Consider the following 57,671-nt stretch of genomic DNA (forward strand, 5'->3'; position numbering starts at 1 on the left):
CCCCAAAAGCAGCCCCCAACTTACCTGATACACCGAGTGATATGGTTTCAGGGCCGCTTCGCAGCCCAGCGGGAGCAAGCTCCCTCGCCACAAAAAAGCTCAGCGCACCCTTCAATATTGTGTACGGGCTCACTTGTTGATTCATTACCCCCCTTCCTATACTCAACCCGCTTACCCAGCCCCGCCCGAACCCCGTGCCTACCCCGCACTTGGCTGGTTCCGGCCAGACCATCGGCAAGATCCGCAGCAACCCTGGGACTGTTCCTACCCGAAACAGCGACGGGATACCCGCCCACATCCCTGGGGGTTCGACCATAATAATTCGCTCCAACGGAGCATATGACTGTCAGGGATAACCGCATGACGACCGCTACCTGCAACGAGGCAGTGACTGCCCAGCCGACCAACTCGGCCACCCGCGTGGCGACCGCGAGCTTCATCGGCACCGCCATCGAGTTCTACGATTTCTACGTCTACGCCACGGCTGCGGCCTTGGTGATCGGGCCAGTGTTCTTTCCGCAAACCTCAGGCACGGCACAGATGCTGTCGTCCTTCCTGACGTTCGGCATCGCCTTCCTCGCCCGTCCGCTGGGTTCGGCGCTGTTCGGCCATTTCGGCGACCGGATCGGGCGCAAGTCCACATTGGTGGCGTCCTTGCTGCTGATGGGCGTGTGCACCACGCTCATCGGCGTGTTGCCCGGCTATGCCAGTATTGGCGCCTGGGCACCGATCCTCCTGTGCGTGCTGCGTTTCGGCCAAGGCCTGGGGTTGGGCGGCGAATGGGGCGGCGCGGCGCTGCTTGCCACCGAGAACGCCCCTAAAGGCAAGCGTGCCTGGTTCGGCATGTTCCCCCAACTGGGGCCCTCCATCGGCTTCCTGGCGGCCAACGGCTTGTTCCTGACCCTGGCCATGAGCCTGGACGACGAGCAATTCCGCTCCTGGGGCTGGCGAATTCCGTTCCTGCTCAGCGCCGTGCTGGTGATCGTCGGCCTCTACGTGCGCCTCAAGCTCCACGAAACCCCGGTGTTCGCCAATGCCGTGGCCCGCCAGGAGCGAGTCAAGGTGCCGCTGGTCGAGCTGTTCAGCCAGTATTGGGCGCCAACGCTGCTGGGCGCGGCGGCGATGGTGGTGTGTTACGCGCTGTTCTACATCTCGACGGTATTCTCCCTGAGCTACGGCGTGTCCACCCTCGGCTACAGTCGCGAAACATTCCTGGGCCTGTTGTGCTTTGCCGTGCTGTTCATGGCCGCTGCGACCCCGTTGTCCGCCTGGGCCAGCGACCGCTACGGCCGCAAACCGATCCTGATCATTGGCGGCCTGCTGGCGATTGCCTCGGGATTCCTCATGGAACCCTTGCTGACCCACGGTTCCACGGGCGGCGTGGCGTTGTTCCTGTGCATCGAGCTGTTCCTGATGGGGGTGACCTTCGCCCCCATGGGTGCCTTGCTGCCGGAACTGTTTCCGACTCATGTGCGCTACACCGGCGCCTCGGCAGCCTACAACCTGGGCGGCATCGTCGGCGCCTCGGCCGCGCCATTCTTCGCCCAGAAACTGGTGGCGATGGGCGGCTTGAGCTATGTCGGAGGCTATGTTTCAGCGGCCGCGCTGCTCAGCGTCATCGCGGTGTTGTGCTTGAAGGAAACTCGTCATAACGACTTGAATCGGGTCGCCTGACGCGCCTCCCGTAGGAGCTGCCGCAGGCTCGGGCCGCGTTCGGACGATCTTTTGATCTTTCGCTTGGAATCCAAGCGTCAGGGGAAAGATCGCAGCCTCGCTTCGCTCGACAGCTCCTACGGACCGACGCCCGCCATGAAATAACCGTTAACAATCCCCCACCATTGAAACCACCCCCCACCTGCCCCATCTAAGACCCATACCCCATTGCGCAGGTGCCCCATGAGCGACCAGCACTCTACTGAAGCCACTCACGAATACGCTGACTCCGAACACGTCGAACACACCTCCTCCGGTACCGGCCTGGCCCTGCCCGGCCAGAACCTGCCGGACAAGGTCTACATCATCCCCATCCACAATCGCCCCTTCTTCCCGGCCCAGGTGCTGCCGGTCATCGTCAACGAAGAACCGTGGGCCGAGACCCTGGAGCTGGTGGCCAAGTCCGAACATCATTCCCTGGCGTTGTTTTTCATGGACACGCCCCAGGAAGACCCGCGTCATTTCGACACCTCGAAGCTGCCGCTGTACGGCACGCTGGTGAAGGTGCACCACGCCAGCCGGGAAGCCGGCAAATTGCAGTTTGTCGCCCAGGGCCTGACCCGCGTGCGCATCCGCACCTGGCTCAAGCACCATCGCCCACCGTATCTGGTGGAGGTCGAATACCCGCACCAGCCGAGCGAGCCGACCGACGAGGTCAAGGCCTACGGCATGGCGCTGATCAATGCGATCAAGGAACTGCTGCCGCTCAATCCGCTGTACAGCGAAGAGCTGAAGAACTACCTCAACCGCTTCAGCCCCAACGATCCTTCGCCACTCACCGACTTTGCCGCCGCGCTCACCTCCGCCACCGGCAATGAGCTGCAGGAAGTGCTCGACTGCGTGCCCATGCTCAAGCGCATGGAAAAAGTGCTGCCAATGCTGCGCAAGGAAGTCGAAGTGGCGCGGTTGCAGAAAGAGATTTCCGCCGAGGTCAATAACAAGATCGGCGAACATCAGCGCCAGTTCTTCCTCAAGGAGCAGCTCAAGGTCATCCAGCAGGAACTGGGGCTGACCAAGGACGACCGCAGCGCCGACCTCGAGCAGTTCGAGCAGCGGCTGGAAGGCAAAGTGTTGTCGGCCCAGGCGCAAAAGCGTATCGAAGAGGAGATGAACAAACTCTCGATCCTGGAAACCGGCTCGCCGGAATACGCCGTCACCCGCAATTACCTGGATTGGGCGACGTCGGTGCCGTGGGGCGTGTATGGCCAGGACAAACTCGACCTCAAGCATGCGCGCAAGGTGCTCGACCAGCACCACGCCGGCCTGGACGACATCAAGGACCGCATCCTCGAATTCCTCGCCGTCGGTGCCTATAAAGGCGAGATCAGCGGTTCCATCGTGCTGCTGGTGGGCCCACCGGGCGTGGGCAAGACCAGTGTCGGCAAGTCCATCGCCGAATCCCTGGGCCGGCCGTTCTACCGCTTCAGTGTCGGCGGCATGCGCGATGAAGCCGAGATCAAGGGCCATCGGCGCACCTACATCGGTGCCCAGCCGGGCAAGCTGGTGCAGGCCCTCAAGGATGTCGAAGTGATGAACCCGGTGATCATGCTCGACGAAATCGACAAGATGGGCCAGAGCTACCAGGGCGACCCGGCTTCGGCCTTGCTCGAGACCCTCGACCCGGAACAGAACGTCGAATTCCTCGACCACTATCTGGACCTGCGCCTGGACCTGTCGAAAGTGCTCTTCGTGTGCACCGCCAACACCCTGGACTCGATCCCCGGGCCGCTGCTGGACCGGATGGAAGTGATCCGCCTGTCGGGCTACATCACCGAAGAAAAAGTCGCCATCGCCAAGCGCCACCTGTGGCCCAAGCAACTGGCCAAGGCCGGCGTGTCCAAGGGCAGCCTGAGCATCAACGACAGCGCCCTCAAGGCCTTGATCGACGGTTACGCCCGCGAGGCCGGGGTGCGACAGTTGGAGAAACAGCTGGGCAAACTGGTGCGCAAGGCGGTGATGAAGCTGATCGAAGAGCCAAAAGCGGTGATCAAGCTCGGGCCGAAGGATCTTGAGACGTCCCTGGGCAAGCCGGTGTTCCGCAACGAACAGGTACTGTCTGGCGTCGGGGTGATCACCGGCCTGGCCTGGACCAGCATGGGCGGCGCGACCTTGCCGATCGAAGCGACGCGCATCCACACCCTCAATCGCGGCTTCAAGCTGACCGGGCAACTGGGCGAGGTGATGAAGGAGTCGGCGGAAATCGCCCACAGCTACGTCAGTTCGCACCTGAAGCAATTTGGCGGCGATCCGAAGTTCTTCGACGAGGCCTTCGTTCACCTGCATGTGCCGGAAGGCGCCACGCCCAAGGACGGCCCGAGCGCCGGCGTCACCATGGCCAGCGCCTTGCTGTCCCTGGCTCGCAACCAGCCGCCGAAAAAAGGCGTGGCCATGACCGGCGAACTGACCCTCACCGGGCATGTCCTGCCCATTGGTGGCGTGCGTGAGAAAGTCATCGCGGCGCGCCGGCAAAAGATCAACGAACTGATCCTGCCGGAAGCCAACCGGGGCAACTTCGAAGAACTGCCGGACTACCTCAAGGAAGGTGTGACGGTGCACTTTGCCAAGCGGTTTGCGGATGTGGCGAAGGTGTTGTTCTGATAGTTATGTAGCGCCTGCGTTACCGCCTTCGCGAGCAAGCCCGCTCCCACAGTGGAATTTGTGTCGTTCACAAAACTTGTGATCCACACCAATACCTAATGTGGGAGCGGGCTTGCTCGCGAAGGCGGCATCAGCAACGACACATGCCCATCTGACACACCCAGTAGCATCTTCGGTTATGCTCGCCGTTCGTCGTAAACGCCGGAGCCGTTACCCTTATGTCCCTCACTCGCCTGCTCGTCCCCCTCAGCCTCGCGCTGCTGAGCGCCTGCGCCACGCAAACCAGCCACAACGTGACCGTGGAAAAACTGAGCCAGTGCCCGGTCAGGCTCAACAACGGACAGAACCTGATCCTGAGCCTGCCCAGCAACCCCAGCACCGGTTATCGCTGGGCGATCCAGGATTCAGCGGGAGGCGTGTTGAAAGGTTTGGGGCCGGAGGTCTATCGCAACCCGGAAGACGCCGGCATCGTTGGCGCCGCCGGTGTCTCGACCTGGCGCTTCCAGGCGTTCAACGCCGGTACCGGGCGCTTGCGCCTGACTTATCAACAGCCTTGGGCGCCGGAAGTGCCGCCGGTGGAAACCTTTGACTGCGCCATTGCGGTGAACTGACCGTGGGTTGGCTGATCCTCGCACTGATGGGTGCGGCCACCTACCTGTACGGCCTGGCCATGCATGCCACGCTGCTGTGCCTGCTGGTCAAGCCCATGCCGGTGCTGGCCCTGCTCGGCTGGCTGCACGATGCGCAGCCGGGCGACTATCGACGCTGGATCAGCCTCGGGCTGATTTTTTCCCTGGTGGGCGATGTGCTGCTGGCCTGGCCGGGGGATCTGTTCGTGTTCGGCCTCGGCGCGTTTCTGCTGGCGCACCTGGCCTACCTGAAAGCCTACCTCAGCGACTGTCGCCGTCCGGCACTGCGGCCGTTGGCCCTGGCCTTGGGCATCGGCGCGGTGCTGTTGGGGATCCTGGTGTCGAGCGGTCTCGGGCCGTTACTGGTGCCGGTGGTGGTTTATGGTTTGGCCATCAGCGCCATGCTCTGGCGAGCGTTGGCAAGATTGGGCACCGATGTACCCAAGCGTTCGGCCTGGCTAGCCGCCGCCGGGGCCCTGGCCTTTGTGTTTTCCGACAGCCTGATCGGCATCAACCGGTTCGTGCAGCCCTTCCATGCCGCGCCTTACCTGATCATCATCAGTTACTGGCTGGGCCAATGGGGCATTACCGCGTCGGCGTTCCCGCAAAAGCAGCACTGAACAAAGATTAATGTGGTAGCAGAGCTCTGTGGGAGCAAGGCTTGCCCGCGATAAAGGCACCGCGGTCTATAGCAAGACCGCATTATCGTTCATCGCGGGCAAGCCTTGCTCCCACAGGCCTTGCTCCCACACAGCCTTGCTCCCCCAGGCCTTGCCCCCACAAAGCTCGCTCCCACAGGTTTTTTGGTTAAAATGCCGGCCTTTTCACCACCCATGCCGCTGGAACCGCCGTGAGCAAAGACCCCGACCGTCTATTCGCCCAACCCCTGGCCCAAGTGCCGGACTTCGCCTTCAACGAGGACGTGGTGCGGGTGTTCCCGGACATGATCAAGCGTTCCGTGCCGGGTTACCCGACCATCGTCGAAAACCTCGGCGTGCTCGCCGCGCAATTCGCCCAGCCCAATAGCGTGCTCTACGACCTTGGCTCGTCCCTGGGCGCCGTGACCCAGGCCCTGCGCCGTCATGTGCGCACCGACGGTTGCCGGGTGATCGCGGTGGATAACTCGGCGGCGATGGTCGAACGCTGCCGTGAATACCTCAACGGCCAGGACTCGATGTTCCAAGAGCTGCTGCCGGTGGAAGTGATCGAAGGCGACATCCTCGCCCTGGCGTTCCAGCCGGCCTCGGTGGTGGCGCTGAATTTCACCCTGCAATTCATCGCGCCGGACCAACGCACAGCACTGTTGAGCCGCATTCGCCAGTCCCTGCTGCCAGGCGGCGCCCTGATCCTCTCGGAAAAGCTACGCTTCAACGACGCCGAGGAACACGCCCTGCTCACCGACCTGCACGTGGCGTTCAAGCGCGCCAACGGCTACAGCGAGCTGGAAATTGCCCAGAAACGCAGCGCCATCGAAAACGTCATGAAGCCCGACAGCCTCGAAGAACACCGCGAGCGCCTCTTGGCGGCCGGGTTCTCGAAAGTCGTGCCGTGGTTCCAGTGTCTTAACTTCGCCTCGTTGATTGCCCTGCCATGATCGATCTGTCCCCCCTCGCCCGCCATCTGGCCGGCACACCCCTGGCCGATTGGGCCGCGACGCTGCAGACGCAACTCGACAGCAAGATGGAAAAGGGCCACGGCGACCTGGAGCGCTGGCAAAGCGCCCTCGATGCGCTGCCGGTCTTGCAACCCACCACCGTCGACCTGCTGAACGGCCTGACGCTCGACGCTGATTGCTCCGACGAAACCCGTGGGCAAATGCGTACCGCGCTGATGGGCCTGTCACCCTGGCGCAAAGGGCCGTTCGACCTGTTCGGCGTGCACGTGGACACCGAATGGCGCTCGGACTGGAAGTGGTCGCGGGTGGCGCCGCACTTGGATCTCAAGGGCAAGCGCATCCTCGATGTGGGCTGCGGCAATGGCTACTACATGTGGCGCATGCTCGGCGCCGGGGCCGACACGGTGATCGGCGTCGACCCCAACTGGCTGTTCTTCTGCCAGTTCCAGGCGGTGCAGCGCTACCTGTCGCAGCCCAACGCCTGGCATCTGCCGTTCCCCTTCGAGGCCCTGCCAGCGGAACTGGAAGGCTTCGACACCGTGTTCTCCATGGGCGTGTTCTACCACCGCCGCTCGCCGATTGAACACTTGCTGGCCTTGAAGGATTGCCTGGTCAAGGGCGGTGAACTGGTGCTGGAAACCTTGGTGATCGAAGGCGACGAACATCAGGTGCTGGTGCCCGAAGACCGCTATGCGCAGATGCGCAACGTGTGGTTCCTGCCGTCGGTCCCGGCCCTGGAACGCTGGCTGCGCCGCGCCGGGTTCAGCGATGTGCGTTGCGTGGACGTGAGCCTGACGACCGTGGAAGAACAGCGCAGCACCGAGTGGATGAAATATCAGTCCCTGAGCGACTTCCTCGACCCCGCCGACCACAGCAAGACCATCGAAGGGCTGCCAGCGCCGATGCGGGCGGTGATTGTGGCGCGTAAATAAATCGCCCGAGCCCCTGTGGGAGAACAGCCTGCTCACTTAAGGGCTGCCAATCATTGTGGCGAGGGAGCTTGCTCCCGCTCGGCTGCGCAGCAGTCGTAAAAGCTGCCAACCGATTTTTCCTGATGCACTGTGTTGAATGGTTTGGGGCTGCTGCGCAGCCCAGCGGGAGCAAGCTCCCTCGCCACAAGGGTATGTGTTCAACCTTGCGATTTGGCTCTTCGGGCCTTGAAGAACTCGCTAAGCACCGTACTGCACTCCTCAGCCAACACCCCGCCCTCGAACAGCACCCGATGGTTCAGGAAGCCCTGGCTGAAGAACTGCCCCTGGCTCTGCACGATGCCGGCCTTGGGCTCCAAGGCGCCATAGACGACCCGGGCGATGCGTGAATGGACGATCAAGCCGGCGCACATGCTGCACGGTTCCAGCGTCACGTACAGCGTGCTGCCGGGCAGACGATAGTTGCTCACGGCCTGGGCGGCGGCGCGGATCGCGACCATTTCGGCGTGGGCGCTGGGGTCGTGACCACTGATCGGGCAGTTGAAGCCGCGCCCAATGATTTCACCGTCCTGCACCAGCACTGCGCCCACCGGCACTTCGCCCAGGGCGGCGCCTTGTGCGGCAAGGGCCAGCGCTTCGCGCATGAAGTCCTGGTCACGGCTGCGGTCGATGATCTTGGCGGGGCGAATCTGGCGCATCACGCCACCTCGATGGCGGCCATCAGGCCGGTTTCCATGTGATCGATCACATGGCAGTGGAACATCCACACGCCCGGATTATCCGCCACCAGCGCCACCTGCGCCCGCTCGTTCTTGCCCAGCAAGTAGGTGTCAGTGAAATACGGCACGACCTTGTGCCGGTTCGACGCAATCACCTTGAAGCTCATGCCGTGCAAATGGATCGGGTGCTGGTACTGGGTCATATTCTTCAATTCGAAAATGTAGCTCTGGCCTTTCTTCAGCGTGGCGATCGGCCGGTCGGCGCAGGTCTTGTCGGTGATGTCCCAAGCCTTGCCGTTGATTTGCCACAGGCTTGGCGGTTTGCCGTTGTCGACATTCACCGACACCGAGCCGACCCATTCGAAATTGAAGTTGAGTTTCTCGGCATTGGCCAGGTCCGGCTCGGCCACCGGGTTGGGCGGCAATGCTGGCGGCCATGGCGCCGGCGCGTCATTGTTGGACACCGAACGCAGCGTCCCCAGGCGCACCGGGCCGTTGCGCAGCGATAACGCCTCGCCAGCCGGCGGTGCCTTGATCGCCAGGCAAATGCGCATGCCTGGCCCCAGCCAGTATTCCTTGCCCAACGGGCGCGGTTCGATGGGGTTGCCATCCAGCGCATAGATCTGCGCTTCAACACCGGGAATGTTGATGCGGTAAGTCAGGGTGTTATCAAGGTTGAGCAAACGCACCCGGGTGATCTGCCCGGCCGGCAGGTCAATCACCGCTTGCGGCACGCCGTTGATAGTCGACAGCCGCCCGGCCGTGCCGCCACGGGCCGCCTCGCGGGGAATGCTGAACGCGACGAACTCGCCCTGCTCATCCACATGCCAGCTCTTGAGGCTCAGGGTCTGCTCGTATTTGAAACCGGTGGGCTCGCGCTCTTCGATGATCAACGGCCCCACCAGCCCACGCCCGAGTTCTTCGCTGCTGTTGACGTGGGGGTGATACCAATAGCTGCCGGCGTCCGGCACACGGAATTTGTAATCGAAGTACTCGCCCGGCAGCACCGGCAGTTGCGAGACATAGGGCACGCCGTCCATCTCCAGCGGCAAACGAATCCCGTGCCAATGGATGGTGGTGGCGACCGGCAGATGGTTGATGAAACGAACCCGCAACCATTCGCCCTGGCGCACCCGCAGCTCGGTACCCGGCGCCGAAGGGCCAAACGCCCAGGCCTGGGTCTTGTGCCCGGCCACCAGTTCCACATCCAAGGGCGCGGCGATCAATTCATAGTCGTGACCGGCCTCGGCATCCGTCCTTTTGCCCAACCAGTACCGTGACGCGCCGCCTGCACCCACACCAACGACAACAAGACCGGCCAGGCCACCGAGTATTTGGCGACGGGTAAAGGACATGAACGCAACCACCTATTGAATCCGCGCGAACCGTTGGGCCCGCAAAAGGCGAATACGATACACCCGCAGATGAGAAACGGTAAGGAAACCAAGATGAAAAAAACGTGTAGTGGTCATTTCCCGACAGATGAATGAATCGAGCGCTCAGCGCTTCGCCCCCAGCGGGAGCAAGCTCCCTCGCCACGGTTTTGCGGTGGCGGGAGCGGTGAGGCGAACCTTCAGAATTCCATTACCGCAAAACTACGAACGCCCCCCACGCCGAAACACGCTCTTGTGGCGAGGGAGCTTGCTCCCGCTGGACTGCGCAGCAGCCCCTCTACAGTCAGCCTTGCAAGCCGGTGATCAGGTGCACTACGCCGTTGTTCAGCGTCATTACCGCCGCCACACCCGCGCCGCTCAACCCGGCCCGATCGATCCGTGCCACATCCCACAGTTCCACCCGCAGTCGCGTCAACGCCACAGGTTGATGGGACTTGAGGTTTTCCGCGCCGCCCAACGCAGCAATGAGGGCCGGCGCCAGCCCGTCAACCGTTGCCGGCCGCTTGGGTTCTTCCGGGACCAGGTCCGGGGTCAAGGCTTTCCAGAAGGTCTGTTGTAGTTTGTCGAACATGTTCAATGCTCCATGGCCAGGGTGGCCGGGGTGGCCGTGGATGAGTGAATACGCAGGAGGTCACGCACCTGCTCGGCGCTTTCCTGGCCCAAGGCCTCTTGGGCCAGCGTTCGGCACTCGCTCAGGTTCCATTCACGCACGCAGGCCTTGATCGCCGGAATCAGCGGCACACTGACTGACAACTCGTCCACGCCCAACCCCAACAACAGCGGCACCGCCAGGGGTTCCGAGGCCAGCGCGCCACACACCCCGACCCATTTGCCATGGGCGCGAGCGGCCTCGGCGGTACGGGCGATCAGGCGCAACACCGAGGGATGCAGGCTGTCGGCCTGGCTGGCCAAACGTGGATGGTCACGGTCCATGGCCAGGGTGTATTGGGTCAGGTCGTTGGTGCCGATGGAAAAGAAATCCACTTCAGGGGCAAACAGATCGGCCATCAGCGCCGCCGCCGGCACTTCGATCATGATGCCCAGCTTCGGCGCCTGCGTGAGTCCCAACTGACGGACCTCTTCATCCAGCATTTGCCGCGCCAGGCGCAGCTCCGCCAGGTGCGTGACCATGGGCAGCATGATGTGCAGCCGTGCCAGCCCCGAACAGGCGAGGATTGCCCGGAATTGTTCGCGCAATAACTGGGGTCGCTCCAGGCACAAGCGAATGCCGCGCATGCCCAGGAATGGATTGGCCTCATGCGCCATCGGCACGTAAGCAAGCGGCTTGTCCCCACCCACGTCGAGGGTGCGAACCACCAGGTTGCGCTCAGGTCCGAGAACCCGGGCGACGGCGCTGTACAGGGTCGCTTGCTCGTCGTGGCCAGGTGGGTGGGCGCGATCCAGGTAGAGCAGTTCGGAGCGCAACAGTCCCACACCTTCGCCTCCAAGGGCCATGGCCTGCTCCACGTCTCGCAGCGACCCGACATTGGCACTGACCTCGACTCGATGGCCGTCCAGGGTACGAGCCGCCAGGGCCGACTGCTCCAGGTCTCGCTGATGTCGCTGGCGCTGCTGCTCAGCCGCGACCTGGCGTTGCTCGATCAAGGCCTGATCCGGGTTCACGTGCAGTTCACCGCTATCAGCGTCCAGCAGTACCCGAGTGCCGTTCTCCAGGGCCAATACGTCTTGCGCCACGCCACACAACGAGGGCAGGCCCAGCGCACGAGCCAGGATCGCGACATGGCTGGTGGCGCCGCCACCCACGGTGACAAACCCGGCGATGCGTGAGGTGTCGAGGCTGGCGGTCTGGGAGGGCGTCAGTTGCTCGGCCACCAGAATCGCCTGTTCGGGCAGGTTCCAGGCGTTGTCCTGCACGCCCAGGATCAATTTGAGTACCCGCTGCCCGACATCGGCCAGGTCCGTTGCGCGCTCGGCCAGCAAAGCGCTGCCCAATTGCAGGAACAGCGCGGCGCTTGCCTCGGTGGCGGTTTTCCAGGCGAATGCCGCGCTCTTGCCCTCGGCGATCAAGGCTTGGGCCTGCTCCAGCAAGGTGGGGTCTTCGAGCAATTCTTGATGGGCACGAAAAATCTGCGCCTGGACGCTGCCTGCCGCCTCGCCCTGTAACGCTTTCAAGGCTTGCGTCGCCTGCTCCAGTGCTTGATCCAGGGCCGCCTGCTCGGCCTCGATGCCGACGCCCGCCGCCTCGATGTCCAACACCTGGGAAGCGATCTGGACCACTTCACCAAACGCCGAGCCGGGCGATGCGCAGACACCCCGCAGCCGGCTGGGCATCGACGGTTCGACGGCAGTGATCGGCTCCAGTGTTAGCGGCGCTTGCACTGTTTCGCCGCACCCTGACAGCAGCAATTGTTCCAGCGCTTCGACGGCCTGCCCAGCCTGGGCACCGGCGGCGCTGATCTGCACACTGTCGCCCTTGGCCGTCTGCAACGCCATGATCGCCACCAGGGATTTGGCGTTGGCGCTGGCTTGCTGCTTATGCAGTTGGATATGGGCGTCGAAGCCCTTGGCCGCCTGGGCGAACACCGCGGCGGGACGGGCGTGCAGGCCACTTTCATTGGGCACGACCAGCCGCCGGGAAAACAGCACCGTGCCCGGCTGCGCCTCATCGAGCGCCCCTTGCTCACCTTGGCGCACCTGCAACAGCGGCGCGCCGCTCTCGATGCCAGTGGCCTCGTCCACGAGCAGGCTGAAGGGTTCGCCACTGACCACCAGCATCAGCGTCAACAGACTGCGCGCGTGCAAGGCGATGTAGTCGGCATCGAAATCGATCAGCGGCTGACCGGCCTCGACCCGTTGCCCCATGGTCACCCGCGAGGTGAACCCCTTGCCCGCCAGGTTGACCGTGTCCAGGCCGATATGCATCAACACCTGGACACCGTTGTCAGCGGTGATACTCACCGCATGGGCGCTGTCCTGGAGCGTGCCGACGACACCGGACAGCGGCGCGCAAAGGGTTTGCGAGGTCGGATCGATACAAATGCCATCCCCCACCACACGGCTGGAGAAAACCGGATCCGGCACGCTGTCCAAAGGCATCAAGACCCCGGACAGCGGTGCGAGCAATTGCAAGGATTGCGTTGTGTTCATGACTTCACCTGCTGCTGTCTGTTCTTTTTCGCATTGCGGGCACGCCGATCAGCGACCCGCGCCTGCACGGGTCATTTCCACCAATATTCGACCTGCAGGCCCACGTTGGAACCATGCCGCGCCCCACCAAACGCACCGGTGTCGGACAGCGCCGAGCCGGCCGCCAACTCATTGGCTGCACGCTGGGCCGCCGCGTTCCAACTGGCGTAGGTGTAATAGAGCCGTATTTCCGGGCGCGCCCAGAATTCCGGGCCCTTGGGCGACCAGGTGGGGGCAAAGGTGAATTTGCTCAGCTTGCGTGTTCCATCGTTGGCCTGCACCTGGTCGTGGCCCAGTTCGGCCACCAGCTTGAACTGATCGGTGATGGCGTACGCCGGGCGAACTCCCAACGACAGCCAGTCCTGGTCGGCACCATCGGGGCGGATGTCCTTCTGGTACACCGCCTGCACCTGCCCGCCGAAACGCGGCGTGACCTGCCAATCGAAAAACTCCACCAGACGATAGCTCTTGTTGCTGTCGTCCAGCCCGGTATCGCCGGTATAACCCAGCCCGGTGCCGGGGCCCTCGCCGTATTGCAAGGCCAGTTTATTCTTGCCACCCAGGAAGTCCTGTTGCACATGCTGGGCGGTCAGGGCCCAACCGCGGTGGGCGTCACGACGGTTCGCCCGGTCGATGAAGCTCAGGCCAAATTCCAGCTCGCCGCCGGGGTTGGTCCTGAAACCGGCGACGTTGAAGTCATGCCGGTTGACCGGGTCTTTCTGGTAGAGGTTGTCCTTGCGCGAGAAGGCGTAGCTGTATTTCAACCCGCCGATCAGCACGTCCTCGATCCCGCCACCGGTGGCGCTCTGGTTCCAGTAGTAGAAATCCGAAATATGGATGTCGTTGCGTTTGTAATACCGCCGGCCGGCCCACAACGACCCGCCGTTCAGGCTGGGCATATTCGACCATTGGGCATACATCTGCGGCATGCGCGCCGCGCCGTTTTCACCCTGGAAGGTCGGCGTGCGGTCGTAGCGGTTGTACAGCGACGCCATGCCGTCCACGCTCAACACCGAGCCATCGTCGAGGGTGAACAGATCCTGGCGCAGCTCCAATTCCCCGTACTGCTCGCACTCGTTGCCCAACCGATATTTGGTCTGCGCCCCAGGCAATTGGAAACAGGATTGGGAACGGCCATTGGTCGCGCTGCCGACGCCACTGCGCAAATAACCGGAAAACTCCAGCGCCTGAACCGGTAACGGCAGCGCCAGGCAGATACAGGACGCGGCCAGGCCACGGTTTATTATTGTTTTCATACGCCTCTCCATTGTTTCTTATTGTTGTTTGCTCCATGACTTCCCCCCTTGTTTGCCGTTTGGCCGGCGACAAGGGGCCCACGATGCGTCTGGCGCAACGTGTTCGCTGTCAGGCATTGCCTGGGTCAAGGGAAGTTTTTTATTCAGTCGCTCAGGTGCAGCACGAACGACTCGTAGGGCCGCAGGCGCAGCCGTCGGTATCGGTGTTCAGCCGCTTCGTAGTTGCCAATCACCCAGCGTTGTTTCGTCTCTTGGGTGAGGATCCCTTCGGGCAGCTCCACCTCGCAGTCGCCGCCATAAAAATGGCTGACCACCAGCAGGCGCTCACCCTGCCCTTCGCGCAGGTACGCCCACACGCGTGGATGCTCAGGCAACAGCAGGCGATAGACGCCGTCCTGGATCAAGGCTTCGCTGCGACGCAGGGCGATCAGCTCGCGGTAGTAATGCAGCACCGAGGTCGCGTCTTTTTGTTGTTGCTCGACGTTGATGAACGCGGCGTTGGCAGGCACGCCAATCCAGGGTTCGACCCGACTGAACCCCGCGTTCGGCCCAGCGCTCCATTGCATTGGCGTGCGCCCGTTGTCACGGGACTTCTGCATGATTGGCGCCATGGCCTCGGCTTCGGGGACTCCGGCGTTGCGCTTGAGGCGATAGATATTCAGGGTTTCCACATCGCGGTATTGCTCGATGTGATCGAAACCCGGATTGGTCATGCCCAGCTCCTCGCCCTGGTACACGAATGGCGTGCCCTGGAGAAACTGCAACGCCGTGGCGAGCATCTTCGCCGAAGGCACGCGGTACTCACCGTCGTCACCGAACCGCGACACCACTCGCGGCTGGTCATGGTTACACCAGAACAGCGCATTCCAGCCGTCACCGGCCTGCATGCCGACCTGCCAGTCGGACAGGATGCGTTTGAGCTCGAGAAAATCGAAGTCGGCCCGCACCCACTTTTGCAGGTTCGGATAGTCCACCTTCAGGTGATGGAAATTGAAGGTCATCGACAGTTCACAGGAGGCCGGGCACGAATAACGAACACAGTGCTCGAGGCTAGTGGACGACATCTCGCCAACGTTGATCAGGTCGAAACCCTCGAAGACTTCCCGGTGCATTTCCTGCAAGTAGCGATGCACATTGGGACCGTCGGTATAGAAACGCCGGCCGTCGGTGTGGTCGTCAGGAAAGTCGGCCGGCTTGGAAATCAGGTTGATCACATCGAGACGGAAGCCCCCCACGCCCTTGTCCCGCCAGAAACGCATCATCTTGAACACTTCGGCGCGGACCTGGGGGTTGTCCCAATTCAAGTCGGCCTGGGTATGGTCGAACAGGTGCAGGTAATACTGTCCGGTCTGCGCTTCGTATTCCCAGGCCGAGCCACCGAACTTGGACTCCCAGGTGTTCGGCTGGTCCCGCCAGATATAAAAATCGCGGTACGGGTTGTCGAGGCTGCTGCGGGCGGCCTGGAACCAGGGGTGCTCGATGGAGGTGTGATTGACCACGATGTCGAGCATCAGCTTGATACCGCGCTTGCGCGCCTCGGTGATCAACAATTCGCAATCGGCCATGGTGCCGTAGCTGGGGTCGATGGCGTAGTAGTCGCTGATGTCGTAGCCGTTGTCCCGTTGCGGCGAACGCAGGAACGGCGTCAGCCACAGGTAATCCACACCCAGCCACTGCAAGTAGTCGAGCTTGTCCACCACCCCCAGCAAATCACCAGTGGCCTGGCCGCCATGGCTGTAGAAACTCTTGGGATATATCTGGTAGATCACCGAGCGTTGCCAGTCTTGCATGTGCAATTCCTTCAGTCTGTTTGGTACTGGCCTTGCGGGCCTCATCGCGGGCAAGCCCGCCCACAGGGTCAGGCCACCCGATACCCCGGCCGGACGATCTTCATGCTCAACGCACAGGTCAGGGCAAAGGGCACGCTCATGGCGATGACCATGCCGACCACGAACATCGGTATGTAGTCAGGCACGATGGAAATGAATCCCGGCAGGCCTCCGACGCCAATCGCCGAGGCCTTGATCTTGTTCAGTGACAGGAAAATGCAACCCAGGGCCGAGCCGGTCAGGGCGCAATAGAAGGGGAATTTGTAGCGCAGGTTGACCCCGAACATTGCCGGTTCGGTGATGCCGAAATAAGCGGAAATCGCCGAGGTGGACGCCATGCTCTTGTCCCGCGCATTGCGGGTCATGTAGAACACCGCCAGCGCCGCGCTGCCCTGGGCCAGGTTGGACATGACGATCATCGGCCAGATGAAGGTGCCGCCCTGGGTCGAGATCAATTGCAGGTCCACCGCCAGGAACATGTGGTGCATGCCGGTCACCACCAGCGGCGCATAGAGCAGGCCGAAGATCGCCCCGCCAATCATCGGTGCCAGGTCGAACAGCGCCACCATGCCTTCGGTGATCAGGATGCCCAGGTGGCGGGTGACCGGACCGATGATGGCGAGGGCCAGCACCCCGGTGATCACGATGGTGGTGATGGGGATTACCAGCAGTTGGATGGCGTTGGGCACCCTGGCCCGCAACCATCTCTCGATCACGCTCATGACATAGGCCGCCAGCAGGATCGGCAGGATCTGCCCCTGGTAGCCGACTTTCTCGATCCGGAACCAGCCGAAGATATCGAAATACGGCAGGCTCTGGCCGTCCAATCCCGCCACGGCCTTGCCGTAGTTCCAGGCGTTGAGCAGGTCCGGGTGAACGAGCATCAGGCCCAGCACGATGCCAAGGATCTCGCTGCCGCCGAAACGCTTGGCCGCCGACCAGCCCACCAAGGCCGGGAGAAAGACGAAGGAGGTGTTGGCCATGAGATTGATCAGGCTCCAGACGCCGTCCAGGTTCGGATAGGCATCGAGCAACGTCTGCCCGGCAATGAACATGCCCTTGGCGCCCAGCAGGTTGTTGACGCCCATCAGCAGGCCAGCAATCACCAGGGCGGGCAGGATGGGCATGAACACATCGGAGAGCACCCGCACCAGGCGCTGCATACCGTTGCCTTTCTGCGCGCCCTGGCGCTTGACGTCGGCGATGGTCGCGGCGGCCAGGCCCGTCAGCTCGCGCAGGGCCGCGTAGACCTTTTCCACCTCGCCGGGGCCAATGACCACCTGGAACAGGCCACCGGTGAAAAAGGAGCCCTTGACCAGGTCGATCTGGTTCAGCGTGGCGCTGTCCACCCGGGTCGCGTCCTTGAGGGACAGGCGCAGGCGCGTCACGCAGTGGGCGGCCTGCTCGATATTGTCGACGCCACCCAAGCTGTGCAGCAGCTCGCTGGCGATTCTGGAGTAATCGTGGCTCATGCTTTTTTCTTCCGCGTCATTCTTGTTATTGAATAGTCGACAGCACGTGGAAGAGAAAGTACTCGTCTGTACGAGTTAAATCAACAACTCGTACAGACGAGTTATGTTTTTGTTTATGATGAGCCCCCGACTGTCCCGGAAACGTCCTACGCTCCTGTCGTCAAAGAATGACAGCCGAATGGACAAATCCCCCACTTGGCCCGTAAGGTTCCGCCCCGGTGAACAGCGCGGTACAGAGCCCTCCCCATGAGTAAATACAACCAGATCTACAACGATCTGCTGACCAGCATTACCACCGAACGCCTGGAGCGAGGCGCTCGCCTGCCCTCCGAAACCGAACTGATGGACAGTTATCAGGCCAGTCGTGGCACGGTGCGCAAGGCCATCGAACAACTTCAGGAGCGCGGCTTCGCCCAGAAAATCCATGGCAAGGGCACCTTCGTGCTGTCCACCCAGCCCATCGAATTCCAGCTCGGCGGCATCGTCAGTTTCCAGGAGACCTACCCGCGCCTGGGCAATGACGTCAGTACCGAAGTGGTCGAGTTCAGCCAGTTACCGTTGGAAGGCGCGCTGCTCGAGCACATCAAGGCCCCCGCCGGCAGCCAAGTCACCCGCATCAAGCGGGTCCGGCGAATCGACGGCAAGCGCGTGATCCTGGACATCAACCATTTCGTCAGCGACGTTATCCCCGGCCTGACCCGCGACATTGCCGTGCAGTCGATCTACGCCTTCATCGAACAGACCCTGCAACTGCAAATCGCCTACGCCCATCGCACCATCGAAGCGGTCCGCTGCGGCAAGGACGACCAGCAGCACCTGGACCTCGAAGGCCAGAGCCATGTCATCGTGGTGAGTAACCAGACCTTTCTCCAGGATGGCCGGCAGTTCGAGTACACCGAGTCGCGGCATACGCTGGATAAGTTTTATTTTTCGGATGTGGCGCGGCGGTGAACGCAAAAAAGGCGTGTGGATACGGGTTCACATGGATTTGATTCGTTCACAGTTCTCTAATACCTAAGCCTGAAGGACTTCAGCGGTCGACAGGTTTTCCCGGCCGATATCGATCGATCACAGCAGCACACGCTCCGCCGTCCTCCTCAAACACCCGCGAGACGGCAACAGCGATTTCGACTCATACCCTGAACTGTTGCAGCACGGGCATTCCAGAAATGATGTCGTGCACCTGATCTTGTAGGTAACGGTTATGGTTGTAAAAAAACGATTAGATAAAAAGAGCCGCGCACAAAAACGATTACTCCTGACAACCGGCTCGTCGAACAGAGGAGAGGCTGAGATGTCTGTCACCCAACCAAAGCGTCCAACTCTTCGCAAGCCATGCCAGGTAACCGTCGGCCTTCTTTCGCAACGTTGACCTGCAACGCCACCTGAGCCACATCCAACACATTCTGGGTAAGCGAATAGCTGCCCTTGGCCTGCAGCCAGGTCAGCACGTCCGCCAAATGCCAGATAGAAGCACTCCCCTCGTGCACCGGCGTCGGGAAGCTGCTCGGATGAGCCAACATCAGCTTGCGCATATTCTGCCGAGACACGCCTACGATCTCCGCGACATCGGTCAGTCCGACCAAATCAGGCGCGACCTCGATCAATTTGGCCGACGGCACTGCGCGATGGACGTCGGCCAGAGCGCTAAGCACCGCCTTGACCGCATCAGGCGCCTCGCGGGTGAACTCAAGCGCCAGCCGGCCCGGTTGCCCGATGCCGACCAGAGCATCGTCGCAGCCCGCTTCTCCCAGCCGCTCCACCAGTTCATCCATGGCACAGCCATCGTTAGCAAGCTGATATTTCAAGGTAAAAATATATTCCATTGTTCTATTCCTCAGCATCGCCATCAGCGTCGCGCCGATTGCGATGCGCAGTGCAATTGTCCACGACGCGTCGCAATGCTCGCGCGTGGTTGCCAGGACTCTTCGGCGTGCTCCATATCGATGTGATACAGAATTCGCCACAGCGGCATTCCGCGTCTTTGTACGGGCAATAAACCCGCCCCCAAGCGTGACTGCCACCAGCGTCTACGCGCCACCCCTGCCCTTCGGCATACCTAAGCGTTTCTTCGATTTCTTTCTTCGGGTGCGTTGGACGAATCATCCGTGATCTCCAGTATTCGCATGATCAGCCAGGTTGTCAAATGACAACCTAGCTCTTTCTTTCAAACGACGCTCTGCCCAGCGGGGTCACGTTTGCCCGGTCGCAGCATGGATACAGGGGGTACGACGCGCAATACTTGGCACGCGACAGCGTTTCGCAAGGCGTGCCGGCGAAATTCCCGCAGGGCTTCGCCGTCCGATGATAAGCACTTCTCGGTGCTCGATGAGGCGGGGAATCGTAGCGAAAGGTGACTGAGCCGTCAGGTGCCATTGATGGCTGAGAGCGACGGACAAGCGAGGAACAACGATGGGGAATTGGTGCGTAGCAGATGGGCACAGACCGCTTGGAATCGCCTCTATCCTATGGCGAGGGAGCTTGCTCCCGCTGGGCTGCGCAGCAGCCCCAAACCCTCATCGGCGGTGTGTCAGGTTGACCCTACCCGCTTGGATTGGGGGCGCTTCGCACCCCAGCGGGAGCAAGCTCCCTCGCCACGGTTTTGTGTTTGGCTGGCAATGACGCGGGCCTTTCAAGTCTCATCACGTCAGTGACAAAGTGCTGATCCAGAAATAGAAGGATCTGGAAGCCGACCGCGTGCTGGCGAGGACCGACTACAAGGAGGTGCCGAACCCTAAAACGCCAAAAGCCCGCAACTAAGCGGGCTTCAGGGTGTTACTTGCTAGAGGCTACCGGTCAGCGCCGGACGCCCCATCACTCCCACTCAATCGTCGCCGGCGGCTTGCTCGACACGTCATACGTCACGCGAGAAATGCCTTCGATTTCATTGATGATCCGCCCGGAGACAGTCTCCAGCAGCTCGTACGGCAGGTGAGCCCAGCGCGCGGTCATGAAGTCGATGGTTTCCACGGCGCGCAGGGCCACGACCCAGGCGTAACGACGGCCATCGCCGACCACGCCCACGGATTTCACCGGCTGGAACACCACGAACGCCTGGCTGACCTTGTGGTACCAGTCGGCCTTGCGCAGTTCTTCGATGAAGATGTGGTCGGCGCGACGCAGCAGGTCGGCGTATTCCTTCTTCACTTCACCGAGGATCCGCACGCCCAGGCCCGGGCCCGGGAATGGGTGGCGGTAGACCATGTCGTACGGTAGGCCCAGTTCCAGGCCGAGGCGACGCACTTCGTCCTTGAACAGTTCGCGCAGCGGCTCGACCAGCTTGAGGTTCATCTCTTCCGGCAGGCCACCGACGTTGTGGTGGGACTTGATCACGTGGGCCTTGCCGCTCTTGGCGCCGGCCGACTCGATCACGTCGGGGTAGATGGTGCCCTGGGCCAGGTACTTGATGTTGTCCAGCTTGCAGGATTCGGCATCGAACACGTCGATGAAGGTGCGGCCGATGATCTTGCGTTTCTTCTCCGGGTCGGACTCGCCGGCCAGGTTGTTCAGAAACTGCTCTTCGGCGTTGGCGCGGATCACCTTGACGCCCATGTTCTCGGCGAACATGGCCATCACTTGCTCGCCTTCGTGCAGGCGCAGCAGGCCGTTGTCGACGAAGACGCAGGTCAGCTGGTCACCGATGGCCTTGTGCAGCAGCGCGGCAACCACCGAGGAGTCCACACCGCCGGACAGGCCCAGCAGCACGTTGTCGGTGCCGACCTGGGCGCGGACCTGGGCGATGGCGTCTTCAGCGATCTTCGACGGGGTCCACAGGGCTTCGCACCCGCAGATGTCGAGGATAAAGCGCGACAGGATCCGGCCGCCCTGCTTGGTGTGGGTCACTTCAGGGTGGAACTGCACGCCGTAGTAGCGGCGGTCATCGTTGAACATGCCGGCAATCGGGCAGCTCGGGGTGCTGGCCAGGATGTGGAAGTCTTCCGGCATCTTGGTGACCTTGTCACCGTGGCTCATCCACACGTCCAGGCCGAACAGGCCATCGGCGTCGACGTGGTCCTCGATACCGTCCAACAGGCGGCTCTTGCCGACCACGTCGACGCGGGCGTAACCGAACTCACGCAGGTCCGAACCTTCGACCTTGCCGCCTAGCTGCTCAGCCATGGTCTGCATGCCGTAGCAGATACCGAAGACCGGCACGCCCAGGTCGAACACGGCTTGCGGGCAGCGCGGGCTGTCGGCTTCGTGCACGGACTCGGGGCCGCCGGCGAGGATGACGCCTTTCGGAGCGAATTCGCGAATCGCTTCGTCATCCATGTCGAACGGATGCAGTTCGCAGTACACGCCGATCTCACGCACGCGGCGGGCGATCAGTTGGGTGTACTGGGAACCGAAGTCGAGGATCAGGATGCGGTGAGCGTGAATGTCGAGGGCCATGACTCATTCTCATGTAGTGAATCAGAAACAACTCGGGGCTGAATGAACAGCCCCGGTGATTAACGTTTTGCTGGAAGCCTTAACCTACACGGTAGTTCGGCGCTTCCTTGGTGATCTGCACGTCGTGCACGTGGGACTCGGCCATGCCGGCGCCGGTGATGCGCACGAATTCCGGCTTGGTGCGCATCTCTTCGATGTCAGCGCTGCCGGTATAGCCCATGGAGGAACGCAGGCCGCCCATCAGTTGATGGATGATGGCGCTCAGGGTGCCCTTGTATGGCACGCGACCTTCGATACCTTCCGGCACCAGCTTCTCGGCACCCGCGGAGGAGTCCTGGAAGTAACGGTCGGAAGAGCCCTGGGCCTGGGACATGGCGCCCAGCGAACCCATGCCGCGATAAGCCTTGTAGCTACGGCCCTGGAACAGCTCGATCTCGCCCGGCGCTTCTTCGGTACCGGCGAACATCGAACCCATCATCACGCAGTAGGCACCGGCAACGATGGCCTTGGACAGGTCACCGGAGAAACGGATACCGCCGTCGGCGATCAACGGCACGCCGGTGCCTTCAAGGGCGGCGGCGACGTTGGCGATGGCGCTGATCTGCGGCACGCCGACACCAGCAACGATACGGGTGGTGCAGATCGAGCCAGGGCCGATACCGACCTTGACCGCGTCGGCACCGGCGTCGGCCAGGGCCTTGGCGGCTGCGCCGGTGGCGATGTTGCCGCCGATCACCTGCACGTCAGGGAAGTTCTGCTTGACCCAGCGAACGCGGTCGATCACGCCTTTGGAGTGACCGTGGGCGGTGTCGACCACCACCACGTCAACGCCGGCATTGACCAGGGCGGCGACGCGGTCACCGGTGTCCTTGCCGGTGCCGACGGCGGCGCCGACGCGCAGACGACCTTGGTCGTCCTTGCTCGCCAGCGGGTAGGCCTTGGCTTTTTCGATGTCGTTGACGGTCATCATGCCCTTGAGGGCAAATTTGTCATCGACGATCAGCACGCGCTCGATGCGGTGCTTGTGCAGCAATTCACGGACGTCGTCCTTGCTGGTGCCTTCCTTGACCGTGACCAGGCGCTCTTTAGGCGTCATCACTTGGCGGACGGAAGCATCCAGGCGGTTCTCGAAACGCACGTCGCGGGAGGTGACGATGCCGACCAGGTCGCCATCGTGCAGCACCGGAACGCCGGAGATGTTGTGCATGCGGGTCAGTTCGAACAGATCCCGGACCGTGGCGTCAGCCTCGATGGTGATCGGATCCTTGACCACGCCAGCCTCGAACCGCTTGACCTTGCGCACTTCGGCGGCCTGCTGTTCGATGGTCATGTTCTTGTGGATGATACCGATACCGCCTTCCTGGGCCATGGCAATGGCCAGACGGGCTTCGGTCACGGTGTCCATGGCAGCGGAAACCAGGGGGATATTCAGTTCGATGCCACGGGTGAGACGGGTTTTGAGACTGACTTCGTTAGGCAGTACCTCGGAATAACCGGGCACTAGGAGAATGTCATCGAAGGTCAGAGCTTCTTGGCTGATACGCAGCATCGCGGGGGCTCCCGAGCGGGAAAATGGAAGCGCGCCATTATACTCATGCACCCCGTCTGGCTCAATGTAAAACTCTGTCTATTATTGGCGGGGTGATTGACGGGCTAAAACCACCGCCTTCAACCAAACACAGAGAGTGGGGAAATGGTGGCCCCTGTGGCGAGGGAGCTTGCTCCCGCTCGGTTGCGCAGCAACCGCCAAAAGCCGGGGCCGCTTCGCAGCCCAGCGGGAGCAAGCTCCCTCGCCACAGGGTTTGTATTCCATTCCACAAGGGCTGTGTGTTCCTGGCCACAGCGTTTGGGTGTCCTCGCTACAACTCCACCTTCACCCAACTCACCGGCTGATCGAGCCAATCGGCGAATTCATCGATGAACTCCTGCTTGAATCCCGCCTCCAGCCAGTTATTGAAGATGAACCCCAGGTTGGAAAAGCCGCACGGCTGCAGGAACAGGAAGCCATTGATGTCATCTTCATGACCGCACTCGGGACAGGTGAAGTTGTCGGTGCGCCCTGGCATCCAATCTTCCAGGCTTTCGAACAGCGCTTCGCCAATCTCCCGGCGACACTCGGCGCAACCGGCTTCTTCAAGAAAGCCCTTGGCCGGCGTATAGATGCAGCGCTTGGTGATGACCTCCAGGCCATTGACCGGCTCGCCGAACGGCAGTGCGTCGGGATGCAGCACCACGTCTCGGGCACCGGGGGCGATGGCGTGGGCCATGCGATTGCCGGTACGCCCGCAGGTGGTCAGTTGTTCTTCGACGATATTCTTGCGCACCAGCCAACGCACGATTGCCCGGGCCCGAGGCTCGTGGACCGGCAGGGTGGAAATTTTCGGGACGATAATGCTTTGCGAATTCATGGCGAGGCCTGGCGGTTTCCCTGGCGGTTCTTATAAAGGGCCGGCAGCTTAATCCCTGGCTGGGCCAGGTCAAGCACTCAGGTAACGCCCGATCAACGCGAGGCCACTGGCGAGCACCAACCAAGTGACCAGGCGCACGAAGGCCTCTCGGGACATTTTCATGGTCAGACGACGCCCCACCCACAACCCCAGCGCCATGGCCGGCAACAAACACAGCGCCAGTACCAACAAGGGTAGCTCGGCATACACCCCGGCGATGATAAACAGGCTCAAGCGCACCACGGTGCTGCAACTGATCAAGGCACTTTGCGTGGCACGGGCCGGGTCCTTGGGCAGGCGACTGTTCAGGTAGATGGCATACAAAAAGCCGCCACTGCCAAACAACGCCCCGAACATCCCGCCCACCGTGCCCATCGGAAACGCCCACAGCGAAGACAGCTGCGTCGGCCGGGTCTTTATCAACAGGCTGTAGATGGCATAAGCGCAGATGAACAACCCCATCAACAACAGCAACACGTCGGACTTGAGGTTGAGCAGGAAAATTACCCCCAGGGTGCAGCCCAGCGCCATGCACGGCAGCAAGCGCAGCAGTTCCGGCCGGGAGACGTCACGGCGCGAGGGCAACAGGTTGCCGAAGGCCGCGACAAAATCGAGCAAGACCAGCAGCGGGACGATTTTCGACAGGGGCATGAACAACAGCAGGATCGGCGCCGCCACCAGCGCCGTGCCAAACCCGGCGATGCCGAACACGATGTAGGCCAGGACAATGGCCGAGGCGATCACCAGCCATTCCATCGGGGCAAATGCCCACTGGCCCAACCATGGGAGAAGATTCATCCGGCACTTCCTTGATGAGGAGAGCGGGGACTTTAGCCAGATGCTGGGGGTTACATCCAGCACTTATGGCGACAGACCTATCGCCTTCGCGAGCAAGCCCGCTCCCACAGGGGATACCAGTGATCTGAAGATTGATGTTGTACCTGTGGGAGCGGGCTTGCTCGCGAAGGGGGCGACTCAGTCTAATTGCCTTGCACACATGGAGATTCCCCTGCGAATGCCCTTATCATGCCGCCCATGATTAAAGATCCCTTTGCCCGACTGGGCCTGGACCGCGAAGTCCTGACTGTCAGCCAGCTCAACGGCCGCGCGCGGGTGTTGCTCGAAGACGTGTTCAGCAACATCTGGGTCGAGGGCGAGATCTCCAACCTCGCCCGCCCCGCCTCCGGACACGTGTACTTCACTCTCAAGGACAGCGGCGCCCAGGTGCGTTGCGCGCTGTTCCGACAGAACGCCGCACGGGTGCGCCAGGCTCTGAAAGACGGCTTGGCGGTGAAGGTGCGCGGCAAGGTTTCGCTGTTCGAGGGCCGTGGCGACTATCAACTGATCCTCGACACCGTGGAGCCGGCCGGCGATGGCGCCCTGCGCCTGGCTTTCGATGCACTGAAGGAAAAGCTCAGCGCCGAAGGCCTGTTCAGCGCCGAGCGCAAGGTGCCGCTGCCAGCCCATCCGCAACGCATCGGCATCATCAGCTCGCCCACCGGCGCGGTGATCCGCGACATCATCAGCGTGTTCCGCCGCCGCGCGCCGCAGATATCCCTGACCTTGATTCCTACCGCCGTGCAAGGCCGCGAAGCCACCGCGCAAATCGTCCGCGCCCTGAAACTGGCCGATGCCCGCGGTTTCGATGCGCTGATCCTGGCCCGGGGCGGCGGTTCGCTGGAAGACTTGTGGTGCTTCAACGAAGAAGCCGTGGCCCGGGCGGTGGACGCCTGCGTCACACCGATCGTCAGCGCTGTCGGCCATGAAACCGATGTGTCCATCAGTGACTTCGTCGCCGACGTCCGCGCCCCGACCCCTTCTGCCGCCGCCGAACTGCTGGCGCCGGATGCCGGCGACCTGGTACGCCGGGTCGAAAGCCTGCATCGCCGGCTGGTGATGCGCATGCGCGACCGGCTGATGCGCGATCAACTGCGCCTCGAAGGCCTTACCCGACGCCTGCGCCATCCCGGTGAACGCCTGCGCCAGCAGGCCCAACGCCTCGACGACCTGGACATGCGCATGCGCCGGGCCTTCGAACGCAGCCTCAATACTCGCCGCGAACGACTGATCCGCCTGGAAACCCGCCTGGCCGGGCAGCATCCGGGCCGCCAACTGGCAATGTTGCGCCAGCGCCTGGACAGCCTCGCCGAACGCCTGCCCCGGGCCATGCGCGAAGGGCTCAAGACGCGACGCGTGCAATTGCACAACCAGATGCAGACGCTGCACATCGTCAGCCCCCTGGCGACCCTCGGTCGCGGCTACAGCATTTTGCTCGACGAGCGCGGCCATGCGATCCGCAGCGCCGGGCAAACCCAGACTGGCCAGCGCCTGACCGCCAAGCTCGGCGAAGGCGAACTGCTGGTGCGGGTCGAGGACAATCACCTGACGCCGGTCACCCTTTCTTTACTGGATTGATTCATGCCGCGATATCTCGCCCCCTTGCTCTTGCTATGCCTGACCGTCAACGCCCACGCCGACAGTTACATCACCCGCTTGCTGAACAAGCCGGTGCCCGGCGGTGTGGCCGTGGTGGACCTGGGCAGCGCGGCCCAGGCACCCAAAGCCACTTACCAGGGCAAACCGGTGCTGGTGGTCAAGGAACAACAGAACTGGCTGGCGATTGTCGGCATTCCGCTGACGGTCCAGCCCGGCACCCAGCAGATCAGCAGCGCCGGCACTACCCAGCCCTTCGTGGTCGGCTACAAGAAGTACCCCGAGCAGCACATCACCCTGAAGAACAAGCGCCAGGTCAATCCGAACCCGGCGGATCTCAAGCGCATCGACGCCGAGCTGGCGGTGCAACTGAAGGCCTATCGCAGCTTCAGCCCGAACATCCCCAGCAACTTGTTGCTGGACAAACCGGTCAACGGCCCGCTGTCGAGCAAGTTCGGCGTACGCCGTTTCTTCAACGGCGAAGAGCGCAACCCCCACGCCGGGCTGGACTTCGCCGTGCCCGCCGGCACGCCGATCAAGACCCCGGCCGCCGGCAAGGTGATCCTCACCGGCAATTACTTCTTCAATGGCAACACCGTATTCGTCGACCATGGCCAAGGCTTCATCAGCATGTTCTGCCACATGTCGAAGATTGACGTGAAGGTCGGCCAGCAACTGGCCCGGGGCACCGTGGTGGGCAAGGTCGGCGCCACCGGCCGGGCGACGGGGCCGCATATGCACTGGAACATCAGCTTGAATGATGCGCGGGTGGATCCGGCGATTTTTATCGGGGCTTTCCAACCCTGAGTGTTTGCGGTGAGGCTACTGGCCTCTTCGCGAGCAAGCCCGCTCCCACAGGTACAGCGTTGATTCTGAAATCATCCACATTCCCCTGTGGGAGCGGGCTTGCTCGCGAAAGCGTCAGCCGCATCGCAGTCCATCATCATGGATTGCCAAGCGAGAAACATCGACGCAATAAAATTACAACTACCTCAGCGTCACGCGATTAAATCTCGCAAACCCACCTAAAAACAGAACTTCTCCCAATTTTCCCCGACTGCTTGCAACCCCCCGTCCACGCGGTTAGGGTTGAAGGCATGAAAACCTCTCACACCCTCATCCAGCTTCGCCAGCACCGCAGCCTGTGCCTCGTCAGCGCACGACTGCCGGGCTGAATCGCGGCACCTCGTCCCGGCTGTAGAGCCACCCCCATTCGAACCACCGGCAGGCCGCCTTTTTCCGGCCACGACAATAAGGATTCCGCCCATGAGCATGCTCAAAGACCCGTCTTCGAAATACCGCGCCTTCCCGACCATCAACCTGCCGGATCGCACCTGGCCGTCGAAGACCATCACCGCCGCGCCGATCTGGTGCAGCTCCGACCTGCGCGACGGCAACCAGTCGCTGATCGAGCCGATGGACGCGGTCAAGAAGCTACGCTTCTGGAAAACCCTGGTCGCGGTGGGCGTGAAGGAAATCGAAGCGTCGTTCCCGGCCGCCTCGCAGACCGACTTCGATTTCGTGCGCACCCTCATCGAGGAAGGCCACATCCCGGACGACACCACCATCCAGGTGCTGACCCAGGCCCGTGAAGACCTGATCGCCCGCACGTTCGAATCCCTGCGTGGCGCGAAAAAAGCCATCGTCCACCTGTACAACGCCACCTGCCCGTCGTTCCGCCGTATCGTGTTCAACCAGGACAAGGAAGGCGTGAAGGAAATCGCGGTGAACGCGGCCAAGCTGTTCGTCAAATACGCCGCCCAGCAGCCGGAAACCCAGTGGCAGTTCGAGTATTCGCCAGAGACCTTCAGCGCCACCGAGCTGGAATTCGCCAAGGAAGTCTGCGACGCCGTGATCGAAGTGTGGAACCCGACCCCGGCGCGCAAGGTGATCCTCAACCTGCCGGCCACCGTGGAAGTCGCCACCCCGAACATCTACGCCGACCAGATCGAGTGGTTCCACCGCAACATCACCCGTCGTGACAGCGTGCTCATCAGCCTGCACACCCACAACGACCGTGGCACCGGCGTGGCCGCTACCGAGCTGGGCCTGATGGCCGGCGCCGACCGTGTCGAAGGCTGCCTGTTCGGCAACGGCGAACGCACCGGCAACGTCGACCTGGTAACCGTGGCGCTGAACCTCTACACCCAGGGCATCAACCCTGAGCTGGACTTCTCCGACATCGACGGCGTGCGCAAAGTGGTCGAGGAATGCAACCAGATCCCGGTGCACCCGCGTCATCCGTACGTCGGCGACCTGGTTCACACCGCGTTCTCGGGCTCGCACCAGGATGCGATCCGCAAAGGTTTTGCCCAGCAGAAATCGGACACCCTGTGGGAAGTGCCGTACCTGCCAATCGACCCGGCCGACATCGGTCGCAGCTACGAGGCAGTGATTCGTGTGAACAGCCAGTCGGGCAAGGGCGGCATCGCCTACCTGCTGGAGCAGGAATACGGCATCAGCCTGCCCCGTCGCATGCAGATCGAGTTCAGCCAGGTGGTGCAGCGCGAAACCGATCGCCTGGGCCTGGAAATGACCGCCCAGCAGATCCACGCCCTGCTGCAGCGTGAATACCTGCAAGCCAACACCCCGTACGCGCTGGTCAGCCATCGCCTGCAGGAAGAAAACGGCAACAGCGCCGTGGAAGTGGAAGTGGCGAGCAAGGGCCAGGGCGAGACCAACCTGCACTGGCGCGGCCGAGGCAACGGCGCCCTGGAAGCACTGGTGGCTGGCCTGCCAATTCCGGTGGAGATCATGGACTACAACGAACACGCCATCGGCGCCGGCACCAACGCCAAGGCCGCGGCGTACATCGAACTGCGAGTCAACGGCGAGCGCGCGGTGCATGGTGTGGGTATCGATGAGAACATCACCACCGCGAGCTTCAAGGCGCTGTTCAGTGCGCTGAACCGTTCGCTGAGCCAGCCAGAGGCCAAGGCGGCTTGATCGGTCGCTGAAAATCAAAAAGGCCCCGGGGTGTGAACCCTGGGGCCTTTTTTGTTTGGCTTGGTGTTGGGTTGGCTGTTCCGGCCCCTTCGCGAGCAAGCCCGCTCCCACAGGAGGTTTCTGCCAAGCACAGAGTCTGCGTCCGCCGCAGTTCCACTGTGGGAGCGGGCTTGCTCGCGAAGGAGCCCTCTCAGACGGCCGAGATATCAGGCATGGGTATCGATCGAAATAGTCATCGCCTGCAACAGCGCGGCCTGCAAGGTTTGCAAAGTCGCCTGGGTCGCCATGATCTGGGTCTGGATCGCCATGGTTTCCTGGGCTTTCTGCTCCTCATCGGCCCGGCTTTTTTGCACCCGGGCTAGCTGGGCTTGCTGTTCGGCGAGCAACTTCTCGGTCTGTTCGATCTGCTTCTTCAGTTGCTCGATGACATCGCCGGTGCCGCTGCTGCCACCCGCACCAGCGATATTCGCGCCGCTGGTGTCGACTGCGAGTTTCTTGTCCTTGTCTTCGCTGCTGTCAGTCGGGGCCACTGGACTGACTGCTTTCTCTTCTTCAGCCTCGCGGATGGAGACCTTTGGGGCCGACAATGGATAAGGGTTAACGGTCGTTGCGCTGATACTGGTCATAGGGACTCCTCCTTGGCTGACCCGTTATCGGCACCCGACAGCGTTCCTTGAGGCTGAATCGTTTCAATAAATGAATTCGAAGCGGTCAGCATCCAGGTTCGCCGGAAACCGCGTGCGATACGCTGCCAGATCCGCCGCCTTCAAACACACCCTGAACACGCCATCAGCTTCGCCAGCGCTGAGCAAGCTCTCCCCCTGGAAATCCAGTACCTGGCTGTCCCCGGTGTAGGCGAAGCCCTTGCCATCGGTACCCACACGGTTGACCGCCGCCACGTAGCACAGGTTTTCGATCGCCCGGGCCGGCAGCAGCCGATTCCAGTGCTGACGCCGCGCCCCGGGCCAGTTGGCGGTGTACAACAGCAGGTCAGTGTCCTCGGCATCACGGCTCCACGCCGGGAAGCGCAGGTCGTAGCAGATCAACGGCCGGATCCGCCAACCCTGGAGTTCGAACAGCACCTGTTGGTCACCCGGTGTGTAGTGGTTATGCTCGCCGGCCATGCGGAACAGATGGCGCTTGTCGTAATGCAGCACTTCACCGTCCGGCCGCGCCCACAGCAAGCGATTGCGATGGCTGCCGTCGCCGGCCTGGATGATCACGCTACCGGTGATCACCGCGTCCAGTTTCGCCGCCTGGTCCTTGAGCCAACGGCTGGTGGGCCCGTGTTCAGGCTCCGCCAGGGTCTCGGATTCCATGGAGAAACCGGTGGTGAACATTTCCGGGAGGATGATCAGGTCAGCCCCGCGCGCCTGTTCGAGCAGCGCTTCGAAATGCTCCAGGTTGGCCTCGCGGTCATGCCAGGCCAAGGTGGTCTGGACCAGGGCAATGTCGAGGTCCGGCAACGCGCTCAAATCACGCATAGTTTTTCCGCCGCTTCGCGCAGCGTCTCCTCGCGTTTGGCAAAGCACAGGCGCACCAGGCGCTGGCCTTGCGGTGGGTCCTGGTAGAAGACCGAGATCGGAATGGTCGCCACGCCGTGTTCGCGGGTCATCCACAGCGCCATGTCGACGTCATTCAGGTCCGGGCGAATCCGAGAGTAGTCCACCAGTTGAAAATACGTGCCGGTCACGCGCTTGAAGCTGAACCGCGACGGGGCCAGCAGATCGCAGAACAGGTCACGCTTGGCCTGGTAGAAGTCCGGCAGTTCGTCGACGTGTTCCGGATGCTCGGCCATGAAGTCAGCCAGGGCGTACTGCAACGGCGTCACGCCGCAGAAGCTGACGTACTGGTGCACCTTGCGCAGCTCCGCGGTCAGCGCCGCTGGCGCCACCACGTAGCCGGTTTTCCAGCCGGTGACGTGGTAGGTCTTGCCGAACGAACTGACGACGAAGGCGCGGCGGTACAGCTCTTCATGGGCCAGGACACTGGCATGGGCGACGCCATCGAATACCAAGTGCTCATAAACCTCGTCGCTGACCAGATAGATGTCGCGGTCGCGAATCAGCGCCGCCAATTGATCCAGTTCGGCGCGGCTGATCAGGGCGCCGCTGGGGTTGTGCGGCGAGTTGAGGATGATCATGCGCGTGCGCGGGCTCAGGGCTTCGCCGAGCTTCTCGAAGTCGATGGAGAAGTCATCCAGGCCCAATGGCACATGCACGCAACGCCCACCGGCCAATTGCACGGAGGGCTCGTAACTGTCGTAGCTGGGGTCGAAGACGATCACTTCGTCACCGCTGTGGACCACCGCCGCGATGGCGCAGAAAATCGCCTGGGTCGCGCCAGGGGTCACGGTGACTTCCAGGTCGGCATCGACACTGGCGCCGTAGCTGCGGGCGATCTTCGCTGCGATCTGCTGGCGCAGCGCCGGCAGGCCGGTCATGGGTGAATATTGGTTGTGGCCTTGGGCGATGTGCCGACCGACCGCGTCGCGCAAGGCTTGCGGACCATCGAAATCGGGAAACCCCTGGGACAGGTTCAACGCGCCCGTCTGCGCGGCGAGCTGGGACATCTGGGTGAAAATCGTGATGCCGACGTTCGGCAACTTGCTGGTGATCATGGAGGGTCCCTGCTCTGCACCCGGCTCTGGCGCGGCGCGGGAGAGCTCGAGGATAGCCCAATCGCCGGGCATGAAAAAGGGTGCCGCCAAGGGCACCCTTTTCTTGTCACCGAATCGCAGGAAAACTCTGTGGCGAGGGAGCTTGCTCCCGCTGGGCTGCGAAGCAGCCCCTGTGTTTCATCTGATGCACTGCGGTGGCAGGTACATCTTTGGGGCTGCTGCGCAGCCCAGCGGGAGCAAGCTCCCTCGCCACAAAAGCGGTCCTGATTCAGCGCTTGTCGCGGCGCTTCTTGTCGGCCTTCTTGTGGTGCGACATCAAGCGGCGCTTCTTGTTGACCTGGCGGTCGGTGAGCGTGTTCTTGTTGCCTTCGTACGGGTTCTCGCCGCCCTTGAACTCGATGCGGATCGGCGTGCCGACCAGCTTCAGGACACGACGGTAGGTGTTCTCCAAGTAGCGAACGTAGGACTTGGGCACCTTCTCGATCTGGTTACCGTGGATCACGATAATCGGCGGGTTGGCACCGCCCAAGTGGGCGTAGCGCAGCTTGATCCGACGGTTGTTGACCATCGGTGGCGCGTGCTCGCCGACCGCATCTTCGAGGATCTGGGTCAGGCGGTTGGTCGGCCAGCGGGTGACCGCCGACTTGAACGAGTTCTGCACCGAAGCGTAGAGGTTGCCCACGCCCGTGCCGTGCAAGGCCGAGATGAAGTGGATGTCGGCGAAGTCGACGAAGAACAGCCGACGCTGGAGTTCGACTTTCACAAAGTCGCGCTCGCTCGGCGTCATGCCGTCCCACTTGTTGATCGCGATGACCAATGCACGACCGGCTTCCAGGGCGAAGCCCAGCAGGTTCAAGTCGTGGTCGACCACACCCTCGCGGGCGTCCATCACGAAGATCACCACGTTGGCGTCTTTGATCGCCTGCAGCGTCTTGACCACGGAGAACTTTTCAACTTCTTCGTGGATCTTGCCGCGCTTGCGCACACCGGCGGTGTCGATCAGCGTGTACTTCTCTTCGTTACGTTCGAAGGGAATATAGATGCTGTCACGGGTGGTGCCGGGCTGATCGTAGACGATGACCCGGTCTTCGCCGAGCATGCGGTTGACCAGCGTCGACTTGCCTACGTTCGGGCGACCAATGATGGCGATCTTGATCCCGTCTTTTTCGCTCGGGCCCGGAATGCGCTTGGCTTCCTCGCCTTCGGCAACGATCTCTTCTTCGCCGTCTTCCGGCTCTTCGGCGTCGTCCTTGGGGAAACTCTCCAGGGCGATTTCCAGCATCTGGGTGATGCCGCGACCGTGGGCGCCGGCGATCGGGATCGCCTGGCCCATGCCCAACGGGGCGAACTCGGCGCGAGCCATGTCCGGGTCGATGTTGTCGACCTTGTTGGCGACCACGTAGGAACGCTTGTTACGCTTGCGCAAATGCTCGGCGATCATCTGGTCGGCGGCGGTAAAACCAGCCTTGGCGTCTACCAGGAACAGCACCACATCGGCTTCTTCGATGGCGAGCAGCGACTGCTCGGCCATTTTTTCGTCCATGCCGTGTTCATCACCGGAGATGCCGCCGGTGTCGACCAGAATATAGGTACGCCCTTGCCACTTGGCCTCACCGTATTGGCGATCACGGGTCAGACCGGACAAGTCGCCGACAATGGCGTCGCGTGTCCTGGTCAGGCGGTTGAACAAGGTGGACTTGCCGACGTTCGGTCGGCCCACCAGGGCGATTACGGGAACCATGCGGCTCTCCACTTCGTTATTTCAGAAAATACAAAAGCCGCTGCGAGGCAGCGGCTGGTGCTCGGGGCCAACCTGTAGGAGCGGGCTTGCTCGCGAATGCGGTGGCCCAATGAGATGGATGTCAACTGATCCACCGCTTTCGCGAGCAAGCCCGCTCCCACATGAATGAAGCCGCTTGGGAATTAACCCAAGCATAGTCTTACTTGATGGTCAGGGCTTCCAGTTTGCCGCTGTTGCCATACACATAGATCATGTTGCCCACCACCAGCGGACGGGCACGCAGGCCGTCGCTGTCGATGCGCTCACGGCCGACGAAACGACCGTCCACCTGGCTGAGCAGGTGCAGGTAACCTTCCAGGTCACCCACTGCGACGTAGCTGGAGAACACTTCCGGGGCCGACAGTTGACGACGGGCCAGGGAGTCGTTGCTCCACAATGCGGTGGTGGAACGCTCGTCAACGCCTTCGACGGTACCCGAGGACAGGCTCACGTAGACGCTGCCAAAGCCCTGGGCGACACCGGCGTAGCTGGACGCATCGCGCTGCCACAGCGGACGACCGCTTTCCAGGTCCAGTGCCGCGACGCGACCCTGGTAGCTGGCGACATACAGCGTACCGCCGGACAGCAGCAAGCCGCCGTCGATGTCGACCACACGCTCCAGTTCCGAACGACCTTGCGGGATCGCTACGCGCTGTTCCCAGACCGGCACGCCGTTGGAAATATCCAGGGCAACCACTTTACCGGTCGACAAGCCAGCCACCGCCAGGCGGTTGGTAACGATCGGCGCACTGGTGCCACGCAAGGTCAGTACCGCCGGGGTGCTGTCGTACAACCAGCGCTGGTTGCCGGTGGCGGCATCCAGGCCGATCAGACGGTCATCCTGGGTCTGCACCACCACCACGTCACCGTTGGTGGCGGGCGGTGCGAGCACTTCGCTGGTCACGCGGGCGCGCCATTTCTCTTCACCGCTGCTCGCGTCCAGGGCGACGATCTCACCCTTGAGCGTGCCGATCATGACCAGGCCATAACCCACGCCAACGGCGCCGGAAACAGGCAGTTCAAGGTCCTTTTCCCATTTGACGTCGCCGTTGGTGCGGTCCATCGCCATTACCACGCCGGTGACGTCGCCTGCATAGATGGTGTCGCCGTCGATGGCCGGCACCAGCATGTTGTAGGTTTCACCCTGGCCATCGCCGATGGAACGGCTCCACTGCTTCTGCAGCACGACTTCTTCTTTGAAGTCGGTCAGTTCGGCCGGCGGCAGTTCTTTCTTGCTGTTGCTGCTGCAACCCGCGGCCAGAATGGCCAGGGCCAGCAATGCTGCATGTTTCCAACGAATCACGTCACGCATCCCCTTTGGCCAGGTCGTCCAGCTTGATTTGCAGGCCACCGACCGCGGCTTCATCCGACAGCGCAGCCTTGGCTTTTTGGTAGGCCGCATGGGCCTCATCGGCACGACCCAGCTGTACCAGCAGGTCGCCCTTGAGTTCTTCGCGGGTCGCCAGGAACGCCTGGTCGGCATCGCCGTCGAGCAGCTTCAAGGCGTCTTCGGCCTTGTTCTGCGCCGCCAGCACCTGCGCCAGGCGCTGACGCGCCACTTCGCCCAGGGTCGGGTTGACCGGCTTGTCGACGATGGATTTCAGCTCGGTGGCCGCGTCGTCCAGCTTGCCGCTGTCAACCGCCACCTTGGCCACGAACAGGCGACCGTATTGGGCGTAGGCAGTGCCGCCGAATTCCTTGTCCAGCTTGCCGGCCAGGTCCGCCACGCGGGCCGCGTCAGGCTTGCCGTCCGGGGTCAGGGTGGTTTCCAGCAATTGCTGGTAGAGCACCGAGGCGCCTTGCGACTGGTTGCTCTGGTATTTCTGGTAGGCCTGCCAGCCGAACACGATGACCAGCGCCAACAGGCCGCCAGTGACCAGCGGCTTGCCGTTGCGCGTCCACCAGTCCTTCAAATCCGCCAGCTGTTCATCTTCGGTACTCGACACCCCAATACTCCTTAATCGCTAAATCGGCTGTTTGACAGCTTCAACCCTGCACGACGCAGGTGGCCAGGTGTGCAGCAAGCGCATCCCAGGCAATGCTTTGTTGTTCGCCCTGGCCACGCAGGGGTTTGAAACCTACCACTTGTTGGGCCAGTTCGTCGTCACCGAGGATCAGTGCGTACAGCGCACCGCTCTTGTCGGCCTTCTTGAATTGGCTCTTGAAGCTGCCGGCGCCGGCGTTGATCTGCAGGCGCAGGTTGGGCAACTGGTCGCGGATCCGCTCGCTCAGGGCCAGGGCGGCCAGTTCGGCGGCCTCGCCAAAGGCGCACAGGTAGACGTCGACCTGACGGGACAGCTCTGCAGGCACTTTATCCAGCGCCTCAAGCATCAGCACCAGGCGCTCGATGCCCATGGCAAAGCCCACGCCCGGGGTCGGCTTGCCGCCCATCTGCTCCACCAGCCCGTCGTAGCGGCCACCGGCACAGACGGTGCCTTGGGCGCCGAGCTTGTCGGTGACCCACTCGAAGACGGTCTTGCTGTAGTAATCCAGGCCACGGACCAACTTGGGGTTGATCACGTAGGGAATGCCCACGGCGTCGAGGCGTGCCTTCAGCCCCTCGAAGTGCGCACGGGATTCGTCGTCGAGGTAGTCGGCCATTTTCGGCGCGTCCACCAGGATCGCTTGGGTCTCGGCGTTCTTGGTGTCGAGCACGCGCAGAGGATTGGTCTTCAGGCGGCGCTGGCTGTCTTCGTCCAGCTTGTCGAGGTGGGCGGACAGAAACTCCACCAACGCTTCACGGTAGCGGCCACGGGACTCGCTGGTACCCAGGCTGTTGAGCTCGAGCTTGACCGCGTCACGCAGCCCCAGCTCGCCCCACAGGCGCCAGGTCATGACGATCAGCTCGGCGTCGATGTCCGGACCGTCGAGGTTGAACACTTCGAGGCCGATCTGGTGGAACTGGCGGTAACGGCCTTTCTGCGGGCGCTCGTGACGGAACATCGGCCCGACGTACCAGAGTTTCTGCACCTGGCCGCCGCCGGTGATGCCGTGCTCGAGCACCGCCCGCACGCAGGCCGCCGTGCCTTCGGGGCGCAGGGTCAGGGAATCGCCGTTGCGGTCGTCGAAGGTGTACATCTCTTTTTCGACGATGTCGGTCACTTCACCGATGGAGCGCTTGAACAGCTCGGTGAACTCGACGATCGGCATGCGGATCTGCCGGTAACCGTAGTTATCCAGCAGGCGCGCCACGGTGCCCTCGAAATAACGCCACAGGGGCGTCTGCTCGGGCAGGATGTCGTTCATGCCACGAATGGCTTGCAGAGACTTGCTCACGTGTATTCCTTAATCTTTCGACTTAACCGCGCGCGATGACCGCTGCGTCGGCTTCGACCTTTTCGGCCGCTTTCTGGCGAATCAGCCGTTCCAGCTCATCCACCAGATTGTCATTCGTCAGTTTCTGCGACGGCTTGCCGTCGATGTAAATCAGGTTCGGCGTACCGCCCGTCAGGCCGATATGGGCCTCCTTGGCTTCACCCGGCCCGTTGACCACGCAACCAATCACCGCGACATCCAGCGGCACCAGCAGGTCTTCAAGGCGCCCTTCCAGTTCGTTCATGGTCTTGACCACATCGAAGTTCTGCCGCGAGCAACTCGGGCAGGCGATGAAGTTGATGCCACGGGAACGCAGGTGCAGGGACTTGAGAATGTCGTAGCCGACTTTCACTTCCTCGACCGGGTCAGCCGCCAACGAGATGCGGATGGTATCGCCAATCCCTTCGGCGAGCAGCATACCGAGGCCGACGGCGGATTTCACCGTGCCCGAGCGCAACCCACCGGCTTCGGTGATGCCCAGGTGCAGCGGCTGGACGATTTCCTTGGCCAGCAGACGGTAGGCTTCGACGGCCATGAACACGTCGGACGCCTTCACGCTGACCTTGAAGTCCTGGAAGTTCAGGCGTTCGAGGTGCTCCACATGGCGCAGCGCCGATTCCACCAGCGCCGCCGGGGTCGGTTCGCCGTATTTCTTTTGCAGGTCTTTTTCCAGGGAACCGGCGTTCACGCCGATGCGGATCGGGATGCCCCGGTCGCGCGCGGCATCCACCACGGCACGCACACGGTCTTCGCGACCGATGTTGCCCGGGTTGATGCGCAGGCAATCGACGCCCAACTCGGCCACGCGCAAGGCGATGCGGTAGTCGAAGTGGATGTCGGCGACCAAAGGGACCTTGACCAGTTGCTTGATCTTGCCGAACGCCTCGGCGGCGTCCATGTCCGGCACCGATACCCGCACGATGTCGACACCGGCGGCTTCCAGGCGGTTGATCTGGGCGACCGTGGCGGCCACGTCATTGGTGTCGCTGTTGGTCATGCTCTGCACAGCGATTGGCGCATCGCCGCCCACGGGCACGTTACCGACCCAGATTTTCCGGGATTCGCGACGCTTGATTGGAGATTCGCCGTGCATGACTTATTGACCCAACTTCAGGCGAGCGGTCTCGCCACTGGTGAACGGAGCGATGTCGACTGGCTGGCCGTTGTAGCTGACCTGCGCGCCACGGGCATAACCCAGGCGTACGGCAAACGGCGGCTTGCCGTTGACGGCCGTGTTGTCGCCCTTGCGTTTGAGGCCGCTGAACAGCACCTTGCCGTTGCCGTCGGTGATTTGCGTCCAGCAGTCGGCGGTGAACTGGATTTGTACCTGGCCATCACCGGGTGCAGGGGCCGGGGCCGCTGGGGTTGCAGGAGCAGCCGGTACGCTCGGCGCAGCAACGGTTGGTGCTGGCGTGGCGGGAACTGGCGCCGGAGCCGGAGCCGCCGGTGCGGCGGGAGCAGCCGGCGCAGTGCCCGCGTGGGCCGGCGCGGTCGGCGCAGGAGCTGGCGCCGGAGCGGATGGCACGGTCGGCTCGGCGCCAGCGGTAGCATCGGCTTCGCCGTTATCCTGGCCTTGAGGCAACGCCAGGGCGGTTTCGCCTTCGGCCTGGCCTTCGACAACCGCCTGGTCTTCCGGCTCGTCCAATGGATGGATCTGGGTGGTGCCGTCAGCGCCCTCGACTTCGACGTGCTCGGGGTTCATGGCGACCGGCTCCTTGTTGCGCAAGGAAGCCTGGTCCTGCCACCAGACAAAACCGCCACCGATCACCGCAATCAGCAGCAACAGGCTGACGATTCGCAAAATGGTGTGGGAAACGCGAACCGGCTCCTCGATGCGCCCCAGGCTGTGCACGTTGCTGCCCTGGGCATCGGAACCGGTGTATTGATCGAATTGCTGGACCAGTACGGTCTGGTCCATGCCGAGCAGCTTGGCATAGGCGCGGATATAGCCGCGGGCGAAGGTATGCCCAGGCAGCTTGTCGAACGCGCCCGCTTCCAGGTTGCCCAGGGAAGCCACGGTGAGATTGAGCTTGAGGGCCACTTCGGCCAGCGACCAACCATTGCTTTCGCGGGCTTGACGCAGGGTCTCACCGGGATTTACGCGAGTCGCTGCTACAACTTCGGGATGCGCCGCTTTCATCATTGCTCCGACAGGTATTGCTGATATTCCGGCGTACCGGGATAGAGTCTTTTGAGTTGCAAGCCGTAGCTTGCAGCTTTGTCGCGATCTTCAAACACATGTGCCAGCCGAACGCCGAGCAATAGACTACGTGCATTTTGCTCACTCAGCAGGCTAAAACGCTCGTAGTAGTCACGCGCGGGCACATAATGCCTGTCTTCGTAGGACAACTCAGCCATTTCCAGCAGCGCCCGCGGTTGCTGGCGATTGAGCCGTAGCGCCTTTTCCAACTGCTGGCGGGCCAGGTCACGCTGGCCGAGCTGCGCGGCGGTCATGCCGAGGTTTTCGAACACCCGCGAGCGCTCAGGGTAAAGGGTATCGGCGGCAGCCTGCTCGAAGCGCTCGTAGGCTTCCTTGTAGCGTTTCTGCTCGAAAAGAAAGCTGCCGTAGTTGTTCAGGATCCGTGCGTCTTGCGGCCGGCCAGACAGCGCCTTGCGAAAATGCTGGTCGGCCAGTTCCGGCTCCATCTCGGCCTGGAACACCAGGGCCAGGGCCGCGTTGGCATCCGGGTCGGAATCGTCCAGCTCCAGGGCTTTCTTGAGCGGTACCTTGGCCCGTTCGGTCATGCCCTGTTGCAGGTAGCCGATGCCCAGTTGCACATAGGCCACACGTGCTTCGTCGCGCCCTTTGCTGGTCTTCATCGGGTTGTAGTCACCCGACAGGACGCAACCGGAACAAAGGCCGGCCAACAGCAAAACGAGCGCGAAGCGCAGGGACATAGAGATCCTCTCTTAGTGACTGTTCGCAGCGTTTTGCACCGCATCGTCCGCGGCGTTCAACTCACGCACGGCAATGTAGCGTTCGCTGCGACGGGTGCGATCCAGCACCTGTCCTACCAATTGGCCACAAGCGGCGTCGATGTCTTCGCCGCGGGTGGTGCGCACGGTGACGTTGAAGCCAGCGTGGTGAAGCTGATCCTGGAAGCGACGAATCGCGTTGTTGCTCGGACGCTCGTACCCGGAATGCGGGAACGGGTTGAACGGGATCAGGTTGATCTTGCACGGGATGTTCTTGAGCAGCTCGATCATCTCGACCGCATGTTCGACCTTGTCGTTCACATCCTTGAGCAGCGTGTACTCGATGGTCAGCACGCGCTTTTCGCCCAGGGACGACATGTAGCGCTGGCACGACTCGAGCAGCATCTTAAGCGGATATTTCTTGTTGATCGGCACCAATTGGTTACGCAATGCGTCATTGGGTGCATGCAGCGACAACGCCAGGGAGACGTCGATGTGCTTGGCCAGCTCATCGATCATCGGCACCACGCCGGAGGTGGACAGGGTCACGCGGCGCTTGGAAATGCCGTAGCCCAGGTCATCCATCATCAAGTGCATGGCGGAGACGACGTTGTCGAAGTTCAGCAGCGGCTCACCCATGCCCATCATCACCACGTTGGTGATGGCACGGTCGACGGTCGCCGGGACGCTGCCAAAGGATTTGTTGGCAATCCACACCTGGCCGATCACTTCGGCGGCGGTGAGGTTGCTATTGAAGCCTTGCTTGCCGGTGGAGCAGAAACTGCAATCCAGGGCACAGCCTGCCTGGGACGAAACGCACAAGGTGCCGCGCTTGCCCTGGGGAATGTAGACGGTCTCGACGCAGCTGCCGGACGCCACGCGCACCACCCACTTACGGGTGCCGTCGCTGGAGATGTCTTCGCTGACCACTTCGGGGCCGCGAATCTCGGCTACAGCCTTGAGCTTCTCGCGCAGGGCCTTGCCGACATTCGTCATGGCGTCGAAGTCGTCGACGCCAAAGTGGTGAATCCATTTCATCACCTGACCGGCACGGAAACGCTTCTCCCCGATCGAGTCGAAGAATTTCTCCATTTCCGGCTGGGTCAGCCCCAGCAGATTGGTTTTAACAGTCGATGTAGTCATGGATTCACCTTCACTCTTAAGCCAATGCTTAGCGAGCGGTTACTTCAGTAGCAGCGAAAAAGTAAGCGATTTCGCGAGCAGCGGCGGCTTCGGAGTCCGAACCGTGGACGGCGTTGGCGTCGATGGATTCAGCGAAGTCAGCACGGATGGTGCCGGCAGCAGCTTCTTTAGGGTTGGTAGCGCCCATCAGCTCACGGTTGCGAGCGATAGCGTTTTCGCCTTCCAGCACCTGAACCACAACCGGACCGGAAGTCATGAAGGCAACCAGCTCACCGAAGAAACCGCGCTCGCTGTGCTCAGCGTAGAAGCCTTCGGCTTCGGCCTTGGACAGTTGCTTCATTTTCGAAGCTACAACGCGCAGGCCAGCGTCTTCGAAGCGGGTAACGATCTTGCCGATCACGTTTTTAGCAACGGCGTCAGGCTTGATGATGGAGAAAGTACGTTGAACAGCCATGGTGTAACTCCAGAAACGATAATTTACGAAAAATTAAACCCGCGAATTATACGCGGGTTCTTAGGTATTGCCTAACTGCGTTCGGCGGTAGGAGCTGCCGCAGGCTGCGATCTTTTGATCTTCCGCTCAATATTCAATTGCCTCGGGCAAGATCGCAGCCTCGCTGCGCTCGTCAGCTCCTACACCTCTTCGATCCAGGCCGCTTGGATGGCTTCAAGCACCTTCTCGCCACCACGGGTCGGATCATCGTTGAACTCCGGCAATGCCAGCACCCATTTGTGCAGATCGACGAAATTCACGTAACGGGGGTCTACATCTGGTTTGGATTCAACCAGCTGGATTGCGATTTCCAGTACATCAACCCATTTCAGACTCATTGTAGCTTCCTGAATCAGTGCGGCGCTTCGGCCGCATGGTTAAGCGAATATTTCGGAATTTCGACGGTCAGGTCTTCGGTGCCGACGACAGCTTGGCAGCTCAGGCGCGATTGCGCTTCCAGGCCCCAGGCCCGATCGAGGAAATCTTCCTCCAACTCGTCAGCTTCTTCCAGCGAATCGAAGCCCTCACGAATGATGCAATGGCACGTCGTGCAAGCACAGACGCCGCCACAGGCACTCTCTATCTCAATATGGTGCTCATGGGCCAGTTCGAGAATGGAAGTCCCGGGCTCAGCCTCCACGACCATGCCCTCCGGACAGAATTTCTCGTGGGGCAGAAAAATCACCTGCGGCATCAGTTATTCCTCGATTTCATTCAGGTTGCGCCCCGCCAGGGCGGCTTTCACCGTCGAGTCCAGGCGGCGGGCAGCAAAGGCATCGGTGACCTGCGACAGACGCTTGGTCTGCTGCTCGATGGCATAACCATCGGTGCCTTTCATCAATTCGGACAATTCCTGCAGCTGCAGCTCGATGACCATGCGCTCTTCAGCGTCGAGCAACCGGTCGCCGTCGGCCTCAAGGGCACCTTGCACGGCTTCGATCAGGCGCTGGGCATCGACCTGTTGCTCGCGCAGTACACGGGCGACCTTGTCGTCGCTGGCGTGCTGGAAGGAATCCTTGAGCATCTTGGCGATTTCGCCGTCGGTCAGGCCATAGGACGGCTTGACCTGGATGCTCGCCTCCACGCCCGAACCCAGTTCACGGGCAGAAACATTGAGCAAGCCGTCGGCGTCGACCTGGAAGGTCACGCGGATTTTCGCCGCACCGGCAACCATGGCCGGGATGCCGCGCAATTCGAAGCGGGCCAGGGAGCGGCAGTCGCTGATCAGTTCACGCTCGCCTTGCAGCACGTGGATCATCATGGCCGACTGGCCGTCTTTGTAGGTGGTGAAGTCCTGGGCGCGGGCAACCGGGATGGTGGTGTTGCGCGGAATCACCTTCTCCATCAAGCCACCCATGGTTTCCAGCCCCAGGGACAACGGAATCACGTCGAGCAACAGCAATTCGCCGCCGTCACGCTTGTTGCCGGCCAGGGTATCGGCCTGGATCGCGGCGCCGATGGCCACCACCTGGTCCGGGTCGATTTCGGTCAGCGGCTGGCGGCCAAAGGCCTCGGCAACGGCTTCGCGAACCCGAGGCACGCGGGTCGAACCACCGACCATGACCACGGCCTTGACGTCTTCCAGCTCCACGCCGGAATCACGCACCGCACGGCGGCAGGCCTTGAGGCTACGGGCGACCATGGGCTCGATCAGGGCATCGAAGGCTTCGCGGGTCAGCGCGGCCTTCCACTCGCCATAAGCCACTTCAACCGTGGCGGTGTCGGTCAAGGCTTCCTTGGCGGCGCAGGCGGTTTGCAGCAGATGGCGTTGCGCACCGGGGTCGAGGTCGGCGGACAAGCCCGCCTGCTCGATGATCCAGCCAGCGATGGCATGGTCGAAGTCATCGCCGCCCAGGGCACTGTCGCCACCGGTGGCCAGGACTTCGAAGACACCGCCGGTCAGGCGCAGGATCGAGATATCGAACGTACCGCCGCCCAGGTCGTAGATGGCGACCAGGCCTTCGGCATGCTGATCGAGGCCGTAGGCAACGGCAGCAGCGGTCGGCTCGTTGAGCAGGCGCAGCACGTTCAGGCCGGCCAGCTTGGCCGCGTCCTTGGTGGCTTGGCGCTGGGCGTCGTCGAAATAGGCCGGGACGGTGATGACCGCACCCACCAGTTCACCACCCAACGCCGCTTCGGCGCGCTGGCGCAGGACCTTGAGGATGTCGGCGGAAACCTCGACCGGGCTTTTCGGGCCCTGCACGGTTTCGATGAACGGCATATGGGACTCGCCACCGACGAAGCGGTACGGCAGCTGGTCGCCCAATTGCTTGACGTCGGACAGGCCACGACCCATCAAGCGCTTGACCGAGACAATGGTGTTCAAGGGGTCGGTGGCGGCGGCCAGCTTGGCCGACTCGCCCACTTCGACGCGGTCGACGTGATAACGCACGGCGGACGGCAGGATCACCCGTCCCTGCTCGTCGGCCAGCGGTTCGGAAAGACCGCTGCGCAAGGCAGCGACCAGGGAATTGGTGGTACCCAAGTCGATCCCGACAGCCAGGCGACGCTGGTGCGGTTGTGGACTTTGGCCGGGTTCGGCGATCTGCAGTAGGGCCATCGTAATCAGGACTTATCTGTAATCAGGCGTGCGACCGGAGCGGCACTGGGTTAATCGTCGAGGCGCTCTTCTAACTGGCGCACTTCGTAGGTGAGCTTGTCGAGGAACTGCATGCGCCGCATCAGGCGCTCGGCCTGTTCGCGTTGCGCGGCATCGTTCCAGCAGGCTGCGAAGCTTTCGTTCAGTGTTTGCTGGGCGTCCTTCAAGCGGCGCTTGAATACCGCGACACCGGCCAGGTCGGCGCTGTCCTGCAGGTCCTCGAGCTCTTCGCGCCATTGCATCTGCTGCAACAGAAACTCGGGATCATGGACCGTGACCTCCAGCGGCAACTCATGGCCGCTGATGGCGAGCAGGTAACGCGCGCGCTTGGCCGGGTGCTTGAGCGTCTGGTAAGCCTCGTTGAGGTTCGCCGACTGCTCGAGCGCCCGCCGCTGCTCCGCCTCGGAAGCATCGGCAAAGCGGTCGGGATGAACGCCACGGGCCAGTTCAAGGTAACGCGCGGACAACTGCTCGAGATCCAGCTGGAACGCCGGCTGCATCTGGAACAACGCAAAATGACAAGGAGTACCCACAAGCCGCCTCAGATGTTGAAGCTTTCGCCGCAGCCACATTCACCGCGCACGTTGGGGTTGTTGAACTTGAAGCCTTCGTTCAACCCTTCCTTGACGAAATCCAGCTCGGTGCCATCCAGGTACGTCAGGCTTTTCGGGTCGATGATCACTTTCTGACCATGACTCTCGAACACCTGATCGTCTTCGCCCACTTCGTCGACGAATTCCAGTACATAGGCGAGGCCAGAACAGCCCGTGGTGCGAACACCCAGGCGGATACCCTCGCCCTTGCCGCGCCCCGCAAGGGAGCGCTGGATATGGTTAGCTGCCGCTTCTGTCATCTGGATAGCCATGGAAAACTCCTTACCGTAACGCGGATCAGATCAAGCCTTTCTTCTGCTTGTAATCGCGAACGGCGGCCTTGATGGCGTCTTCGGCGAGTACCGAGCAGTGGATCTTCACTGGCGGCAGGGCCAGTTCTTCGGCCAGCTGGGTGTTCTTGATGGTTTCGGCTTCATCAAGGGTCTTGCCCTTCATCCACTCGGTGGCCAGGGAGCTGGACGCGATGGCGGAACCGCAGCCATAGGTCTTGAACTTGGCATCTTCGATGATGCCCTGCTCGTTGACCTTGATCTGCAGGCGCATCACGTCGCCGCACGCCGGAGCGCCGACCATGCCAGTGCCGACATCAGGATCCTGCGCGTCCATCTTGCCGACGTTGCGCGGGTTCTCGTAGTGGTCGATGACCTTTTCGCTATATGCCATTTGCTTCAATCCTCATCAGTGGAGCCGCTCTGGTGGCGACTTCTCAGTGCGCCGCCCATTCGATTTTCGAGATGTCGACGCCGTCTTTGTACATGTCCCACAGCGGCGACAGAGCGCGCAGCTTGGTAACGGCCTCGCAGACTTTCTGCGCGGCGTAATCGATTTCTTCTTCGGTGGTGAAACGGCCGAAGGTGAAGCGGATCGAGCTGTGGGCCAGTTCGTCGTTGCGACCCAGGGCGCGCAGTACGTACGAAGGCTCCAGCGACGCCGAGGTGCACGCCGAACCGGACGACACGGCCAGATCCTTGAGCGCCATGATCAGCGACTCGCCTTCAACGTAGTTGAAGCTCAGGTTCAGGTTGTGCGGTACGCGGGCGGTCAGGCTGCCGTTGACGTAGAGTTCTTCGAGGTGCTCGACCTGCTTGAAGAAACGGTCGCTCAGGGCCTTGATGCGTACATTCTCGGCGGCCATGTCTTCCTTGGCCACACGGAAGGCTTCGCCCATGCCGACGATCTGGTGGGTCGCCAGGGTGCCGGAACGCATGCCACGCTCGTGACCGCCGCCGTGCATGGTCGCTTCGATGCGAACACGCGGCTTGCGGCTGACGTACAGCGCGCCGATGCCTTTAGGGCCATAAGTCTTGTGGGCGGAGAACGACATCAGGTCGACTTTCAGCTTGGACAGGTCGATGTCGACCTTGCCGGTGGACTGCGCGCCGTCGACGTGGAACAGGACGCCCTTGGAACGGGTCAGTTCGCCGATGGCGGCGATGTCGTTGACGGTGCCGATTTCGTTGTTCACGTGCATGATCGAAACCAGGATGGTGTCGTCGCGCAGGGCGGCTTCGATCATGGCCGGGGTGATGATGCCGTCTTCACCGGGCTCGATGTAGGTGACTTCGAAGCCTTCACGCTCCAGTTGGCGCATGGTGTCCAGGACAGCCTTATGCTCGATCTTGGAGGTGATCAGGTGCTTGCCCTTGGTGTGGTAGAAATGCGCGACACCCTTGATTGCCAGGTTGTCGGATTCGGTGGCACCGGAGGTCCAGACGATTTCACGCGGGTCGGCGTTGACCAGGTCGGCGACCTGGCGACGGGCGTTTTCCACCGACTCCTCAGCCTTCCAGCCGAACACGTGGGAACGGGACGCCGGGTTGCCGAAGTTTCCGTCGACCAGCAGGCATTCACTCATTTTTTGCGCAACACGCGGATCAACCGGGGTGGTCGCTGAGTAATCAAGGTAAATCGGCAATTTCATGGACTCTCTCCTAAATCAGGCTGGCTGGCGTTCCGCGTGCTCTGCGGCAGTCATTCGACGGCGGACGCTTCAATCTTGTCCAGGTGCAGCGTCTTGCTATTGCAACGACGCTGGTCCTGACGCTGGGCTACTTCTTGCACCTCACGGCGAGTTACAAGGTCAGCCAAGCTGATACCGCTTAGAAATTCGTGGATCTGCAGGCTGAGGTCGCACCACAAGTGGTGGGTCAGGCAAGTATCGCCGCCATGGCAGTCGCCAAGGCCCTGGCATTTGGTCGCATCGACCGATTCGTTCACTGCATCGATCACCTGGGCGACCTGGATGCCCTGCATGTCGCGCGACAGCTGGTAGCCGCCGCCGGGGCCGCGAACGCTGGAGACCAGGTTGCTACGGCGCAGCTTGGCGAACAGCTGTTCAAGGTAGGACAGGGAAATGCCCTGGCGCTCGGAGATATCGGCCAGGGACACCGGCCCGTGCTGCGCATGCAATGCCAGATCCAGCATCGCGGTCACGGCGTATCGGCCTTTTGTAGTCAGTCGCATGGACAATTACCACGGAGTTCGGAATGGGGGCGAGTATGCAATTCCCGAGTATTTAAGTCAAGTATAAGACCTAGTGCTTTACTCAGGTTTACCCGCGAAAGAGCGCGCGAATGATAGCAAAGGTAGGCGGCTAACGACCAGCTATACCGCGTTATCGTTCTTCACGAGCAGGCTCGCTGCCACAGGGGCTTTGGTGGATGCACAATTCGTGTACACCACAGATCCCTGTGGGAGCGAGCCTGCTCGCGATAGGGCCAGCCCAGATATCAGCTAGCCTGAGTCTCATCCTTGTCCTTCACACACGCGAAATCCTCTTCGCGCAGTTCAGGCAGGTCCTTGGCACAGTAATTACTGCCCAGGTCCTTCAGGGCGCCGCACATCCCCTCCAGGCGCCCATCGACGGCTTGCAGGTGATCGAGCAACTGGTTGATGGCGCGGGCGACCGGGTCGGGCATGTCTTCGCCGACACCGTAGGCGTCGAAGCCGATCTTCTCGGCCATGGCCTTGCGGCGGGCGTCCTGCTCGTCGTCGGACTTGACGATGATCCGCCCCGGAATGCCCACCACGGTCGCGCCCGGCGGCACGGCCTTGGTCACCACGGCGTTGGAACCGACTTTCGCCCCCGCCCCGACCGTGAACGGCCCGAGCACCTTGGCGCCGGCACCGACCACCACGCCGTCTTCCAGGGTTGGGTGGCGCTTGCCTTTGTTCCAACTGGTGCCGCCGAGGGTCACGCCCTGGTAGAGCGTCACGTCGTCGCCGATCTCGGCGGTTTCACCGATGACGATGCCCATGCCATGGTCGATGAAGAAGCGGCGGCCGACCTTGGCGCCCGGGTGGATCTCGATCCCGGTCAGCCAGCGGCCGAAGTTCGAGACCAGCCGCGCCAACCACTTCCAGCCCATGCCCCACAAAGCGCCGGACAGGCGATGGATCCAGATGGCGTGCATGCCCGGGTAGCAGGTCAGCACTTCAAAGGCATTGCGCGCCGCCGGGTCACGATGGAAAACACTTTGGATATCTTCACGCAAACGTTCGAACATTTTATTTCTTCCGCTTAATCAGCTCGCCACGGGCCGCTTTCTGGGTTTCCGTGAGGATGCCGCGCAATATATTCATCTCCGCCCGGCTCACCGAGCTTCGTCCGTACAACCGACGCAGGCGCGCCATCAAGTGCCGCGGCTTTTCCGGGTCGAGGAATTCGATGTCCACCAGGGTCTGCTCCAGGTGTTCAAAGAATCGTTCCAACTCATCCATGGTCGCCAGTGTCTCACTGCGCGGCGACGTCACCTCGGTTTTTTCGACTTTGCTGGGCTTGCCTTCGGCCGCCAGCCAAGCCATGCGCACTTCATAGCTCAACACCTGCACCGCCGCCCCCAGGTTCAAGGAACTGAACTCGGGGTCGGAAGGGATATGCACGTGAAAATGACATCGCTGCAGCTCGTCGTTGGTCAGGCCGGAGTCTTCACGGCCGAACACCAGGGCAATCTCGAAGCCTTGCGCGGCCTCCTCGACCACTTTGGTGCCGCATTCGCGGGGGTCGAGCAGCGGCCAGGGGATGCGGCGGTCGCGGGCGCTGGTGCCGAGCACCAGGTTGCAACCCACCAGGGCATCTTCCAGGGTGGCGACGACCTGGGCGTTGGCGAGGATGTCACCGGCGCCGGAGGCCCGGGCATCGGCTTCGTGATGGGGAAACAAGCGCGGCTCGACCAGCACCAGGCGCGACAGGCCCATGTTCTTCATGGCCCGCGCAGCTCCGCCGATGTTACCCGGATGGCTGGTATTGACCAGGACGACACGAATGTTCTGCAACAAGGGAGGCGCTCTCGAACACGATAAAGGGAGCAAATCTTACATAAGCACCTACCGTTAAGCTATGAAAGCGAACACCAACCTTCTCCTGAGAAAACTTTCTGATAGAATGCGCGGCTTTCTTTAACAACCTTAGGTGACACATCCATGCAGCCCATGCTGAATATCGCGCTGCGCGCCGCCCGCAGCGCCAGTGAACTGATCTTCCGCTCCATCGAGCGCCTGGATACCATCAAGGTCGATGAAAAAGACGCCAAGGACTATGTGTCCGAGGTCGATCGCGCCGCCGAGCAGAAAATCGTCGACGCCCTGCGCAAGGCTTACCCAAACCACTCCATCCTCGGTGAAGAGACCGGCATGCACGCCGGTACTGGCATCGAAGGCGAAGAGTACCTGTGGATCATCGATCCGCTGGACGGCACCACCAACTTCCTGCGCGGCATTCCTCACTTTGCGGTCAGCATCGCCTGCAAATACCGTGGCCGCCTGGAACACGCCGTCGTGCTGGACCCGGTTCGCCAGGAAGAATTCACCGCCAGCCGTGGCCGTGGCGCCCAACTGAACGGTCGTCGCCTGCGCGTCAGCGGCCGCACCAGCCTGGACGGCGCCCTGCTGGGTACCGGCTTCCCGTTCCGTGATGACCAGATGGACAACCTGGACAACTACCTGGGCATGTTCCGCGCCCTGGTCGGCCAGACCGCCGGCATCCGCCGCGCCGGCGCTGCGAGCCTGGACCTGGCTTATGTGGCTGCTGGCCGTTTCGATGCGTTCTGGGAGTCGGGCCTGTCCGAATGGGACATGGCTGCGGGCGCCCTGTTGATCCAGGAAGCCGGTGGCTTGGTGAGCGACTTCACCGGCGGCCATGATTTCCTTGAGAAAGGCCACATCGTTGCCGGCAACACCAAATGCTTCAAGGCTGTACTGACGGCCATCCAGCCGCACTTGCCGGCTTCGTTGAAGCGCTAAGTAGTCCGGCTAGAAAAAAGCACCTTTCGGGGTGCTTTTTTTATGCCTGCTTCACACCACCCAGCCCAGAGGCGGACATTGTGGCGAGGGAGCTTGCTCCCGCTCGGTTGCGCAGCGACCGCAAGACCTTGGGTCTGCTGCGCAGCCCAGCGGGAGCAAGCTCCCTCGCCACAATGGATTACACCTTGGACATGGATGCAAGCTGACCCACCGCCATCGCGAGCAAGCTTTGCTCCCACAGAGGAGGCTTGGGTAGCCGGGAAATCGAAGCCTGCCGCAGACCCACTGTGGGAGCGAGCCTGCTCGCGAAGAGGCCGGCACATTCAACATCCTTGCAAGCTGACCCACCGCTATCGCGAGCAGGCTCGCTCCCACAGGGGGACTGGGGCAGGCACAGGTTTTGTGTCTATAGTGGATTGATGTGACCATGGAAATGCGGACGTAAAAAAAGCACCCCGAAGGGTGCTTCTTGTACATCTTCCAATTACTGGGCCGGTTCGTTCTGGCCCAGGATCAGTTGGCCTTCCTTGCTCACCGGGATCTGGTTGCCCGGGTCGCGGTCCATGCGGACCTTACCTTCTTTGCCATCGAGCATGTAGCGAACGTCGTAGCCCACAACCTTGTCGCTGATGTCATTGACCGTGTTGCAGCGAGTCTGGGTGGTGGTATAGGTGTCGCGTTCCTGCATGCCTTCCTGGATCTTGTTACCGGCATAACCACCACCGGCCGCACCCGCCACGGTGGCGATCTTCTTGCCGTTGCCGCCGCCGATCTGGTTGCCCAACAGGCCACCGGCCACAGCACCCAGCACGGTGCCGGCGATCTGGTGCTGGTCCTGGACGGGCTTCTGCCGAGTCACGGTGACGTCCTTGCACACTTCACGCGGGGTCTTGATCTGGGTCTTGACCGGCTCCACGGCCAATACTTGCGCATACTCAGGGCCACTTTTTACCAAGCTGTAGGTGGCGACCGCACCACCGGCTGTTACACCGACAGCACCCAATACCGCACCAACCAGCATCGATTTGTTCACTTGAACCTCCTGACCATCACAAGCGGAATAATCCGCGCTTCTCCCAGCCTTGGAGCATAAAAAAAGGCGCGAGTTCAACTCGCGCCTTTTCAGCGGTGACGGACGGAAAACCGAGCCTTACGGGCGGTCGTCCACCTCGGTGTCAGTGGCCGCAGGAGGAATCAGATCCTCGGAGCTCAGGTTCAGCCAGATCAACACCACGTTGGCGATGTAGATCGACGAGTAAGTACCCGCCATCACACCGATGAACAACGCGATGGAGAAACCGAACAGGTTGTCGCCGCCAAACACCAGCAGCGCGACAATCGCCAGCAAGGTGGAGATCGACGTCGCCATGGTCCGCAGCAGGGTCTGGGTGGTCGAGATGTTGATGTTCTCGACCAAGGACGCCTTGCGCAGCACGCGGAAGTTCTCACGCACCCGGTCGAACACCACGATGGTGTCGTTGAGCGAGTAACCGATGATCGCCAGCACCGCCGCCAACACCGTCAAGTCGAAGGTGATCTGGAAGAACGACAGGATGCCCACGGTCACGATCACGTCGTGGATCAGCGAGACAATCGCGCCCACCGCGAACTTCCACTGGAAGCGGAAAGCCAGGTAGAGCATCACGCCGCCCAGGGCCAACAGCATGCCGAGGCCGCCCTGGTCGCGCAGCTCTTCACCCACTTGCGGGCCGACGAACTCTACACGCTTGACCTGGGCCGGGTTGTCGCCGCCGGCCTTCTGCAAGGCTTCGGCTACTTGGTGGCCCAGTTGTGGGTCTTCACCCGGCATGCGCACCAGCAAATCGGTGGTGGCGCCGAAGCTCTGCACGATGGCATCGGCATAGCCCGACGACGCCAGTTGCTCACGCACCTTGGTGACGTCGGCCGGACGCTCGTAGGTCAGCTCGATGAGCGTACCGCCGGTGAAGTCCAGGCCGTAGTTCAGGCCCTTGGTGGCCCAGCTGAACAACGCCAGGGCCGTAAGGAACAATGTGACGCCGAACGCAATGTTGCGAACGCCCATGAAGTTGATTGTACGTAACATGGCAGCCCCTTAAATCCACAACTTCTTGACGTCACGACCACCATAAATCAGGTTGACCATTGCACGGGTCACCATGATGGCTGTGAACATCGAGGTAAAGATCCCGAGGGACATGGTCACTGCGAAGCCCTTGACCGGGCCGGTGCCCATGGCAAAGAGAATCCCGCCGACCAGCAACGTGGTCAGGTTGGAGTCGATAATCGCAGTGAATGCGCGGCCGAAGCCTTCGTTGATTGCCCGCTGGATCGACATGCCCGCGGCGATCTCTTCACGTATCCGCGAGAAGATCAGCACGTTGGCGTCCACCGCCATGCCCATGGTCAAGACGATACCGGCGATACCCGGCAGGGTCAGCGTGGCGCCCAGCAAGGACATCAGGGCCAGCAGCAGCACCATGTTCACCGCCAGCGCAACCGTGGCGATGATGCCGAAGAAGCGGTAGATGGCGATGATGAACAGCGACACGAACAGCATGCCCCACAGGGAGGCATCGACGCCCTTGGTGATGTTGTCGGCACCCAGGCTCGGGCCGATGGTGCGTTCTTCAGCGAAGTACATCGGCGCGGCCAGGCCACCGGCACGCAGCAGCAGGGCCAGCTCCGAGGATTCGCCCTGGCCGTTCAGGCCGGTGATGCGGAACTGGCTGCCCAGTGGCGACTGGATGGTCGCCAGGCTGATGATCTTCTTCTCTTCCTTGAAGGTCTGGACCGGTACGTCTTTCTCGACACCGTTGACCACTTGCTTGGTGTAAGTGGTGGTCGGCTTCTGCTCGATGAAGATCACCGCCATGCTGCGACCGACGTTGCTGCGCGTGGCGCGGCTCATCAGTTCGCCGCCATGACCGTCCAGGCGAATGTTCACCTGTGGACGACCTTGCTCGTCGAAGCCCGCCTGGGCGTCGGTCACCTGGTCACCGGTGATGATCAGGCCACGCTCGATCTGCGCCGCCGGACGACCGCCTTCACGGAACTCGAAGCTCTCGGAAGTGGCCTTGGACGCACCCGGCTCAGCGGCCAGGCGGAATTCCAGGTTGGCGGTCTTGCCGAGGATACGCTTGGCTTCGGCCGTGTCCTGCACGCCCGGCAGCTCAACCACGATGCGGTTGGCGCCCTGGCGCTGCACGATCGGCTCGGCCACACCCAGCTCGTTGACGCGGTTACGTACCGTGGTCAAGTTCTGCTTGATGGAGTACTCGCGGATTTCCGCCAGCTTGGCCGGGGTCATCGCCAGACGCAGCACCGGTTGGCCATTGAGGTCGGCCGGTACAATGTCGAAATCGTTGAAATTCTTGCGCACCAGCGCACGGGCCTGTTCGCGGGCATCTTCATCGCTGAAGCCCAGCTGAATGGCACCTTCGAACTGCGGCAGGCTGCGATAACGCAGGCGCTCTTTACGCAGCAGGCTCTTGACGTCGCCTTCATAGACTTTCAGGCGTGCATCGAGGGCTTTTTCCATGTCCACTTCCAGCAGGAAGTGCACACCACCGGACAAGTCCAGGCCCAGCTTCATCGGATGCGCACCGAGGTTGCGCAGCCACGGCGGCGTGGTCTGGGCCAGGTTCAGGGCCACAACGTAATCGTCGCCCAACGCCTTGCGCACCACATCCTTGGCTGGCAGTTGGTCTTCAGCCTTGACCAGGCGCAACAGGCCGCCCTTGCCGTTTTCGGCGATGGACGCAGCCTTCACATCGATATTGGACGCCTTGAGCGCAGCGCTCGCACGGTCCAGATCGGCCTGGGTGACCTGCAGCGCAGTGCTTGCGCCACTGACCTGAATGGCCGGGTCATCCGGGTATAGATTGGGAGCGGAATAAATCACACCGACCGCCAGCACCGCCAGGATCAGTAGGTATTTCCACAGAGGGTATTTGTTCAGCATCACGCCGCCCGCTTATGACGCGGGGCGCCTTGCGCGCCCCGTCGATTGAAAAGAAGTGGTTACTTAGATCGCTTTCAGCGTGCCTTTTGGCAGCGTGGCCGCGATGGCGCCCTTCTGGAACTTCATTTCAACAGTGTCGGACACTTCCAGTACCACGAAGTCATCAGCCACTTTAGTGATCTTGCCAGCGATGCCGCCGGTGGTGACCACTTCATCACCTTTTTGCAGGCTGCTGAGCAGGTTTTTCTGCTCTTTGGCGCGCTTGGCCTGTGGACGCCAGATCATCAGGTAGAAGATGACCAGGAAGCCGACCAGGAAAATCCACTCGAAACCACCGCCCATAGGGCCGGCAGCCGGTGCAGCCGCGTCAGCCATGGCGTTAGAGATAAAAAAGCTCATTTAGCACTCCAGTTGCAAGTATTGAATCTAGGGATCGGAAAACTCAGTCCAAAGGCGGAACAGGCAACCCGCGCTTGGCATAGAAGGCCTCGACAAAGGCGGCCAATGTACCCTGTTGGATAGCCTCGCGCAAACCAGCCATAAGCACCTGATAATGGCGCAAATTGTGGATGGTATTGAGCATACTGCCGAGCATTTCGCCGCACTTGTCCAAATGATGCAGATAAGCGCGGGAGAAGTTCTGGCAGGTATAGCAATCGCACGTCGGATCGAGCGGCGAATCATCATGGCGATGGAACGCGTTACGGATCTTCAGCACACCGGTGTCGATGAACAGATGCCCATTGCGGGCATTACGGGTTGGCATCACGCAATCGAACATGTCCACCCCGCGGCGCACACCCTCAACCAGATCTTCCGGTTTGCCAACGCCCATAAGGTAACGAGGTTTGTCAGCGGGCATCTCGCCCGGCAGGTAATCGAGCACCTTGATCATCTCGTGCTTCGGCTCACCCACCGACAGGCCACCAATGGCCAGGCCGTCAAAACCAATCTTGTCCAGGCCTTCGAGGGAGCGCATGCGCAAGTCGCGGTGCATGCCGCCCTGGACGATGCCGAACAGCGCCGCCGTGTTCTCGCCATGGGCATTCTTCGACCGCTGGGCCCAGCGCAACGACAGCTCCATGGACACCCGCGCCACGTCTTCATCGGCCGGGTACGGCGTGCATTCGTCGAAGATCATCACGATGTCCGAGCCCAGGTCGCGCTGCACCTGCATCGACTCTTCCGGCCCCATGAACACCTTGGAACCGTCCACCGGAGAAGCGAAGGTCACGCCCTCCTCCTTGATCTTGCGCATCGCGCCCAGGCTGAACACCTGGAAGCCGCCGGAGTCGGTCAGGATCGGGCCTTTCCACTGCATGAAATCGTGCAGGTCGCCGTGGGCCTTGATCACTTCCATGCCCGGGCGCAGCCACAGGTGGAAGGTATTGCCGAGGATGATCTCCGCGCCAATCGCCTCGATGTCACGCGGCAGCATGCCCTTGACCGTGCCGTAGGTGCCCACCGGCATGAACGCGGGGGTTTCCACGGTTCCGCGGGGGAAGGTCAGGCGTCCGCGACGAGCCTTGCCATCGGTGGCAAGCAACTCGAAGGACATGCGACAGGTGCGACTCATACGGTTTCCTCGGGCCCGCGTGGCGCGGGGTTACGGGTGATGAACATCGCATCACCGTAGCTGAAAAAGCGGTACCCATGCTCGACGGCGGCCTTGTAGGCGGCCATGGCTTCGGGATAACCGGCGAACGCCGAAACCAGCATCAACAGCGTGGATTCAGGCAAATGAAAGTTGGTGACCAGGGCATCGACCACATGGAACGGCCGGCCCGGGTAGATAAAGATATCGGTGTCGCCACTGAACGGCTTGAGCACGCCATCGCGCGCAGCGCTTTCCAAAGACCGCACGCTGGTGGTCCCCACCGCCACCACCCGCCCACCGCGCGCACGACAGGCCGCCACGGCATCGACCACGTCCTGGCTCACTTCGAGCCATTCGTTGTGCATGTGATGGTCTTCGATGCGCTCCACGCGCACCGGCTGGAACGTCCCGGCGCCGACGTGCAGCGTCACGAACGCCGTCTCCACGCCCTTGGCCGCAATCGCCTCCAACAACGGCTGATCAAAATGCAGCCCCGCCGTCGGCGCCGCCACCGCCCCCAGGCGCTCGGCGTACACGGTCTGATAACGCTCGCGGTCTGAACCTTCGTCCGGGCGGTCTATATAAGGAGGCAACGGCATGTGCCCGACACGGTCGAGCAGCGGCAACACTTCTTCGGCAAATTCCAGCTCGAACAACGCATCATGCCGCGCCACCATCACCGCCTCACCGCCGCCGTCGATCAGAATCGACGAGCCCGGCTTGGGCGACTTGCTCGACCGCACATGGGCCAACACCCGATGACTGTCCAGCACCCGCTCCACCAGAATCTCCAGCTTGCCGCCGGAGGCCTTCTGGCCGAACAAACGCGCGGGAATGACGCGGGTATTGTTGAACACCATCAAATCGCCCGGGCGCAAATGCTCGAGCAAATCAGTGAATTGACGGTGAGCCATGGCACCGCTGACCCCGTCCAGGGTCAACAGTCGGCTGGCGCGCCGCTCGGCCAGCGGGTGGCGAGCGATCAGCGAATCCGGGAGTTCGAAGGTAAAGTCAGCAACACGCATGATGGGGTTCGTCTAGCAGGGCCGGAAAGTCTAGCGGAAATATTAAAAATTCACCATGAAACGTGATTGACCAACGGTAGGCACCTCTCTATACTTCGCCGCCATTGAGCCCTGATGGCGGAATTGGTAGACGCGGCGGATTCAAAATCCGTTTTCGAAAGGAGTGGGAGTTCGAGTCTCCCTCGGGGCACCATCTTAAAAAAAGACCTTGAAATTCAAGGTCTTTTTTTTCGTCTGCAGAAAAGTGGTTTTGCTGTGATCAACGCAGATCTCACCTGACGGCGCCCCCTTTTGTGGCGAGGGGATTTATCCCCGCTGGGCTGCAAAGCAGCCCCAAATACCCAACCTGTGGCAAGGAAGAATCTGTGGCTAGTAGGAACCTGTGGCGAGGGAGCTTGCTCCCGCTTGAGCGCGAAGCGCTCACAAAAATGTCACAGCCCCCACCGATGCTCCGAGTGGCCACACCCTCCCCATCCAGTCACAAAGGATTTCACCCCATGGAATTGCTGCTGGAAACGGTCGCTCTCTACTCCCTCAAACTGGCCTATGAGACAGAAGGCCACAGCCCGATCCTGCGAGATGATCCATTGATGGGCAGTTGCGACCGTGAGGTTTTTGAGTTGTTGATACGGCGGGGCAATGTGGCCGGGATTCAGGGCGAAATCAGCCGATGCCTGGATTTAGCGTTGGTGGCGGTTGGAGGGGTGGATACGGTTCTGGGTTGTGAGCTGCATCGTTTGGCAAAGAATTTTGGTGCTGCACAGACGACCGAGGGGCTTTATGCTCCAGCTATCATTCTGAGGGATTATCTGCGGGATGTTCTTTGAGCAGGACATGACACAAGCCAGAGGGTAACGAGCAACGGA

53 protein-coding genes, 1 tRNA gene and 1 pseudogene are annotated in these 57,671 nt (G+C 61.7%); 14 read left to right on the top strand and 41 right to left on the bottom strand.

The annotated features are described in order from the left end of the window. The first annotated feature begins 360 nt into the window (after positions 1-360). The 6 genes from HU767_RS16385 (at position 361) to cmoB (ending at position 7,487) form a co-directional block, all read left to right on the top strand. Positions 361-1,674: an MFS transporter gene (locus HU767_RS16385; protein ID WP_186705435.1), complete on the top strand. Its 1,314-nt coding sequence runs from the start codon at positions 361-363 to the stop codon at positions 1,672-1,674. Positions 1,675-1,896: 222 nt separating this feature from the next. Further along, positions 1,897-4,311: an endopeptidase La gene (gene lon, locus HU767_RS16390; protein WP_238349486.1), complete on the top strand. Its 2,415-nt coding sequence runs from the start codon at positions 1,897-1,899 to the stop codon at positions 4,309-4,311. A gap of 218 nt (positions 4,312-4,529) precedes the next feature. Then, on the top strand, positions 4,530-4,922 hold the full coding sequence (locus tag HU767_RS16395) for a protease inhibitor I42 family protein (protein WP_186705434.1): 393 nt from the start codon (positions 4,530-4,532) through the stop codon (positions 4,920-4,922). 2 nt (positions 4,923-4,924) lie between these two features. Beyond that, positions 4,925-5,560, top strand: coding sequence for a lysoplasmalogenase (locus tag HU767_RS16400; protein WP_186705433.1), 636 nt, complete (start codon positions 4,925-4,927; stop codon positions 5,558-5,560). 230 nt (positions 5,561-5,790) lie between these two features. Next, complete coding sequence (gene cmoA, locus HU767_RS16405; RefSeq protein WP_053118678.1) at positions 5,791-6,534, top strand: carboxy-S-adenosyl-L-methionine synthase CmoA; 744 nt, start codon at positions 5,791-5,793, stop codon at positions 6,532-6,534. After that, positions 6,531-7,487, top strand: a complete 957-nt coding sequence (gene cmoB / locus HU767_RS16410) for a tRNA 5-methoxyuridine(34)/uridine 5-oxyacetic acid(34) synthase CmoB (RefSeq protein WP_186705432.1) — start codon at positions 6,531-6,533, stop codon at positions 7,485-7,487. Before cmoA ends, cmoB begins: the two co-directional genes overlap by 4 nt. 197 nt (positions 7,488-7,684) lie before the next feature. On the opposite strand, the gene tadA is transcribed toward cmoB, so the two are convergent. The 7 genes from tadA to treP form a co-directional block, all read right to left on the bottom strand. Then, positions 7,685-8,182 (bottom strand): tRNA adenosine(34) deaminase TadA, encoded by a 498-nt coding sequence (tadA, locus tag HU767_RS16415; protein ID WP_186705431.1) that lies wholly within the window; start codon positions 8,180-8,182, stop codon positions 7,685-7,687. After that, entirely contained in the window at positions 8,182-9,558 is a 1,377-nt protein-coding gene (locus tag HU767_RS16420; protein WP_186729992.1) for a multicopper oxidase family protein, read from the bottom strand. Before HU767_RS16420 ends, tadA begins: the two co-directional genes overlap by 1 nt. A gap of 322 nt (positions 9,559-9,880) precedes the next feature. Beyond that, positions 9,881-10,168, bottom strand: a complete 288-nt coding sequence (locus tag HU767_RS16425; protein ID WP_186705429.1) for a PTS transporter subunit EIIB — start codon at positions 10,166-10,168, stop codon at positions 9,881-9,883. Between the two features lie 2 nt (positions 10,169-10,170). After that, positions 10,171-12,705, bottom strand: a complete 2,535-nt coding sequence (gene ptsP / locus HU767_RS16430; RefSeq protein ID WP_186729993.1) for a phosphoenolpyruvate--protein phosphotransferase — start codon at positions 12,703-12,705, stop codon at positions 10,171-10,173. A gap of 71 nt (positions 12,706-12,776) precedes the next feature. Continuing rightward, positions 12,777-14,000 (bottom strand): carbohydrate porin, encoded by a 1,224-nt coding sequence (locus tag HU767_RS16435; protein ID WP_186705427.1) that lies wholly within the window; start codon positions 13,998-14,000, stop codon positions 12,777-12,779. A 143-nt stretch (positions 14,001-14,143) separates the two neighbouring features. Continuing rightward, positions 14,144-15,790 (bottom strand): alpha,alpha-phosphotrehalase, encoded by a 1,647-nt coding sequence (gene treC / locus HU767_RS16440; protein WP_186729994.1) that lies wholly within the window; start codon positions 15,788-15,790, stop codon positions 14,144-14,146. A gap of 68 nt (positions 15,791-15,858) precedes the next feature. Further along, a complete protein-coding gene (gene treP / locus HU767_RS16445) occupies positions 15,859-17,301 on the bottom strand; it encodes a PTS system trehalose-specific EIIBC component (protein WP_186729995.1) in 1,443 nt (480 codons plus the stop codon). 246 nt (positions 17,302-17,547) lie between these two features. Between treP and treR the strand changes: the two genes are divergently transcribed. Continuing rightward, positions 17,548-18,252, top strand: coding sequence for a trehalose operon repressor (treR, locus tag HU767_RS16450; RefSeq protein ID WP_186729996.1), 705 nt, complete (start codon positions 17,548-17,550; stop codon positions 18,250-18,252). 350 nt (positions 18,253-18,602) lie between these two features. Here treR and HU767_RS16455 read toward each other — a convergent pair whose 3' ends face one another. Both HU767_RS16455 and HU767_RS28855 read right to left on the bottom strand, forming a co-directional pair. Continuing rightward, positions 18,603-19,127, bottom strand: a complete 525-nt coding sequence (locus HU767_RS16455; protein WP_186705423.1) for a DNA-binding protein — start codon at positions 19,125-19,127, stop codon at positions 18,603-18,605. Between the two features lie 4 nt (positions 19,128-19,131). After that, the gene (locus tag HU767_RS28855) at positions 19,132-19,407 is read right to left on the bottom strand and encodes a hypothetical protein (RefSeq protein WP_225917536.1); all 276 of its coding nucleotides are present in this window, start codon (positions 19,405-19,407) and stop codon (positions 19,132-19,134) included. Between the two features lie 540 nt (positions 19,408-19,947). Here HU767_RS28855 and HU767_RS29200 point away from each other — a divergent pair. Continuing rightward, positions 19,948-20,031: pseudogene (locus HU767_RS29200) on the top strand (transcriptional regulator); the annotation flags it as partial. 84 nt (positions 20,032-20,115) lie between these two features. On the opposite strand, the gene guaA reads toward HU767_RS29200, so the two are convergent. The 4 genes from guaA to HU767_RS16475 all read right to left on the bottom strand — a co-directional run bounded on the left by guaA (position 20,116) and on the right by HU767_RS16475 (position 24,938). Beyond that, a complete protein-coding gene (guaA, locus tag HU767_RS16460; protein WP_045155136.1) occupies positions 20,116-21,693 on the bottom strand; it encodes a glutamine-hydrolyzing GMP synthase in 1,578 nt (525 codons plus the stop codon). A gap of 79 nt (positions 21,694-21,772) precedes the next feature. Then, positions 21,773-23,242, bottom strand: a complete 1,470-nt coding sequence (gene guaB, locus HU767_RS16465; RefSeq protein WP_186705413.1) for an IMP dehydrogenase — start codon at positions 23,240-23,242, stop codon at positions 21,773-21,775. 310 nt (positions 23,243-23,552) lie between these two features. Continuing rightward, the gene (locus HU767_RS16470; RefSeq protein ID WP_186729997.1) at positions 23,553-24,101 is read right to left on the bottom strand and encodes a sugar ABC transporter ATPase; all 549 of its coding nucleotides are present in this window, start codon (positions 24,099-24,101) and stop codon (positions 23,553-23,555) included. 69 nt (positions 24,102-24,170) lie between these two features. Continuing rightward, positions 24,171-24,938, bottom strand: coding sequence for a sulfite exporter TauE/SafE family protein (locus HU767_RS16475; RefSeq protein WP_186705411.1), 768 nt, complete (start codon positions 24,936-24,938; stop codon positions 24,171-24,173). 237 nt (positions 24,939-25,175) lie between these two features. On the opposite strand from HU767_RS16475, the gene xseA reads away from it, so the two are divergent. The 3 genes from xseA (at position 25,176) to leuA (ending at position 29,519) form a co-directional block, all read left to right on the top strand. Beyond that, positions 25,176-26,555, top strand: coding sequence for an exodeoxyribonuclease VII large subunit (gene xseA / locus HU767_RS16480; RefSeq protein ID WP_030139579.1), 1,380 nt, complete (start codon positions 25,176-25,178; stop codon positions 26,553-26,555). Positions 26,556-26,558: 3 nt separating this feature from the next. Further along, the gene (locus HU767_RS16485; protein WP_186729998.1) at positions 26,559-27,380 is read left to right on the top strand and encodes a peptidoglycan DD-metalloendopeptidase family protein; all 822 of its coding nucleotides are present in this window, start codon (positions 26,559-26,561) and stop codon (positions 27,378-27,380) included. Between the two features lie 459 nt (positions 27,381-27,839). Continuing rightward, the gene (gene leuA / locus HU767_RS16490) at positions 27,840-29,519 is read left to right on the top strand and encodes a 2-isopropylmalate synthase (protein ID WP_186705408.1); all 1,680 of its coding nucleotides are present in this window, start codon (positions 27,840-27,842) and stop codon (positions 29,517-29,519) included. Positions 29,520-29,725: 206 nt separating this feature from the next. Here leuA and HU767_RS16495 read toward each other — a convergent pair whose 3' ends face one another. From HU767_RS16495 to trmJ, 22 genes are all read right to left on the bottom strand, one after another. After that, positions 29,726-30,145, bottom strand: coding sequence for a hypothetical protein (locus HU767_RS16495; protein ID WP_186729999.1), 420 nt, complete (start codon positions 30,143-30,145; stop codon positions 29,726-29,728). Positions 30,146-30,208: 63 nt separating this feature from the next. Beyond that, on the bottom strand, positions 30,209-31,003 hold the full coding sequence (locus HU767_RS16500) for an amidohydrolase (protein WP_186730000.1): 795 nt from the start codon (positions 31,001-31,003) through the stop codon (positions 30,209-30,211). Further along, positions 30,991-32,139 (bottom strand): pyridoxal phosphate-dependent aminotransferase, encoded by a 1,149-nt coding sequence (locus tag HU767_RS16505; RefSeq protein ID WP_186730001.1) that lies wholly within the window; start codon positions 32,137-32,139, stop codon positions 30,991-30,993. Before HU767_RS16505 ends, HU767_RS16500 begins: the two co-directional genes overlap by 13 nt. 268 nt (positions 32,140-32,407) lie before the next feature. Next, positions 32,408-33,880: a ribosome biogenesis GTPase Der gene (gene der, locus HU767_RS16510; RefSeq protein WP_003185121.1), complete on the bottom strand. Its 1,473-nt coding sequence runs from the start codon at positions 33,878-33,880 to the stop codon at positions 32,408-32,410. Between the two features lie 199 nt (positions 33,881-34,079). Next, positions 34,080-35,231 carry an outer membrane protein assembly factor BamB gene (gene bamB / locus HU767_RS16515; protein ID WP_053118636.1) on the bottom strand — a complete coding sequence of 384 codons (1,152 nt, stop codon included), beginning with the start codon at positions 35,229-35,231 and terminating at the stop codon, positions 34,080-34,082. Beyond that, on the bottom strand, positions 35,224-35,865 hold the full coding sequence (locus HU767_RS16520; protein WP_186730002.1) for a tetratricopeptide repeat protein: 642 nt from the start codon (positions 35,863-35,865) through the stop codon (positions 35,224-35,226). The genes bamB and HU767_RS16520 overlap by 8 nt, the downstream gene beginning before the upstream one ends. Positions 35,866-35,905: 40 nt before the next feature. Then, on the bottom strand, positions 35,906-37,195 hold the full coding sequence (hisS, locus tag HU767_RS16525; RefSeq protein ID WP_186730003.1) for a histidine--tRNA ligase: 1,290 nt from the start codon (positions 37,193-37,195) through the stop codon (positions 35,906-35,908). Between the two features lie 22 nt (positions 37,196-37,217). After that, entirely contained in the window at positions 37,218-38,327 is a 1,110-nt protein-coding gene (ispG, locus tag HU767_RS16530; RefSeq protein ID WP_003185136.1) for a flavodoxin-dependent (E)-4-hydroxy-3-methylbut-2-enyl-diphosphate synthase, read from the bottom strand. A 3-nt stretch (positions 38,328-38,330) separates the two neighbouring features. Further along, the gene (locus tag HU767_RS16535; RefSeq protein WP_186730004.1) at positions 38,331-39,374 is read right to left on the bottom strand and encodes a RodZ family helix-turn-helix domain-containing protein; all 1,044 of its coding nucleotides are present in this window, start codon (positions 39,372-39,374) and stop codon (positions 38,331-38,333) included. Next, the gene (gene pilW / locus HU767_RS16540; protein ID WP_053118628.1) at positions 39,374-40,132 is read right to left on the bottom strand and encodes a type IV pilus biogenesis/stability protein PilW; all 759 of its coding nucleotides are present in this window, start codon (positions 40,130-40,132) and stop codon (positions 39,374-39,376) included. The genes HU767_RS16535 and pilW overlap by 1 nt, the downstream gene beginning before the upstream one ends. A gap of 12 nt (positions 40,133-40,144) precedes the next feature. After that, positions 40,145-41,293: a 23S rRNA (adenine(2503)-C(2))-methyltransferase RlmN gene (rlmN, locus tag HU767_RS16545; RefSeq protein ID WP_186705401.1), complete on the bottom strand. Its 1,149-nt coding sequence runs from the start codon at positions 41,291-41,293 to the stop codon at positions 40,145-40,147. Positions 41,294-41,321: 28 nt separating this feature from the next. Beyond that, entirely contained in the window at positions 41,322-41,747 is a 426-nt protein-coding gene (gene ndk / locus HU767_RS16550; protein WP_003185145.1) for a nucleoside-diphosphate kinase, read from the bottom strand. Positions 41,748-41,926: 179 nt separating this feature from the next. Further along, positions 41,927-42,124, bottom strand: coding sequence for a Fe-S cluster assembly protein IscX (gene iscX, locus HU767_RS16555; protein ID WP_186705400.1), 198 nt, complete (start codon positions 42,122-42,124; stop codon positions 41,927-41,929). 14 nt (positions 42,125-42,138) lie between these two features. Further along, positions 42,139-42,480 (bottom strand): ISC system 2Fe-2S type ferredoxin, encoded by a 342-nt coding sequence (gene fdx / locus HU767_RS16560; protein ID WP_186705399.1) that lies wholly within the window; start codon positions 42,478-42,480, stop codon positions 42,139-42,141. A gap of 3 nt (positions 42,481-42,483) precedes the next feature. Continuing rightward, complete coding sequence (gene hscA / locus HU767_RS16565; protein WP_186730005.1) at positions 42,484-44,346, bottom strand: Fe-S protein assembly chaperone HscA; 1,863 nt, start codon at positions 44,344-44,346, stop codon at positions 42,484-42,486. 50 nt (positions 44,347-44,396) lie between these two features. Then, complete coding sequence (gene hscB, locus HU767_RS16570) at positions 44,397-44,918, bottom strand: co-chaperone HscB (protein WP_060739093.1); 522 nt, start codon at positions 44,916-44,918, stop codon at positions 44,397-44,399. An 8-nt stretch (positions 44,919-44,926) separates the two neighbouring features. After that, the gene (gene iscA / locus HU767_RS16575) at positions 44,927-45,250 is read right to left on the bottom strand and encodes an iron-sulfur cluster assembly protein IscA (RefSeq protein WP_003185155.1); all 324 of its coding nucleotides are present in this window, start codon (positions 45,248-45,250) and stop codon (positions 44,927-44,929) included. 25 nt (positions 45,251-45,275) lie between these two features. Next, positions 45,276-45,662, bottom strand: coding sequence for a Fe-S cluster assembly scaffold IscU (gene iscU, locus HU767_RS16580; protein WP_003185157.1), 387 nt, complete (start codon positions 45,660-45,662; stop codon positions 45,276-45,278). Between the two features lie 43 nt (positions 45,663-45,705). Then, positions 45,706-46,920 (bottom strand): IscS subfamily cysteine desulfurase, encoded by a 1,215-nt coding sequence (locus tag HU767_RS16585; RefSeq protein WP_186634745.1) that lies wholly within the window; start codon positions 46,918-46,920, stop codon positions 45,706-45,708. A 50-nt stretch (positions 46,921-46,970) separates the two neighbouring features. Beyond that, positions 46,971-47,462 (bottom strand): Fe-S cluster assembly transcriptional regulator IscR, encoded by a 492-nt coding sequence (iscR, locus tag HU767_RS16590; RefSeq protein ID WP_018611583.1) that lies wholly within the window; start codon positions 47,460-47,462, stop codon positions 46,971-46,973. A 266-nt stretch (positions 47,463-47,728) separates the two neighbouring features. Then, a complete protein-coding gene (gene cysE, locus HU767_RS16595) occupies positions 47,729-48,505 on the bottom strand; it encodes a serine O-acetyltransferase (protein ID WP_186705396.1) in 777 nt (258 codons plus the stop codon). A gap of 1 nt (position 48,506) precedes the next feature. Then, positions 48,507-49,277 carry a tRNA (cytosine(32)/uridine(32)-2'-O)-methyltransferase TrmJ gene (gene trmJ, locus HU767_RS16600; RefSeq protein WP_003185164.1) on the bottom strand — a complete coding sequence of 257 codons (771 nt, stop codon included), beginning with the start codon at positions 49,275-49,277 and terminating at the stop codon, positions 48,507-48,509. Between the two features lie 144 nt (positions 49,278-49,421). On the opposite strand from trmJ, the gene suhB reads away from it, so the two are divergent. Then, on the top strand, positions 49,422-50,240 hold the full coding sequence (suhB, locus tag HU767_RS16605; protein ID WP_003185165.1) for an inositol-phosphate phosphatase: 819 nt from the start codon (positions 49,422-49,424) through the stop codon (positions 50,238-50,240). 484 nt (positions 50,241-50,724) lie between these two features. On the opposite strand, the gene HU767_RS16610 is transcribed toward suhB, so the two are convergent. The 6 genes from HU767_RS16610 to queA all read right to left on the bottom strand — a co-directional run bounded on the left by HU767_RS16610 (position 50,725) and on the right by queA (position 56,805). Then, positions 50,725-51,273 carry a glycine zipper 2TM domain-containing protein gene (locus HU767_RS16610; protein ID WP_018607449.1) on the bottom strand — a complete coding sequence of 183 codons (549 nt, stop codon included), beginning with the start codon at positions 51,271-51,273 and terminating at the stop codon, positions 50,725-50,727. 117 nt (positions 51,274-51,390) lie between these two features. After that, entirely contained in the window at positions 51,391-52,305 is a 915-nt protein-coding gene (gene secF / locus HU767_RS16615) for a protein translocase subunit SecF (RefSeq protein ID WP_186705395.1), read from the bottom strand. A gap of 9 nt (positions 52,306-52,314) precedes the next feature. Continuing rightward, complete coding sequence (secD, locus tag HU767_RS16620) at positions 52,315-54,183, bottom strand: protein translocase subunit SecD (RefSeq protein WP_186730006.1); 1,869 nt, start codon at positions 54,181-54,183, stop codon at positions 52,315-52,317. Between the two features lie 63 nt (positions 54,184-54,246). Next, positions 54,247-54,582, bottom strand: coding sequence for a preprotein translocase subunit YajC (gene yajC / locus HU767_RS16625; RefSeq protein ID WP_007982729.1), 336 nt, complete (start codon positions 54,580-54,582; stop codon positions 54,247-54,249). Between the two features lie 43 nt (positions 54,583-54,625). Continuing rightward, positions 54,626-55,741, bottom strand: a complete 1,116-nt coding sequence (gene tgt / locus HU767_RS16630) for a tRNA guanosine(34) transglycosylase Tgt (protein ID WP_161951757.1) — start codon at positions 55,739-55,741, stop codon at positions 54,626-54,628. Positions 55,742-55,755: 14 nt separating this feature from the next. Further along, a complete protein-coding gene (queA, locus tag HU767_RS16635; protein WP_028237240.1) occupies positions 55,756-56,805 on the bottom strand; it encodes a tRNA preQ1(34) S-adenosylmethionine ribosyltransferase-isomerase QueA in 1,050 nt (349 codons plus the stop codon). Between the two features lie 108 nt (positions 56,806-56,913). Here queA and HU767_RS16640 point away from each other — a divergent pair. Together HU767_RS16640 and HU767_RS16645 are read left to right on the top strand one after the other, a co-directional pair. Beyond that, positions 56,914-56,998 (top strand) — tRNA-Leu (locus HU767_RS16640). A gap of 304 nt (positions 56,999-57,302) precedes the next feature. Continuing rightward, a complete protein-coding gene (locus tag HU767_RS16645) occupies positions 57,303-57,632 on the top strand; it encodes a hypothetical protein (protein WP_186730007.1) in 330 nt (109 codons plus the stop codon). Positions 57,633-57,671: the final 39 nt, after the last annotated feature.

It is taken from the genome of Pseudomonas sp. SWRI179, from assembly GCF_014268705.1.
Classification (GTDB): Bacteria; Pseudomonadota; Gammaproteobacteria; order Pseudomonadales; family Pseudomonadaceae; genus Aquipseudomonas; species Aquipseudomonas zanjanensis.

Coding starts and splice junctions, on each gene's coding strand:
- HU767_RS16385 (WP_186705435.1), top strand. CDS start 361: ATGACGACCGCTACCTGCAACGAGGCAGTGACTGCCCAGCCGACCAAC.
- lon (WP_238349486.1), top strand. CDS start 1,897: ATGAGCGACCAGCACTCTACTGAAGCCACTCACGAATACGCTGACTCC.
- HU767_RS16395 (WP_186705434.1), top strand. CDS start 4,530: ATGTCCCTCACTCGCCTGCTCGTCCCCCTCAGCCTCGCGCTGCTGAGC.
- cmoB (WP_186705432.1), top strand. CDS start 6,531: ATGATCGATCTGTCCCCCCTCGCCCGCCATCTGGCCGGCACACCCCTG.
- tadA (WP_186705431.1), bottom strand. CDS start 8,182: ATGCGCCAGATTCGCCCCGCCAAGATCATCGACCGCAGCCGTGACCAG.
- HU767_RS16420 (WP_186729992.1), bottom strand. CDS start 9,558: ATGTCCTTTACCCGTCGCCAAATACTCGGTGGCCTGGCCGGTCTTGTT.
- HU767_RS16425 (WP_186705429.1), bottom strand. CDS start 10,168: ATGTTCGACAAACTACAACAGACCTTCTGGAAAGCCTTGACCCCGGAC.
- ptsP (WP_186729993.1), bottom strand. CDS start 12,705: ATGAACACAACGCAATCCTTGCAATTGCTCGCACCGCTGTCCGGGGTC.
- HU767_RS16435 (WP_186705427.1), bottom strand. CDS start 14,000: ATGAAAACAATAATAAACCGTGGCCTGGCCGCGTCCTGTATCTGCCTG.
- treC (WP_186729994.1), bottom strand. CDS start 15,790: ATGCAAGACTGGCAACGCTCGGTGATCTACCAGATATATCCCAAGAGT.
- treP (WP_186729995.1), bottom strand. CDS start 17,301: ATGAGCCACGATTACTCCAGAATCGCCAGCGAGCTGCTGCACAGCTTG.
- treR (WP_186729996.1), top strand. CDS start 17,548: ATGAGTAAATACAACCAGATCTACAACGATCTGCTGACCAGCATTACC.
- HU767_RS16455 (WP_186705423.1), bottom strand. CDS start 19,127: ATGGAATATATTTTTACCTTGAAATATCAGCTTGCTAACGATGGCTGT.
- HU767_RS28855 (WP_225917536.1), bottom strand. CDS start 19,407: ATGATTCGTCCAACGCACCCGAAGAAAGAAATCGAAGAAACGCTTAGG.
- guaA (WP_045155136.1), bottom strand. CDS start 21,693: ATGGCCCTCGACATTCACGCTCACCGCATCCTGATCCTCGACTTCGGT.
- guaB (WP_186705413.1), bottom strand. CDS start 23,242: ATGCTGCGTATCAGCCAAGAAGCTCTGACCTTCGATGACATTCTCCTA.
- HU767_RS16470 (WP_186729997.1), bottom strand. CDS start 24,101: ATGAATTCGCAAAGCATTATCGTCCCGAAAATTTCCACCCTGCCGGTC.
- HU767_RS16475 (WP_186705411.1), bottom strand. CDS start 24,938: ATGAATCTTCTCCCATGGTTGGGCCAGTGGGCATTTGCCCCGATGGAA.
- xseA (WP_030139579.1), top strand. CDS start 25,176: ATGATTAAAGATCCCTTTGCCCGACTGGGCCTGGACCGCGAAGTCCTG.
- HU767_RS16485 (WP_186729998.1), top strand. CDS start 26,559: ATGCCGCGATATCTCGCCCCCTTGCTCTTGCTATGCCTGACCGTCAAC.
- leuA (WP_186705408.1), top strand. CDS start 27,840: ATGAGCATGCTCAAAGACCCGTCTTCGAAATACCGCGCCTTCCCGACC.
- HU767_RS16495 (WP_186729999.1), bottom strand. CDS start 30,145: ATGACCAGTATCAGCGCAACGACCGTTAACCCTTATCCATTGTCGGCC.
- HU767_RS16500 (WP_186730000.1), bottom strand. CDS start 31,003: ATGCGTGATTTGAGCGCGTTGCCGGACCTCGACATTGCCCTGGTCCAG.
- HU767_RS16505 (WP_186730001.1), bottom strand. CDS start 32,139: ATGATCACCAGCAAGTTGCCGAACGTCGGCATCACGATTTTCACCCAG.
- der (WP_003185121.1), bottom strand. CDS start 33,880: ATGGTTCCCGTAATCGCCCTGGTGGGCCGACCGAACGTCGGCAAGTCC.
- bamB (WP_053118636.1), bottom strand. CDS start 35,231: ATGCGTGACGTGATTCGTTGGAAACATGCAGCATTGCTGGCCCTGGCC.
- ispG (WP_003185136.1), bottom strand. CDS start 38,327: ATGCACGGCGAATCTCCAATCAAGCGTCGCGAATCCCGGAAAATCTGG.
- HU767_RS16535 (WP_186730004.1), bottom strand. CDS start 39,374: ATGAAAGCGGCGCATCCCGAAGTTGTAGCAGCGACTCGCGTAAATCCC.
- pilW (WP_053118628.1), bottom strand. CDS start 40,132: ATGTCCCTGCGCTTCGCGCTCGTTTTGCTGTTGGCCGGCCTTTGTTCC.
- rlmN (WP_186705401.1), bottom strand. CDS start 41,293: ATGACTACATCGACTGTTAAAACCAATCTGCTGGGGCTGACCCAGCCG.
- ndk (WP_003185145.1), bottom strand. CDS start 41,747: ATGGCTGTTCAACGTACTTTCTCCATCATCAAGCCTGACGCCGTTGCT.
- iscX (WP_186705400.1), bottom strand. CDS start 42,124: ATGAGTCTGAAATGGGTTGATGTACTGGAAATCGCAATCCAGCTGGTT.
- fdx (WP_186705399.1), bottom strand. CDS start 42,480: ATGCCGCAGGTGATTTTTCTGCCCCACGAGAAATTCTGTCCGGAGGGC.
- hscA (WP_186730005.1), bottom strand. CDS start 44,346: ATGGCCCTACTGCAGATCGCCGAACCCGGCCAAAGTCCACAACCGCAC.
- iscA (WP_003185155.1), bottom strand. CDS start 45,250: ATGGCTATCCAGATGACAGAAGCGGCAGCTAACCATATCCAGCGCTCC.
- iscU (WP_003185157.1), bottom strand. CDS start 45,662: ATGGCATATAGCGAAAAGGTCATCGACCACTACGAGAACCCGCGCAAC.
- HU767_RS16585 (WP_186634745.1), bottom strand. CDS start 46,920: ATGAAATTGCCGATTTACCTTGATTACTCAGCGACCACCCCGGTTGAT.
- iscR (WP_018611583.1), bottom strand. CDS start 47,462: ATGCGACTGACTACAAAAGGCCGATACGCCGTGACCGCGATGCTGGAT.
- cysE (WP_186705396.1), bottom strand. CDS start 48,505: ATGTTCGAACGTTTGCGTGAAGATATCCAAAGTGTTTTCCATCGTGAC.
- suhB (WP_003185165.1), top strand. CDS start 49,422: ATGCAGCCCATGCTGAATATCGCGCTGCGCGCCGCCCGCAGCGCCAGT.
- secF (WP_186705395.1), bottom strand. CDS start 52,305: ATGTTACGTACAATCAACTTCATGGGCGTTCGCAACATTGCGTTCGGC.
- secD (WP_186730006.1), bottom strand. CDS start 54,183: ATGCTGAACAAATACCCTCTGTGGAAATACCTACTGATCCTGGCGGTG.
- yajC (WP_007982729.1), bottom strand. CDS start 54,582: ATGAGCTTTTTTATCTCTAACGCCATGGCTGACGCGGCTGCACCGGCT.
- tgt (WP_161951757.1), bottom strand. CDS start 55,741: ATGTCCTTCGAGTTGCTTGCCACCGATGGCAAGGCTCGTCGCGGACGC.
- queA (WP_028237240.1), bottom strand. CDS start 56,805: ATGCGTGTTGCTGACTTTACCTTCGAACTCCCGGATTCGCTGATCGCT.
- HU767_RS16645 (WP_186730007.1), top strand. CDS start 57,303: ATGGAATTGCTGCTGGAAACGGTCGCTCTCTACTCCCTCAAACTGGCC.